A 42,341-nucleotide genomic window follows, 5' to 3' on the forward strand; every position below is an offset into this window, starting at 1 on the left:
CGTGTGAAAGTAGGTCATCGCCAGGCTCTTATTCCCAAAACCCCTCGACAGCGTGTGCTGCGAGGGGTTTTGTCTTTGGTGGTCCGGAAAACGTTCTGGCAACTTTCGACAAAATGTGCGCTGGCTACCCGGCGAGAGAGCCGCCCTTGATCGGGCTTCCGATCATCGGGGCTGGGCGGCACTGCTGGCAGCAGCGGAAAATGCTGCATGATGGCTAGGAATCGTCTTAATTTGCTGTGGCTTGGATAAACGTTGCAATCTTTGACACGTGTAACGTCCGTTTTGCGGATAACATCGCCTGCGCTCCGCAGATGGTGCTTCGCGCGTAACACGGGTGCCATGCGGTAATCCTCTCTCAGGAGGCCGCTCGCATGGGTATCCGCGACAATCTGCCTTTTCCCGCCCGCACCGTCACGGTCTCCGGCCCCGCCTTGCCGGAAATTCTCGGGCAATCCCCCTTCACCTTCGTACGCCTGGAGGGCAAGGAAGGCGTCTGCGGCCTGTTCGAATACGACATCGAACTGAAAACGCCAGACAAGGCCTACAACTTCCACGGCCCGGAAGGCAACTTCGACTTGCGCGAGATGAACGGGCGCGAGCTGACCGTGCATATCGAACTCGACGGCATGGGTACGGGGTTGGCGGGACACATTGGCGCAGGCACGCGCGAGATCAGCGGCATTGTCGATCGTGCCCGCTACCTGCGCGCCGAAGGGCGGCACTTCGTCTACGGACTGACGCTGCGTCCCTGGCTCTGGATCGCCTCCCAGAACAGGAACAGCCGCGTCTTCGAGAACCGCACCGATATCGAGATCATCGAAGAGGTCCTGTCTGCGTACTCCTTTCCGGTTGAGCGCAGGCTCGACGTGGCGAAATACCCCAGACGGGTCTACCGCACCCAGTGCGACGAGAGCGACTACACCTTCATCGCCCGCCTCATGCAGCACTGGGGAATATCGTGGTTCTTCGAACATTCTGACGGCAAGCACCGCCTGGTTCTGGTCGATCACGTCGGTGGTTATTTCAGCATGCAGAGCGAGGCGTATCAGGTGCTGGAAATCCTTCCGCCTGGCGTCAGGGTCGATCAGGAACACCTCGATGCTTTTTCGGTCGTCGATGCCGTGGTCGCAGGCAAGTACACGACCAATGCCTACAGCTTCACCCAGCCGCGCGGCAACCTGACCGCCTGCAGTTCGGACCCGCGAGACACGGGCCTGAACACTGGCGCGCTGCACCAGGAAGTGTACGACTTCCCTAGCGAGCATGCCCAGCCGGCCACGGACAACCGCCCGTGGGACGAAGGCGACATGATCGCGCGCATCCGCATGGAGGAGATCCGTTCGCGCGGCCTGCGCTGCTTTGGCACCGGCAACCTGCGCGCGGTGGTGCCCGGCTGCACCATGCACGTGAAGGGACACCCCCAGCAGGCGGCCAACCGCGAGTACGTGGTGCTTGGCGCCAACCTCAGGCTGGAAGACGTGGCCGAAGCCTCGGGTGAAGGCCAGCGGTGGCAATGCCGCGTCGAATTCGAGTGTCACCCCACCCATGAGGTCTTCCGCCCGGCACTGAGCATCCCGTGGCCAGTGGTCACTGGCCCGCAAAGCGCGACGGTAGTTGGCCCCGAAGGCCATACCGTATGGCCCGACCGCTTCGGGCGCGTGCGCGTGCAGTTTCCGTGGGACCGCTTCAACAAGATGTCCTGCTGGGTGCGCGTGGCGACGCCATGGGCGGGTTCGCAGTACGGCCAGGTCAGCATCCCGCGCATCGGCAGCGAAGTGCTGGTGATGTTCCTGGACGGCGGTGATCCGGACAAGCCCATCGTGACGGGCGCGGTGCCGAACAGCCTCAACATGCCGCCGTGGCAGCTACCGCATCAGCATGCGCTGACCGGCATCCGCAGCCGCGAGCATGACGGCTCCAGCAGCGGTCATCTGGTGTTCGACGATACCAAGGGGCAAATCCAGTCCCAGCTGTCTTCGGACTACCAGCGCTCGCAACTGAGCCTGGGCTACCTGAGCCGCATCGAGGACCACCGGGGTCGCCAGGATCATCGGGGCAACGGCTTCGAACTGCGCACCGATGGGCACGGTGCCGTGCGCGGCGGCGATGGCCTGCTGATCAGCACCGAGGCCCGGCCCGATGCCAGGGCGCACCACAAGGACATGGGCGAGACGGTTGACCGGCTGCAGCAGGCCCAGCATGCCCACGACATCATGGGCCAGCTCGCGCAGCACCATCACGCGCAGGATGAGGAACAGCAGGACGTCGCCAAGGCGCTCAAGGCCCAGGATGAAGAAATCCGCGGTTCGGGCGAGGTCAATGGCGAGTTGACCGCGCCTCATCTCGTCCTTGCGTCGGCAGCAGGATTGGCCGCGACGACCGCCAAATCCACCCAATTGCACAGCGGCGAGCATCTGGCTGTCACGACTGGCAAGCACGCATCCATCGTCAGCAGCGGCGGCATCTTTGCCAGCGCGGCGCGACGGATTGCGCTGTTCGCGCACAGCCTCGGCATACGGCTGGTGGCCGCCACGGACCACATTGCGCTCGAAGCGCAGGATGGCGACATCAAGGGCACCGCCAAACGCAACATTCATTTCCGCGCGCTTGGCGACATCGTTCTCGAGGCCGACCAGGGCATTCTGTTGAAGGTCGGACAGACCTATATGCGCGTGACTCCCTCGCAGATCGTCGAGGGCATGAGCGGGGTAAGGCAGATTCACGCGACCGATTTCAGTGTCGATGGCCCGGATGGCATGAACCCCAGCGCCCTGGCGCTACCGCAGAGCGATTTCGATCAGGAGGTGTACTTGCATCTGCCCGACGGCTCGCCCGCCAGGAACCGGAAATTCCGCCTGACGCAATCCGACGGCAGCGTGATCGAGGGCGTCACCGGCCCCGATGGGCTGACCAAGCTCCAGCAAAGCCAAGGCGCCGAAAACATCATGATTCAGATTCTGGAGTCCGCAAGTGGCCGCTGATCGCATCCATCTGAAAACCGGCGAAGAAATTGGCGGGCACGCCGGAGCCGTCGTTGCACTCACACCTTCGACCGACACGCGCCGCGTCAGTCTGCCGGTGCCGCCTGACAAGGTGATTCCGGTCATCTTCCTGCCGGGCATCATGGGGAGCCACCTTCGCATGAGCCGGAAGCGGCAGAAGGATCTTGAGCGCGATGACAACATTGCCTGGCGGCCGGATGACACTGGGGACACGCTTGCCCGCCGCAACGACTCTCCGGGCCGGCGGCAAATGAACTTCGATCCCGACGAAACCGAAGTGGACCGTTACGAGATCACCGAGGACGCCGGAAGGTTCGACATGACCGGCAAAGAGACGGTCAATTCCGACAAGCGGCACGGCAACGTCCCCGATGGGCTGCCCGATATCGGCTTGCTGATGAGCGCGCCACTGCCGCCTGCCGCCGAGCAGTGGAAGGCCAGGCGCGGCAAGCACGAGGCCACCGCCGCGCAGAAGGCGCGCTGGCGCGGCTGGAGCGAAGTCATGTTCGAGACCTACGGTGAGGTGATCAAGCTCATGGAGGCTCACCTGAACGACATGCTGGTGGCCGGGGAACTCTCGCCGACCTGGAAGGAGGGCAAGAAGGTGGAAGTGCTGGGCGTCACCCCCGCCTATTGGGGCGGCGCCGGCGATGCGCTGACCGAGGCCGATGTCCTGCGCGTGGCGAACTGCTGGTATCCGGTCTACGCGATGGGCTACAACTGGCTGGAAAGCAATGGCACGTCCGCAAAGAAGCTGGCCAGGCGCATCGACGAAATCATCGGGATGTACACGGCCAACGGGCGGCAGTGCGAAAAGGTGATCGTGGTCACGCACTCGATGGGTGGCCTGGTGGCCCGGGCACTGCTGCATCCGGACTACGGCAACGCGCAGGACAGGATTCTCGGCGTCTACCATAGCGTCCAGCCTGCGCTCGGGGCCGGGGCCGCCTACAAGCGCGTGCGTACAGGGTCCGACGTGCAGGACAATCTGGTTGGGGATATTGCCCGCAATGTCATGGGCAGAACGGGCAAGGAAGTGACGGCGGTCTTTGCCAATGCCTCGGGGCCACTGGAGCTGCTGCCGACCGCCTCCTATCCGCGAGGATGGTTGCGTCTGCAGACCGGCGACTACCGGCAGGCCATGGCGCTGCCGATTACCTCGGATGCACCCTTGAAGGCGTATCTGAGCGATCTGGACTTGCATCAGAAGCTGGGCGTGGACAAGCCTGCGCCGCCGATGGCGGTGGGCGACCCGGTCTACGACATCTACACGCGCAATCCTCAGGCTTGGTGGCGGCTGCTGAATCCGGATTGGATCAATCCGGCGGGCAAGAAATATGAGCGTGCAGATCCATATGCGCTCGCGAAGAAACGGATTGCCGCCGCGCAGCTTTTCCACAAGAACATCAAGAACCTGTACCACCCCACGACCTATGCCAGCTACGGCGAAGACAGTTCGCAGAAGTCCTACGGCAGCGTGACCTGGCGGGCGGAGACGGCCGATCTGGCGCCACATGGCGACCCACTCACGTGGACCATCGAGAGCGAGGATGCCGAGGGCCGCATCGTGGTGCGCACCAAGAGCAGACAGCCGCTGACACTGCGCCTGGAGCCACCGATTGACGCAGGTGACCAGACGGTGCCCGCCAAGGCGTCCGCCGAAGCCGTGCGCGGGACGCTATTCCGGCAAACCGGCTACGAGCATCAGGGCAGCTATCAGAATGACCAGGTGCTGGCGAGCGCGCTGTATTCGATCATCAAGATTGCCAACACCGCGACATGGTGGGACCGATGACCCGCCGTGGCTTTGCAATCATTCTGGCCAGCCTGCTGCTCGCGGGCTGCCAATCGTTTGCGTATCCGGAGAACAAGATGTCGGAACCCGTTGCGCTGTCGCCGCGCTTGCAGCCTCTCTTCGCCAAGACCAAGCAGGTGTGCTTTGGCCGCTATGTGATGGAGGTTCCGGCGGAAGCCGAGTTGCGGTGGGGCTTCCGGGAGTTTCCCGGCAAGATTATTACGCACATCGGACAAGCGGAACGCTTGAAAGAGCGAGCGGAGTCATTTCGTCGCGAGATTCTTAGTAAGGATCGAACTGCCAAGATTAGCTATTTTGGTCAGGCGGCAACCTCGCGAAGCTGGGAAATTCGATATTTTGAAGACCAACTCTCAATCGACTACGGGGTGGAAATGGCGCATACCTTCGTGGCATCTGGTTCGAATCTGTTCGAGTGGTTCTATGGTGGCGAGGAACTTGCCCCCCTGGTGCGTGGCATCCGAGCACGCGACAACGCAGACATTCCCACTGCCCCCGGCGTCTGCATCGACCACGGCTTCGTCGCGGACGCGTCCGGCAGCTATCAGGAGATCTTTGGCGCGGGCATTCGGCTGCCCAGCCTGCCCGATGTCAGCTTTTCGGTGGACTCCAACAAGCTGGCCAGCGTGGACGGCGAACCTGGTCTGCTGACTTCGATTGCCGAGCAAAGGAAGTACCTGGGTAGCCGCTACCCGAAATTGACGACCCTGCGCGAGGGCAAGCGCACGGTCGGCGTCTGGCAAGGGGAAGAATCGCTGGTCCGCCGTGCGGATGGCACGCATGACTTCGAGTGGGAAGCTGTTGGCAGGGAGCGAACGACGCTGCATCCGGCAGTGATCGGCGCCAAGATGTACACCAAGGTGGCGGCCAATCGCATCGGCGCTGCGGATCAGGCCTCGCTGACGGACGAAGAAGCTGTAGCCCTCTGGGACAGGCTGCTGGATGGTGTGCGTTTCCGCGTGAACGCACCGCCGACGCAGACCGGCGATCCGGTCACGGTGCGCTCAGGCGAAACCACACCTCTGTCCGGCATCTGGCGCGCCTCGCTTCCGACCGGACACCCTCAGGCGGATTGGGTGGCCAGCAAGTCCGGCATCCTGCGGCAAAAAGGGATGCCGATGATCCGCTTCGGGCTTTCGCCATCAGATGAAGCGCTGGTTGTCTGGACGTGGATGGGCGAGGCCAGCACATGAGCCGACGCATCATCGCGGTTGACGATATGACCGACCATGGCGTGGTGGGCACGGGTTTTTCCAAATACCAGCTCCAGGGGCGCGCCGTGGCGCGGCCGCATGACGAGGTGGATTGCCCCAGAATACGCCCACGCCACAAGTAGCCCGCACCCAATTCTGGGTGCCCGCAACTGCATACCGTAAAGATAGCCGCGATGACCAGGATCGTTTGACTTTTTAAGACGACTGGTCATATTATTTAGCCATGGCACGCACCGCAGACAAGACCGACATCCCTGACCGCCTGACGAAGGCAGGGCGCGAACTGTTTTCGCGCCACGGCTACAACGCCACCGGCATCCAGCAGATCACCGACCACGCCGGCGTGCCCAAAGGCTCGTTCTACAACCATTTCGAAAGCAAGGAAACGTTTGCCGCGGTCATCGTCGCGCAGTACGCGGACTACCTGCAGCGGTCGTGGGAAGCCATGATGGAGGCCGCGCCGCCAGAGCCGATGGCGGCAATCCGCTACGTCTTCACCCAGATGATTGCCTACCACCTGTCCAGGACGGTGCAGGCAGGGTGCCTGATCGGCAACTTTGCGGCGGAGATTGCCTTGTCGAGCGACACCTGCCGGACCGCCCTGCAGGCAGCCCAGATGGCCTGGCGCGAACGCCTGGCCGGCATGATCAGCCAGGCCCAGGCGCACGGCTCAATCCGTACGGACATTGCGCCTGCCGACCTCTCCGGGCTGGTCTGGGATGCCTGGGAGGGCGCCTTGCTGCGCATGAAGCTCGAACGCTCGGTCGAGCCGCTGCGCCGCAGCGTCGACCTGATGTTCGACCACCTGTTCCAGCCGGCCGCTACCAACGTTGTGGCCGCTGCAAGCCATAGACCAACCACGGAGTAAGCCATTCATGGGCGCACAGAAAGAAGCCTTTCTCGCGGATGCTTTGTTCCAGCCGATCAGGCTGGGCAAGCTCGAACTTGCCAACCGCATGGCCATGGCGCCGCTCACGCGCAGCCGCGCCGACGACAACCTGGTGCCGACCGACATGGTGGTCGAGTACTACAGCCAGCGCGCCAGCGTCGGCCTGATCATCGCTGAAGCCACGCAGGTCTCGACCACAGCCCAGGGCTACACCAATACGCCGGGCATCTATACCCCCGAGCAGATCGCCGCCTGGACGAAGGTGACCGACGCGGTCCACGCGCAGGGCGGCAGGATCTTCCTGCAGATCTGGCACACCGGCCGCATGTCCCACACGCACTTCCAGCCGGACAACCAGGCCCCGGTCGCACCGTCGGCCATCGCTGCCAATGCCAAGACCTATATCAACGGCAAAGGCTACGTCGAATGCTCGGTCCCGCGCGCGCTCGAGACGGCCGAGATCGCTGGTATTGTCGATGACTTCCGCACCGCTGCAGCCAATGCCATCCAGGCCGGCTTCGACGGGGTCGAAGTCCATGGCGCGCACGGCTACCTGCTTGACGCCTTCCTGCGCGATGGCACGAACAATCGCACCGACGCGTATGGCGGCAGCATCGAAAACCGCGCGCGCTTCCTGCTCGAAGTCATGGCTGCCGTGGTCAATGAGATCGGTGCCGACCGGGTCGGCATTCGCTTGGCACCGGTTTCGCCCGTCAACGACGCGCTGGAGAGCAACCCACAGCCACTGTTCGAACATGTCGTGCGTGAACTGGAGAAGCTGCATCCGGTGTATATCCACGTCGTAGAAGGCCACACCGGCGGCCCGCGCGACAACGCGCCTTTCGATTATGAAGCGCTGCACCGCCTGTACACCGGCGTATGGATGGTCAACAACGGCTACTCCAGGGAGATGGCCGAAGAGGCGATTCGCAGCGGCAGTGCCGACATGGTCTCGTTCGGCCGCAAGATGATCACCAACCCCGACCTGCCGCGCCGCTTCCGCGAAAACAAGCCGCTGAACCGCCCCTTTGAGGACGCTTCACTGTACGGCGGCAATGGTGCGCACGGTTACGTCGACTACCCGGCGCTGGGCTGACGCGGGCTCCGGCCCGGACGCCGGCGGCGCGCCGCACTGCCGGCGTCGTGCCAGCAAAAAAGCGCCCTTTGGAGCCGGGAGAAATACGTTCCAAAGGGCGCACAAGCGCGTTTGACGATGGCTGCCTGCCTGGGGCAGGCTCACTGAGCGTGGGCTATGCCAGGGCGCCGTCGGTATAGACGTCGAACTTGCGCGCGGGATCGGCTGAAGGACCGCTGCGGTCCATGCCGGCCAGGGCGCCGTCAGTGTAGATGTCGAATTTGCGGGCAGGATCGGCCGACACGCCACTACGGTCCAGGCCAGAAACCGAGTGCTCCTTGACGGGTGAAGCCTCGACGCGGGTGCCGTCGATGAAGACGTCGAAGCGGCCGGCCCGCGCACTGTTGCTATAGACGTCGCGCATGTCGACGCGGAAGGTGCAGCCGGACTTGTCGCCGGCAGCAGCGCTGTCGCGGGCGGCGGCATGGGCAATGCCGGCAGTGCAGGCGACTGCAATCGCGGCGGTGGCGAAGATCGTGTTGGCGAGCTGGCGGATCATGGCGGTACTCCGATTTGCGGTAAGAAGGGCAGAACGCGGCGGCGTCCTCTCGCTTATACGCAGAAGCTGTGCCACCGGATGCGGACCGACAAAAATGGAGCGGCAGCCCCGTCATCAGCGAATTCCGCCCGATTGGCGGAGCAAATGTTGGGCAGAAACAAACTTGCGGCGTATCAGCCGCCCACCCAAACCAACAGCTTCAGCCGTCAGCCACTTCCCGCGCCGGCATTCCCGTCTCCGACTACCCCCGACAGCGTCAAGCTGGCCATGCCCATACGGGCATGGCCCGCGCTGATGGATGGCGCCAACGCCATGCTCCCCCTGTAGAATCGGCTTCCACGCAACCCTGGAACGTCCCGCATGGACTCTCACGCCCCGGATCGCGGCGCGCTGGTGCCGCCGGCCTATCACGCAACGGTGGTCGACTACCTGCGTCGCCATGAGCCCGAGGTCTGGCGCTGGGCCGGCGCCCGTGCAACCGGCGCCGATCACCGCGAGGCACTGCGCTCGATGCTGCTGCGCGACACCTACCGCATCGAGGCGGACGCGCACGCCGACGTGCACGCGGCGCTGGCCGAGGCGATGGCGCGGCTCGGCATCGACGCGCCCGCCACGCTCTACCAGTCCCCGGGCCTGGACATGAACGCCTCGCTGGTCTACGTGCCCGCGGAGGTCCACATCGTCCTGCAGGGGCCGCTGCTGGAACGGCTGTCGCCGCCGGAGCTGCTGGCGGTGTTCGGCCATGAACTGGCCCACTACCTGCTGTGGTCGCGCGACGACGGCCAGTTCCTGCTGGCCGACCGCATCCTGAACGATGCGCTGGCCGCGCCCGGCGCCAGCGCCAGCCATCGCGAGACCTGGCGCCGATACGCGCTGCACACCGAGCTGTTCGCCGACCGCGGCGGCGCCGTGGCCGCCCGTGCGGTGGCGCCGGCCGTATCGACGCTGGTCAAGGTGCAGACCGGCATAGGCAGCGTGGACGCGGCCGCCTACCTGCGCCAGGCGGCCGAGATCGAAGCCCACGAAGCGGGCGCGAGCGCCGCCCACAGCCATCCCGAGACCTTTATCCGGGCGCGCGCGCTGGCGCTGTGGTGGGAGGGCGCGGCCGGTTTCGATCCGTGGATCGAAACCCGCCTGCACGGCCCGCTGGCGCTGGAGAAGCTGGACCTGCCGGGACAGATCCGGCTGCAGGCGCTGACGCGCGGCTTCCTCGCCCACTTCCTCGCCGGCACGCCGCTGGCGAGCGAGGCAGTGCTCGCGCAGGTGCGCATGATGTTCCCCGACTGGCGCGACGACGAACCAGCGATCGGCCCCGAGGGGTTGGGGCCGGACGTGGCCGACGACAGCGTGCGCGGCTACCTCAACGCGCTGATGATGGATCTGGCGCTCGCCGACCCCGACCAGCAGGACGCGGCGCTGCTGCGCGCCGGCCAGGTGGCGCAGGCGCTCGGCAGCCTGGAAGCGCTGCAAGGCAACCTGCGCCGCGACGCCGGCTTCGGCAAGCGCGAACTGGACCGCTACCAGCGCCAACTCCACCGCGAACTGGCCAGGGAGGGCCGGGCATGACTGACAGCACGACCCACGGCACCAACACCATTCCGGATATGGCCGGCAGCAGCGAGCCGCGCACGCTGCGCGCCCTGGTCGACGCGCAGGCTGGCGCGGCGCTGCCCACCGACGACGTCCTGGTGCTGGTGCTGCCCCTGTTCGCGCAGGTTGCCGCGCTGCACGCGCAGGGCAGGGTGGCCGCGCTCGATCCCGACAGCATCCTGGTGGACGAGGAAGGCGCGCTGCGCCTGCGCCGGCCCGATGGTGAAGCACCGGTCATGGACATCGGCGCGGTGCATCGCGTGCAGCCGCATCCGGCCTCGGGCCTGAACATCGTCGGCGCGCTGCAGCTCGGCCACGCCGACGACGGGCAGCGCGACCAGACCGACCTGGTGCTGCAGCTTGACGCTACGGCGCCGGTCGAACGTCCGGTCTATCTACGCGGCCCGGCCAGCTGGGAACGCCTGCTTGGCCACCACGACGAGATCGGCGACGTCTTCCTGCTCGGCATGGTGCTCGCCAGCCTGGCCTGCGGCCTGGACTTCGCCGACGAGGACGACCTGCGCAGTTTCGTGGCGCATCGCCGCAACCTGTTCCTGCTGCACGAGCGCTTGCATCCGATCGTCGCCGCGGTGATCGTCGAGATGACCGAGATCAACCGCCACGACCGCGCCACCGATGTCGCCGCGCTGGCGACCCGGCTGCGTACGTGGCGCGAGCAGCCGCTGGGACTGGACGTCGAACGCGCGCTGGCCGGCACGAACGGTGCCACGCCGCGCCGCGCCGCCGTGCTCACGCACCTGCGCGACCGCCTGTTCGATCTGTCGCGGCGCAACCGCCTGCTGCACTTCCGTCCGACCGCGGCCACCGTCAACGTGACCGTGGCCAGCGTGCCGCTGATGCTGCAGATCGAAAGCGTGCGGCCCGAGCATATCTGCACCTGGGGCGGACCGTTCGCCGCCGACCTGGTAGCGGGCAAGCCGGTGTCGCTGCAGCGCTGGCTGCGCTTCGACGACCAGCCATACCTGCCGGCGTCGCTGGACCGCCTGATCGCCGAGACCCGCCGCGACCGCGCCGAGTACGGCTTCAGCAACCTGCGCCTGGTGGTGGCGTTCCTGCGCTGGCACAACCTGAAGGAGGCGCCGGACGAGCGCATCGTGACGCCGCTGCTGTGGCTGCCGGTGGAGCTGGTCAAACGCAAGGGCGTGCGCGACCAGTATGTGATCCAGTGCGCGGGCGGCGAGGCCGAGTTCAACCCGGTGCTGCGCCACTACCTGAGCCAGCTGTACGACATCCGGCTGGGTGAGACGGTGGATCTCGGCAAGACCTCGCTCGAGGAGATCCATGCCGGCATCCTTGCGCAGATTCGCCGCTCGGAGCCCTCGGTGGAGCTGCGCCTGGTCGACAAGGCCGCGGTGCGGCTGGTGCGGCAGAAGGCGCTGCAGCGGATGCAGCAGTTCCAGCGCCGCAAGCCGGGCCCGGCCGCCGCGCGCACCGGCGGGTGGCGGCCGCCGTACAGCTATGCGCAGGACGACTACCGGCCGCTGGGGCGCGCTCTGTTCGAGCATTGGGTGCGGCCGAGTGAGCTGCCACAGCGCTTCGAGGCGGGCGCCACACCGGGAGCCGGTCCGCGCCAGCCGCACATGAGCGGCCCCGCCGCCGCTGAAAGCGACGAGCGCCAGGGCTACGTGCTCGAGGAGTCCGAAGGCCACCGTTATGCCTGGGACCTGGATCTGACGCAGGTGACGCTCGCCAACTTCAACTACCGCAAGATGTCGCTGGTGCGCGACTACACGCAGTTGCTGGACGAGCCCGGCGCCAATCCGGCGTTCGACCGCGTGTTCTCGATCGATCCGCGCGACGTGGAGACGCAAGCGCCCGCGCCGCTCGCACCGGCCGAGCAGTGGAACGTGGTGGCGGCCGATGCGACGCAGAACGCCGCCGTCGGCCTCGCGCGCAGCCAGCGCAGCTTCATCATCCAGGGCCCGCCGGGAACGGGCAAGTCGCAGACCATCACCAACCTGATCGCCGACTACGCCGGACGCGGCAAGCGCGTGCTGTTCGTCTGCGAGAAGCGCGCCGCGCTCGACGTGGTGTTCCACCGGCTCAAGCAAAGCGGACTGGATTCGCTGTGCTGCCTGATCCACGACTCGCAGACCGACAAGAAGGCCTTCATTGCCGACCTGCGTGCCTGCTACGAGCAGTGGATCGCGCAGCCGCACGATGGCGACACGCTGGCGGCCCGCCGCACGCAGGTCGCCGAGGCGCTGGACGCATTCCAGCAGCGCATCGACGCATTCGAGTCGGCGATGGCCAGCGCGCCCGAGGCACTCGGCGACAGCGTGCGTGCGCTGCTGCGCCGCGTGGCCGCGTTGCCCGCTGTGCCCGAGGCAGGGCCTGCGCTGCGCGAACGCCTGCCGGCGCTGGCCGCCTGGGACCGCCAGCGCGATCTCGCGCACCGCGTGCACCGCGCGATGCGCGAGCGCTTCGGTGTCGACAGCCTGGCCGCGCATCCGTTCGCGCGCCTGTCGCCGCAACTGCTGGCCGACGAGCGCGCCTATGGCCGCGCCGAGCAGCTGTGCCATGACGCCGAGGCGCTGTTCGATGCGCTCGACCCGCTGCTCGACAGTACCGCCAGCCTGACCGGCCAGGACACCGCGCTGGAACAGGCACGCGCAATTGCCGCCGACAGCCAGTGGCTGCTCGACACGGGCCTGGCCGCGCATCTGGACCTGCTCGATCCGGCTTCGCCGGCGCAAGGCGCGCTGCGCGAGATCCGGGCGGACCTGGAGCGGCGCGCGCAGGCACTCGCCGACGCGCAAGCCGCAACGTCGAACTGGCAGGACAAGCTGAGCCCCGGCGATACCGAATCGGCGCTGGCGCTCGCGCGGCGGCTGGAGCCGTCGTTCGCGCGCTGGCTGCAGCCCACATGGTGGCGGCTGCGCGGCGAACTGAAGCGCCGCTATGACTTCGGCAAGCACGCCGTCCATCCGGGCTACGGCAAGGTGCTGGAAGCGCTGGCCGCCGAGCATGCCGCGAGCGCCGCGCTGGCCGCGGCCGATGCCGACAGCCGCCGGCGCTACGGCGTCAGCGAGATGCAGGCCTTCCTGCGCGCGCTCGGCGAACTCGAGCAGCGCCTGCAGTCAGGCGCAGGCCCGCGCGAACTGGTCGCGCACCTGCGCCAGGCCGTCGACCCGGTCGCAGCGGCGCGCGCCGAGGCCGGTGCGCGCGAGGCGCTGGAGAAGCTCGCGCAGCGCGTGCGCGACGGGCTGGTGCTGGCCGACGACGCGCGCCTCGGCGACATCGCCGAACTGCTGCGCGACCTGCGCGAGGCGCTCGACGACCTGCCCGACCTGTTGCCGCTCTTGCGCGCGGTGCATGCGGGCGACCCCGCCTGCGCCGCCACGCTGCAGTGGCTCGATCACGCACCGGTGCAGCTCGAGGCGCTGGTCGCCGACGAGGCACTGCGCCGTCTCGCGCGCGAGAACCCGGTGCTGGCGCGCTTTGGCGGCGCGGCGCTGGCGCAGGCTGCGCGCGCCGTGGCGCAGAGTCAGCGCGAGCTGCTCGCGCTGAACGCCCAGGTGGTGCGCGCCACGCGCCACAAGCAGTTCGCCGAGCATGTGCGCGTGTCCTCGCTGTCGGCCACGATGCTGGACGCCGACGGCAAGGCGTTCAAGAAACGATACGCCACGGGTCGCCGCGAACTGGAGCACGAGTTCGGCAAGAGCATGCGCCACCGCTCCATCCGCGATCTCTCCGACGACGAGACCGGCATCGTCATCAACGACCTGAAGCCGATCTGGCTGATGAGCCCGCTGTCGGTGTCCGATACACTGCCGTTGTCGCCGGACCTGTTCGACGTGGTGATCTTCGACGAGGCCAGCCAGATTCCGACCGAGGAGGCGGTGCCCGCGCTGAGCCGCGCAAGCCAGGTGGTGGTGGTCGGCGACGAGATGCAGCTGCCGCCGACGAGCTTCTTCACGGCCGGCGGCGCCGAGGGCGACGACGAGATCGTCGTGGAAGAGGAGGGCGAACGCATCGCCATCAACCTCGATTCGGACAGCCTGCTGAACCAGGCCGCGCGCAACCTGCCTGCCACGCTGCTGGCGTGGCACTACCGCAGCCGTCACGAATCGCTGATCAGCTTTTCCAACGCGGCGTTCTACGACGGGCGCCTCGTCACCATCCCCGACCGTTTGCTGGAGCAGGCCGAGGACGAGGCGCCTGCGCTGCGCTCGGACCAGGAGGATGCCGGCATCGCGGGCGCCGACGCGCTGCTGGCGCGGCCGGTCAGCTTCCACCGGCTGGCCGACGGCGTCTACGCCGACCGCCGCAATGCGCCCGAGGCGGGCTACATCGCCCGGACCGTGCGCGAGCTGTTGCGCCGCGAGACCGGGCTGAGCCTGGGCATCGTGGCGTTTTCCGAGGCGCAGCAGGGCGCCATCGAGTCCGCGCTCGAGGCGCTGGCAGCCGAGGACGCGGACTTCGCGATGCGCCTCGAGCGCGAGTACGTGCGCGAGGATGACGACCAGTTCAACGGACTGTTCGTCAAGAACCTGGAGAACGTGCAAGGCGACGAGCGCGACGTGATCATCCTGAGCATCTGCTACGCGCCTGGGCCGGACGGCAAGATGCTGATGAACTTCGGCCCGATCAACCAGCGCGGCGGCGAGAAGCGCCTGAACGTGATCTTCAGCCGCGCGCGCCATCGGATGGCGGTGGTGTCGACGATCCAGGCCGAGGCCATCACCAACGTGCACAACGATGGCGCTGCCGCGCTGCGTGCGTTCCTGCAGTTCGCGCAGGCCAGCGCGCGCGGACAGTTCGAACGCGCCCAGTCGGTGCTCGGCGCGCTGAACCCCGGCGCGCGCGACGCCTTTACGCGCGAGCCCACGCCAGACAGCGTCCGCGACGCACTGGCCGAGGCGCTGCGTGCGCGCGGCCACCAGGTGCACGCCAACGTCGGCCGCTCGCAGTTCCGCTGCGACCTGGCCATCGCCGCTGCGTCGGGACAAGGCTACGCGCTGGCGATCCTGCTCGATGCGCCGTCGGAGGCGGTAACGGACACCGCCGAGCGCTATGTGTTCCGCCCCGGCATCCTGCGCAGCTTCGGCTGGCGCGTGCTGGACATCCCCGGCAAGGACTGGCTCGACGATCGGGACGCGGTGCTGGCCCGCATCGAGGCCATGCTGGCCGATGGCGAGGATCGCGCGCTGGACGTGGAGGTCGAGATCCCGGTGCCGTTGGCGAAGCCGGCCGCGGTGCAGGATGCGGCGTCAACGGGCGAGGCCCGGACGGACGCGGCGATGGCATCGGCTGCGCAAGCGGAACTGGTGCGGACGCTTCGCTTCGAGCAGGGCACTTCGCGCAAGTTCTGGCGCGCCAGCGTACGCGGGGCGGAGCTCTCCGTCACCTATGGCCGCATCGGCAGCACAGGGCAGACCAGCGTGAAGACGTTCGACAGCGCCGAGCGGGCACGGCGCGAGGCGGACAAGCTGGTGGCGGAGAAGCTGCGCAAGGGCTACATGGAGGCGTAGCGCCTGGACAGGGCACAGGAGGCGGCACTACTAGCCGCCTTCGTCCCTGGGCCAGAAGGTAATGAGGATATTGGAGGGCGCAACGCCGTTCTCGTCGCGCGGCAGCGGGTCGGAGCGCTGCACCGCGCGCAGCACGGCGTTGTCCCAGGCCGCATTGCCGCTTGACTTGGCGAGCCGCGCCGACAGCACCGAGCCATCCGGCGCCATGCCCACGGCCACCACCGCCGCCGGGTTGCCGCTGACGTCTTCATTGAAGATGATGTTCGGCTTGACCCGCTGCCGGACCCGCTCGGCATAACCGGACGAAGGCTTGGTGCCGGAGCCGGAGCCGACCCGTGTTCCCGAATTGCCCGCCTGCGACCGCAAGCGCGCCAGTTCGCCCTGGCGCTGGGCATTGTCGGCCTGGCGCTGCGCTTCCGTCGCCTTGCGTTGCGCCTCCTTGCGGGCCGCTTCGGCACGGGCCTGGTTCTCGCGCTGCCGTGCTTGTGCCTGGTCGCGCGCGGCTTGCTCGGCCTTGCGCTGCTTTTCCTGCAGCGAGATGTCGGCGTCTTCCTCATCGACCGGCTTCGGGCTTGGCACCGGCGTGATTGCAGGCGCTGGCGTTGCGGCTTCCGGGATCGCCTCCCACAGTTCGGCCGCGACACCTTCAGGCGCCGCGCTGCGCCAGCGCACGCCGTAGTAGAGCAGGGCACCCAGCAGCAGGTGCATGAACAAGGCCAGCAGGAAGCACCTCAGGGTGCCCCGTTCAGGCACTGGCTGATAGGGATAGGCGACGGCCTGCATGGATCGCGCGCCTTGCCGCTGCTCGTTTTGCGCTTGCTCTCCTATGTACCGCCAGTGCCGCCGGCGGACGCATCCACGTGCCGCTCCAGTTTCAGGTACGAGTCAGCCGCGACCAGGCCGAACACGATGTGGGCAATGGCGGTCACCCAGCCTCGCGCTTCGGCAAACCATGGGAAGACGGCAGTCATGCCGTGAAAATTGACGAGGTACAGGACCAGGCCGAACAGCGCTCCCACCACCGAGGCCATGCCGACGCTCGAATCGAAACGGAACGGCGCCATGATCGCTGCCAGGATCACCGCGAACACGACAGAGAGCACGAAGTGGACCACCACGGCCGCTACCAGCACGCTCATCTGGAAGGTGGCGGCTTGCGCCAGCACATCAGGGCCCAGCATGATGGCCGCGATCATGGTCAGCGGCTTCCACACGCCGGCCCCCATCAGCATGGCCGCCAGCAAGTCGAGCACCAGGAATACCACCCCGGCGACGAGGCCCGCCAGCGCCGCCGCACGCCAGTCCGGCCACCGGTGCGCGTAGCGATGCGATTGCATATGAAGTTCCATGACATCCTCCTTTGATGCGGCAGAAACCAGAGCCGCTTTCCAAGGCGCAACTTCATTCTATGGGGTGCAACCGCATCAACCAAGCGCAGTCAACGCTGCAAAGCATCGAGCTGGCGTGGCAGGGCGCCAGTGTCTCGTCAAAGGCTCATGGCAGGACACTAGCCCATCGTAAAGATCTCCAGAAAGTGCTTGCTCGGATCCTCGAAGTAGATCCGGCGGCCGCCATCGTCGGTGTTGACCTCGCCCGGGCGGCGGCGGTACGGGTCCGCCCAGTAGGTCAGGTTGCGCGCGCGGACGCGGGCAAAGCCCTGATCGAATTCGGCGTCGCTGACCAGGAAGGCATAGTGCTGCAGAGCAACATCGCCCTCCGCGTCCATGAAGTCCAGGGTCACGTCATTGTCCAGCCGTACGCCGAGAAACGGCCCGAACGGCTCGGCCGGGGGACGTCCGAGGATCTCGCAGAGGAAGTCGGCGGAGACCTTCTTGTCGTGAGAAAAGACGATGGTGTGGTTGAGCTGGATGGCCATGCCGCAATCTCCGGGAAGGATATGTGCAAGGAACGGCGAGCAAGCCGGCCGGGGACGGCCAGCCGGCCGTCACGCAGAAGCTGGCGTGCGCCACGCTTGCAGCGTAGCCAGCGCGGGCAATGACGGCAACCTTGCCTTGCAGGCCAGGCTTGGCTGGCGCCTCCGTTCAGCCGTGGCGTTAGCGCCTGAAAGTCCGGCCGGGTCAGATGCATCCTGCATGGCTTCACTTCCCACCCATCCGCCCCGTAGCCACCATTCGGCCATCACCAAACGCGATGGCACGCTCGCCATTTATTGCTTTACGACACCCTTCACCTCTTTCATCCTCATCGAATCACGGCTTGCTGCTTATGCTTCACAAGTGGCGGCATGCCGCTTCAAAGGAGACATGAATTGAAAGGTATCAAAGGGAAGGCATTGCGTCTTCTCCGTACTGGAGGCTGGGTTCCCGCGCTACTGATAAGCGGCTCAGGCTGGGCGACTGGGTATCCGGTGAAGCCGGTGACACTGATCGTTCCACAAGCGCCTGGTGGTGCCAACGATGCCGTGGCGAGAATCGTGGCGCAAAGACTCGGTGCGGTGCTGGGCCAGCCAATTGTCGTCGACAACCGGCCCGGCGCCGGTGGGAATATCGGCATCCAGGTCGCTGCGAAGGCACCGCGCGACGGCTACACGCTACTGCTGACAGTCGGCAGTTCGTTCACCATCAACCCGTCGCTATACCGGAAGATTCCGTTTGATCCGCTCAAGGACTTCGAGCCGATTACGCTGGTGGCGACGGCGCCGTACCTGCTGGTCACGAACCCGGCAATCCAGGCCAGGTCTGTTCAGGATCTGATTGGCCTGGCCAGGTCGAAACCAGGAAAACTGGACTATGCCTCCGCGGGCAATGGCACGCTGAATCATCTGCTCGGGGAAATGCTGAAGGCAAAGGCTGGCATCGATATTACTCACGTTCCGTACAAGAGCGCGGCTGCAGCGGCTACTGACGTGGTTGCCGGCCAGGTTCCCATAACGTTCGGCAGCTTGCCGGGTGTGATGCCGTTCGTGAAAGCAGGGCAACTCCGCGTACTTGGCGTGGCCACAGAGAAGCGGTCAAGACTGATTCCCGAGGTGCCAGCGATAGGGGAGGCCATTCCCGGGTACAGCGCGGTCTCCTGGTATGGGTTGCTTGCGCCAGCCGGTACGCCAAAGGAAATTCTTGCCCAGCTTCATGCGGAGGCCACCAAAGTCCTGAATAGCAAGGACGTGCAGGACAAGCTGGCCGCGCAAGGGGCCGAGGCCGCGTCCAATACGCCAGAGCAGTTCCGCGCTCTGATCAAGGACGATCTGGTGAAATGGGCGAAGGTCGTCAAGAACTCGGGAGCACAGGTCGATTGAGTGACGGGGGGCGAGACAGCCGGCGTGTCCATCGGGCCGGACGGCATGTCGGCCCGCCTTGCTATCCCTGCAGCCGTTTGCTGCGACATTCATTCTGGAGCCGGGCCTGCTTTACCTCCGTGGTCGTCTCCGTTTGCGCCCGTTGATCGGGCGCTTTTTTCCGCCACAGATTGGCGCTATGCAATGCAGGTGTTCCAATGGCGAAACCCTTCAGCGGCTGCCCTATTCAATTTCCACCACATCGACAACCTGGTGCTGATTTTTGTAGCGAACTTCCTGGCGCATGACGAATCGCCGGGCGGGACAATACCAGTCAGTCATGTCGAGCACCGTTGGCTCCAGTTCGATATCGGTATCGACCAGCCGAAAGCGGCCAGGATCCACGAACTTGGTATATCGGATCGGCCAGCAGAGCAGTGTGCCGGTGGCAAGCTTCAGGCGCTGCAGCGGACCCACCGTCCGCTCAGACAAGGTCAGGCGAACATTGGAACCAAGGAAATCAGAGACAGTGGTGCCGGTGCGGCGATCCACAATACGAAAGTCGTAGCGGGACGCGAACGTTTCCGCGGGGAGTACCTGGCCCTCTGTCAGCGCCGGCGGATACAGCAGCAGTCCGTTCGAGTTGGTACTCATTTCCCCGACCAGCTCGGTGTACTGGCCGTGGGCCTGAACGCGTGCATTCAGACTGCGCACGACAGGCTGTCCCGAGCGTTCGTCGATCACGAGCCGGTGACGCTGCACGGTCTCGACGGGCGGCCCCATCAAGCGCCGGAGGGCGGACTTGGAATAGATGTCCAGATCGAACGAACAAAGGTCGCGCTCGAGGTCGTTGACGTTGCGGAAGAAGGCAATGGTTGTCATCGGCGTCAATCCGTCCGCTTCGAAGCGGATCTGTCCGCCGTCATGGACATAGGGCGCATCGCATATCTGTCCGGCGTGCACGCGGTGCGACGCGGTCCCGAGCAGACCGCCTGCGGCGAGCCAGGCCGCGGCAAGCGAACGCCAGACTGGGGCCGCTCGTATCTTCATCACGGTTCGTTTCAACATTCGAGTGGGAGTTCAAGTGTGTAGGCGCGGTGGAGTCATTCCGCGCCGGCAAGGCTCTATCATGCTGGATAATGAGCAAAGCCGTATCCTTCATCCTCATGAAAAGAGGTGTGACAAATGATCCAGATCCTGGGAATTTCCGGCAGCCTGCGGGCACAGTCGTACAACACCGCACTGCTGCGGGCGGCGCAGGCTGAGGCGGGCACGCAGGTCCGGCTTGATATCGCCACCCTCCATGGCATTCCGCTTTACGATGCGGATCTGGAGGCGCGTGAGGGCTTGCCCGCCGCCGTGGTGGCATTGCGCGACCAGGTCATGGCGAGCGATGGCCTGATACTGGCCACGCCTGAATACAACAATGGCATCCCCGGCGTCTTCAAGAACGCTATCGACTGGCTCTCGCGGCCGGCCGGGGATATTCCCGTGGTCTTCGGCAATCGCCCGGTTGCGGTCCTCGGTGCCTCGGCCGGGGGCTTCGGCACGGTGCTGGCACAGAACGACTGGCTGCCGGTGCTCAAGACGCTGGGCACGCGGCACTATACCGGCAACCGGCTGCTGGTTGCGCGCGCCGGCCAGGTATTCGACGCGCAGGGCGAACTCACCGATGCCGGCATGCGTGCGCGGCTCAGGGAGTTCGTTGCCGGCTTCGCCGCGTTCGTGGAGGGCCCGCGCGCGGGCTGAGCACAATCGGGCCGGCGCATCCTTGCCGCGCGCCATGATTCGCGCTTCGCGCGCGGCCCCAAACTCAAAGTGGCGCCAGCACCCGCAGGACGATCTTGCTCCCTTCCGGGCGATTTCTTGCACCCCATTCCTTGTATGCGTTCAGCAAGACCTGCCAGCCATCCCCTTGCACCAGCAGTCCGGGCCCCGCGCCGAAGACGCGCTCGCGCGAATTTGCCTGACGGATGCCGTCGATGCGGTCCTCGCCGAGCTGCGTCAGCATGTAGCTCGCCACACCTACCCGCAACTGCTTGGTGATCGCATAGGAAGCGGAGAGGTTCAGCGACAACGCGTCGCCTGGCTGGACCGAGCCGGCGTTCAGTGAGGCCGGCGGCTGCGTGTTCTTGCCGCTCCACTGGTAGTTGAGCCTGCCGCTCACCTCCAGCTTGCCGGTCGGCATGAGGGTGAAGGCATAGTGGGGCGTCACCGTCCAGACGTTGCTGCCAGCATTGGCGAGGCGGTTGTGGTCATACTGCCCGGTCGGGGCCGAAAAGAGCAGATCGATGCGCTGGAAGAACGGCATGCCGAACAGCGCCTGGCCGGACCACTGGACAATGAACGGGCTGAACTGGATATCGCCGGCAGCGAAGTTGTGATCGCCTGTACCGGGGGCCGGGCGGATATTTGCGTACACCAACGGCAGCAGCACCTCGGCGCCGACGTTGCCGCCGAGCAGCGTGACATCGGGCGATATATAGGCGATATGCGGCACGATGGCTGCTGTCTCGATGCGTGGATTGCCGGGGACGGCATTGCCGGCGTCGTCGCGGATGCGCGTGGCACGGTAGTAGCTGGTGGCCAGCTCTAACAGGAAGCCCGGTCCGGCGACGCCATCCAGGAAACTGGTATTGCCGAGGTTCATCGGCGGGAGCCCGACCACGTCCGCATGCGCGACGGATACCATCAGTGCGCTGCAGGCCGCGGCCAGGGTGGGTAATGCAGATTTCATGGGGTGAGCTTGGTCGGGTCCCGCTGCGCAGCGGCTTCGGAACACGGCGGTGGGACCGTCGCGAACGGTCAACGCAAGGGCAGTACGAGGTTTCCGGGCCCCGCCGCCATCAGGATGACAAAGCCCCCGATGATGCTGATGTGCTCAAGAAATCCCGTGAACAGCAGCGTGCGCTGTGCGCCTTTCTGGTTCCAGAAGTCATAGAAGACCACTGCAGTCGCCAGCGTGAAGGCCGCCAGCAGGAGGGCGGCAATCCCGGTCTGGTAGCCGGCCACGATGGCCAGGCCACATGTCAGCTGCACGAGGATGGTCAGCGACAGCACCAGGCGCGGGAACGGCAAGTTGCGCGAGCGCACTTCGTCCAGGCCGTGGCTGAAGAAGATCAGCTTGTTTGCGCCGCTCAGCACGAACATGAAGGCAATGAACAAGCGGCCCGAAAGGAGATAGTAGTCGGCCATGCCGGCTCCCGTCTGAACGGTGTTGGGTGAGAAGGAAGAGGGATGGCGCCCCGCGCAGCGCGAGGCGCATGATGGAACGGGCCGGCATGCCGGCCCGCCTGCACGTCAGGTGCGATCGTAGGAGAACTGGATGCCCGCGGTGCCGCCGGTCTGGATAAAGAGATCCATGAACGCCGGGACGGTCTCGCTGCGCGACCAGTCGCGCTGCAGTTCGCAGAACAGCTGCGGCACGCTGATCATCTTGCCGCCGGCCTGTTCGATGCGGCGCAGCGCAGCCTCGTGCGCGGCCACGGAAGTGCCGCCCACTGCATCGGCCACGACATAGACTTCATAGCCTTCCTTGAGCGCGTCCAGCGCCGGGAAGGTAAGGCAGGCTTCCGTCCACAGCGCGGTCATGATCAGCTTCTTGCGGCCTGTTGCCTTCACTGCCTCGCGGAACTCGACGTCTTCCCAGGAGTTGATGGTGGTGCGGTCGTAGGTGGGGAAATCGCCCAGCACCTTCTGCAACTGCGGGATCGGCGGCTTGTTCAGGCCGGTCTTCACATTGACGGTGGAGTGCACGATCGGCAGCTTGTACGCCACGGCGGCACGCGAGGCGCCAACGATGTTATTGACCAGCAGCTGCCGATCCATCGAGGCGATCGAGTTCACCTGGACCGGTTGGTAATCGATGATCACGAAGGCAGCGTTCTGCGGAGTCAGCAGGTGGTCTTTTGCGGGATCGCGAATGGGTTCGCTGGCCATGGTTATCTCCAGATCAAAGGGATGGGATTTCTGCTACTCGGCGCTTCAGGGCAGGCGTTGCATGTACCGTGCGCGACGTGTGCCCCGCTCTTTGGCAACGGGCGCTGACATCGCGGACCCTGCAAGGGGGATATGCCTGCAAGTGCGCTGCAATCGATCGTCGCGTGGAGCCCTTGCAGCATAAGTCATGCATCGGAACAAGCGTGATAGCCGTATGCCAAACATGCTGTTCTCGTTGGCAGAACAATGCATAGGACATCCCGATTCTGCTGCCCGCACTCCGGCATTTGACTAGGCTGTGCTGACACGACATGCGCGGATGGACACGAACGATGAGCGATTTCTATGTGTTGGTGGTCCTGTATGCCAAGCCGGGGTGCGCGACAGAACTGCGGGAAAAGCTACGCGCCGTGGTGGAGCCTTCCCGCCGCGATGCAGGCAACCTGCGCTATGAGATGTTCGAGCATCAGGATGATCCGCGCCGGTTCATCTTTGTCGAGCATTGGGAGAGCCCTGCCGCGCAGGAGGCGCACCATACGCAGACCGACCACATCCGCCGCTTCCAGGAGGAGGGCAGCGATGCGGTGGAAAGCATGGAGCTGTTCTACCGGATGAAGCTTGTGGCGTGAATGGCGACAGCCGGAAGCTGCGCTATTTCTGCTCCGGCAGGATGGTGATGGTGCACGTGGTGCCCATGGCCAGCAGCAGGCCGTCGGGCAGCGCGTCCAGCCGGATGCGCACGGGAATGCGTTGCGCCAGCCGAATCCAGGTGAAGACCGGGTTCACGTCCGCCAGCAGGTTGGCGCTGGTCGGATTGTCGCGATCGGCGATGCCGCGCGCGATGCTTTCCACGCGTCCTCGCAGTGGCTTGCCGCCCGAAAGTAGCCTGACCTCCGCCCTGGCGCCGACGTGCACGTTTGGCAGCTTGGTTTCCTCGAAGTATCCGTAAATCCAATAGGAGTGCTTGTCGATCATTGCCATGCGCGCGGCGCCTGCACTCACGAAGTCGCCGGCGTGCAGGTTGAGGTTGGTGACGTAGCCGTCCACCGGCGCGCGCACTTCGCTGCGGCTCAGGTTCAGCCGCGCCGTGTCCAGCGCGGCCAGGCTGGCTTCGTAGTTGGCCCTCGCCTGCTTCTCCTGCGCGCCGATGTCTTCGCGGCTTTCGACCGAGACCACGGTGCTGTCCAGGCCCTTGCGCCGCGACGCCTGCTGGTGGCGCAAGTCCAGCTCGGCCTTGCGCGCGCGCGCCTGCGCCTCGGCCTGTGCCACCGCCTGCCGGAATCGCTCCGGGTCGATCGTGAACAGCAACTCGCCCTTGCGGACTTCCTGGTTGTCCCGCACCAGCATTCGGGACACCGGACCGGAGACATCGGCGGCGATGTTGATCACGTCCGCCCGCACGCGGCCGTCCCGGGTCCAGGGTGAATACATGTAGTGCTGCCAGAGGCTGTAGCCCAGCGCGATCGCGGCAGTGAGCAGCAGGCCCGTGGCCAGCACACGCGTCACGGCAGGTCCGTTCAGTTTCATGTTTCAGGTCCGTTTTTCTTGCGCGGCACTCAGCGCCACAGCGCCAGCCCGATGCCACTGAAGATCGATATGAACAGCGACACCCGGAACAGCGGCGGATGCCACACCCGCCGGTAGACGCCCAGGCGCACAAGCAGGCGGTCCACCAGCAGGTACAGCAGCAGGCAGCCGACAAATATCGGCAGCAGCGACGGCATCAGGATGGAAGCCAGTGCGATCTCACGTGGCATGGTGGGCGTCTGCGTGCATCATGTCGGCTCGCTGGCGACCGCGGCAGCGTCGAAGCCGCCGCCCAGCGCCTGCATCAGGCTCGCCCATGCGTCCAGGCGGGCCGCGCGCACCAGCGCCAGGCCCTGTTCCTGGCGCCGCAACTCGGTCTCGGCGGCGAGGACGTTGAGGTAGTCGGTAAAGCCGCTGCGGTAGCCGCGCTCGGCCAGTGCATAGGTTTGCCGGGCCGCGCGCAGCGCCTGTTCGATGCCAGCCTGCTGGCGTGTCAGCGATTGCAGCGAGATTACCGCGTCGGCCACGCCCCGGAAGGCTGCCAGCACGGCCTTGTTGTAGCTCTCGACTGCGATGTCGTAACTGCGCGTGGCCACACCGTGGTTGCCCTGCCTGCGGCCGCCGTCGAAGATTGGCAGCGAGATTGCCGCGCCCACGTTGTGCCCGATCGCATCGCGGTCGACAAAGGTGAAGAAGTTGCCGAAGGCTGCCGATGCCAGGCCAATGCTCGCCACCAGGTTGATATTCGGGTAGAAATCCGCCCTGGTGACCTTGATGCCCTGCGCGGCTGACTCGACGCGCCAGCGTTGCGCCACCACGTCCGGGCGGTGCCCGACCAGTTCCGCCGGCAGCGACGCAGGCACCGCGATCGGCGCCGTCAGGACCAGGGCGGGGCGCGCCAGCTTGTCGCCCGCGCCGGGGCCGTCGCCACTGAGCACCGCGAGCTGGTTCTTCACCAGCGCGATGGCGCGGTCTGCCTGCTGTACCTGCGCCTGCAGTGCCGGGATCGGTGTGCCCGCCTCGCTCAACTCCAGTTCACTGGCCAGGCCGCGGCTGTTGCGCTTGCGAATGATCTCGTGGATGCGGGTCTGGCGCGCAAGGTTGGCCTGGCTGACGTCGCGCAGCGCGTACTGCAGTGCCAGGTCGATATAGGCGCGCACTACGGTTGTCTCCAGGCTCAGCTGCGCCATGCGCGCATCGGCCGCCGCTGCTTGCACGTTGTCCAACGCGCCTTGCAGGGCTGCGCGGTTGCGTCCCCAAAGGTCCAGGTCGTAGGAGAGATCGGCGGCGAGATGGTTGTTCCAGGTGGTATGCCCGCCGATGGGCTGTGGCGAAGACAGCCGCGGAAAGCGCGTACGACCGAAGGCACCTCCCGCAAGCACGTTGGGCTCGATGGCAGCGCCGGCGATCCTTGCCTGCGCCAACGCCAGTTCGCTGCGCGCCTGCGCGATGCGCATGTCGGGCGAGCCGGCGACCGCGTGCGCCACCAGAGCATCCAGGTTTGGGTCGCCGAGTTGCGACCACCATGCCCGCTGGGGCCAGCCGGCATCTTGCTGCGTGGCGCGTAGCGCAGCGCCGGGGTCGACCGCGGCAGCGTCCAGCGGCGTGGCCGCGGGTTCGATTCCGCCGGTGTTGGCACAGGCTGCAAGCATGGCGATGCAGGCGCCGGCGAGCGCGAGCATCCGTAGTGCCGCCTTTGCCGGCGTTGCCTCAGCGCGCATCTGGTCCCTGGGCAACGCCGACCAGCGGCAAGGCATCGTCAAGCAGCGACAGTCGCATCGCATGCAGGGTGGCGCGCGCCTCGCCGGCGGCCGGCGACGCGTTGCGGCCGGTCCACGCGATGGTTTGCTCCAGGACCAGGACGGCCGCCCCGAAAGTGGCCGGCAACGGTGCGCGGAACAGCGCGGAAAGGGCCGCCAGCAGGTCCGCCTGGCGGCGCTCCCAGGTCACGGGCAGCACGCCGCGGGCCGTGATCTCGCGCAGGGCGATCGTGCCCAACCCGATCTCGAGCGCGGCAAAGGCCCAGCCCAGCAACTCGGCCTGGCCGGCTCGCCCGGCTGGCGGGCGCGAGCCGGCAAACTGGATGAAGTCGCGGATATGGGTTTCGAAGTGAAGGCGCAGTCCTGCGAGCGGGGAGCGGCAGATGTCGGCCGCGACCAGCTGGCGCAGCTGCTTCAGGTACTGCTCGGCCAGCCAGTGGCCGCCCTGCGGCACGATGGTGGCGAACGCCAGCGAGGCGATGGCGATACCCATCAGTGTGGCGATGCCTGCGTCGAGGTAGCCGGCCGGGTTGAAAACCATCGGATTGCCGAGGTTGCCGAGAAAGCAGAAATAGATGCCGAAGCCCAGTCCGATCGCCGCAGTCGGCGGGAAGGTCCCGACGTAGCTGCCGATCGCAATGAACGGCGCCAGCGCCACGGCCAGCAGCAGGAAGCCGTCGAGATGCGGCAGCAGGAAAAAATTGAAAAAGAGGCCCGCCACCCACGCCAGGGCGCACCCGATCAGCATCTGGCGGGCAATGGCGATGGGCTGGGGCATGATCGAGTACAGCGAGATGGCGATGGTTGCCGCGATCACGCCGGAGTTACCGCCGGCCCACCCCGAGACGATCCACAGCCACGCGCTGACCAGTACCGCCACCGTGGCGCGCATGCCCGAGGCGAGGGCGAAGGCCCGGTTGGCCGGGTTGGCACGCCCGCGCGGCCGCTCGCGTGGCGCCGGCGACGCAGCGATGCCAGGGGCCCGCAGCGCCAGGAAATTGTCGGTATATGACAGCAAGTCGGACACGGCTTCGCGCAGCGCCGTGGCGCCGGCGGCAAAGCGGTCGGCTGCCAGCAGCGGCGCATCGGCCAGGGTTGCCCTTGCCGCAGCGATGTAAGCGGGCAGTGCCGCATCGAGGCTGAGAAGGCCCCGGTGCAGTGTGGCGATTTCCTCCAGTTCCAGTCGCGTACGCCCCGCTGTGGCGGGCAGCACCGCGGCAAGGCGCCCGAACAGGGCGTCCAGTGCATCGCCCGCACGGTGGTCGGCAGCCTTGGCCAGGCGGGCCCTGAGCTGGTGGATGGTATGGAAGCGTGCCAGTGCCTCGAGGAAATCGTGGTTCAGGCGCAGCATCAGCGCGTTGTTCGCGCGCATTTCCGGATCCTCGAACACCGCTGCGCTGCGCAGGCTTTCCAGCTGTGCGCGCTCGCCGGCCAGGCGCAGGTGCAGCGTGCCAAGTCGCGCGGTGGTCTCACTGCCCTGCAGCGCGCTGCGGATGAAGCCGGCGAAGGTGGCGATATGCTGTTGCCCGGCGGCCAGCAGCATCGATGCCACGCGCTGCGGAAACAGCAGGCCGCTCACCATGCCGGCGCAGGCAATGCCGACCGAGACCTCGCTCATGCTGATCACGACGTTGTCGAAGATGGCGTAAGGGTTGGAGATCGACGGCACTGCGGCAATGCAGGTGGCATAGCCCGACAGCACGAACCCGTACGACTGGTAGTTGCGGAAATATGCCGCGCCGCCCATGCACAGGCCGATCCACACGGCCAGGGCCAGCCCAGCAGGAACAGCATGCGCTCCTGCGGGAACGCAAAGATCAACAGCAGCGCGGCCACGCTGCCTACCATCATGCCGACGGCGCGGTAGAAGCCCCTCGCCAGCACCATGCCGCTGTGCTGGTGCATCATCAGGATGACCACCGACACCATTGCCGTGCGCGGCGAGGCCAGTTCCAGCCGCATCGACAGCCACGTTGCCATCAGCACGGCAATGACGGTCTTTGTCGCATGGAGCAGGCGGCCGCGGTCGGCTTGCCACCAGGCCCGGGCCGTGCCGGCCAGCCCTGCGCTGGCATAGGCTGCGGCGCTCACGCGTGCAAGCGCGGGGCGCGCCAGGGGGCGGTGCGCAACAGGTGCGCGGTGGAATGGCGCCGCATGGTCTCGGTCATGGAAGTGTGGACTTCTGTGGCTTCTGTCACGGCGTGATCATAGTTCAAGAAGGCGCTTGGGAGCGTTCGCTCAGTGCGAACATGGTGTTCGATCTTGTACGCCTACCGGCTGCGCCGGGCCGCCTGTAGGCTGGTCAGCCTGGCAATCACCGCGCCGCGTCGGCGGCAAGGAGTCCACCATGAGCAACACCACGGCACAATCCACGGCTTCGCTGTCGCGCGACTGCGCGCCGTGCCCCGGCCAGCCGGTCCTGGAGCGTATCCAGACGCGGCCGGCGGAGGTCGGAGAAGGCCTGGTCATCCACCGCGCCTTGCCCAACCGGCAGCGGCGCATGGTCGGCGCCTGGTGCTTTCTCGACCATGCGGGTCCGATCGACTTTCCCGACGGCCACGGGCTGAACGTCGGGCCGCATCCACATATCGGTCTGCAAACCTTTACCTGGATGATCGAGGGTGAGGTGCTGCACCGCGACAGCCTCGGTTACGAGCAACTGGTCAGGCCGGGGCAGGTCAACCTGATGACGGCGGGCAACGGCATTGCCCACGCAGAGCATTCGGTAGCCACCGGCGGCCGCTTGCACGCCGCCCAGCTCTGGATTGCACTTCCCGAAGACAGGCGGTACATGGCGCCGGCATTCCAGAACTATCCGGACCTGCCGCGCGTGGTGTCGGGCGGGTTTGACATCACGGTGCTGGCAGGAACAGCGTTCGGCCGGACCTCTCCGGTGGCGGTGCACTCACCGCTGGTCGGTATGGACCTCGCGACCAGGCAGGCCGCCAGCACGGATGTTCCGGCCGATCCTGCCTTCGAATACGCGGCGCTCACGTTGAGCGGCGAAGCGGTCGTGGAGGGCGAGGTGCTGGGCCCTGACACGCTGCTCTACCTCGGCACCGGACGACAGCAGATCGCCGTGCGCAGCGACGGGCCGGCCGAGTTGCTGCTGATCGGCGGGGCCCCGTTTGAAGAGGGGATCGTGTTGTGGTGGAACTTCGTTGCGCGCAACGCGGCCGAGATCGAGGCCGCCACGAATGACTGGAACAGCGGCGCCAGCCGCTTTGGCGAAGTTGCCGGGGATGTCGGTGCACGCCTGGTTGCGCCTGACGTGACCGGCATGCACCTCAAACCGCAGCGACGCTGAAGCCAGGTCGCCGCGTACCGGCGCCGCCTGCCAGTGTCGGGCCGGTGATCTTCAGGTTGCATCAACCTCTCTAGCCATCAGGGCCGGATGTCCCGTTGCCATGCCTTACGGATTCGGATGCCGGTCCGTGCGCATTGTTCAATAGATATGCAAAACTTGTTTTTATATATTTTATTGAATAGTATAGCCACCAGGCCGAAGCCAGACGTGAGTGCAGGGAAGAGCAGGCACGGCGCGGCAAGTCATAAGAACGACAGGAGACAAGGATGAATACGAACGGAGCACAGCCAGCCGCTGCTGCAGCCGGTCCGAAGTACGCGGTCCATTCAATCGACCACTATGCACTCGAAGTGCCGGACCTGTCCGTGGCAGAGCACTTCCTCGATGCCTTCGGGCTGACGCTGCGCCACAACACGGGCTGGCTCGAAGCCTATGCCGCGGACGGGCATTGCTGGGCGCGCTTCCGTGAAGGCGAGCACAAGCGCCTGGCCTACCTGAGCTTCAATTGCTATGCCGAAGACCTGGCCGGCATCCGCCAGCAGCTGGCCGATGCCGGCGCGGCATTCGTCAATGACGCACTGCATGGACAGGCCGGAGGCATCTGGTTCTTCGATCACGACGGGAATCTCGTGCAGGTCAAGGCCGGCCCGAAGACATCGCCCGATGCCAAGCTCAAGGCCGGGCTGGAAAGCGTGCCGGCCGGCCAGCGCGGGGCCGTGGTACGCAGCCAGGTGCAGAAAGTGCGTCCGCGCCGGCTCTCGCATGTGCTGCTGTTCTCGCCCAACGTGCCGAACCTGGTTGGGTTCTATCGCGACGCGCTGGGGCTGCGCCTGTCTGACAGTTCGGCCGATATCATCGCCTTCACCCACGCCCCGCACGGCAGCGATCATCACCTGCTGGCATTGGTGAAGAGTTCCGCCAAGGGCTGGCACCATGCCGCCTGGGACGTGGCCAGCGTCAACGAGGTGGGGCAGGGCGCGGCCCAGATGGCCAATGCCGGCTACTCCCGTGGCTGGGGCACCGGGCGCCACGTACTGGGTTCGAACTACTTTTTCTATGTGCTGGATCCCTGGGGCTCGTTCTGCGAGTTCTCGGCGGATATCGACTACATCCCCGCCGGCTGCGAATGGCCCACCGGCGACTTTGCGCCGGAAGACTCCCTGTACCAGTGGGGGCCCGACATGCCCGACTACTTCATCCGCAATACGGAAGCCTGAACGCCGGCTGCGCAGTGGCGCTTTGCGTCTTTTTCTGAAAATATATTTTCAGTTGATATTTATATCGCAGGCCGATGGGCCGCGATCATTCCCCGGAGCTTGAAGCATGAAACTTGCAACCTTTTTGCTGGATGGGCGCGCGCGCGTTGGCGTAGTGTCCGCCGATGGTGTACTGGCCCTGCCCGAGGCGGCGGGCAACGATGTCGGCGCGCTGGTGGCCGTTGGCACGGACAGCGAGCGTTGGCGCGCCCTGTACGCACAGGCCACGCCGGTGGCCGATGCTGACAGCCTGACCTGGCTGCCACCCGTGGGCCGTCCGCCCAAGATTCTGTGCGTCGGGCTGAACTATGCCGACCACACCAAGGAATCGCCCTACGATCAACCGGACTATCCGACCCTGTTCCTGCGCGTGGCGACCAGCTTGGTGGGCCACAACGGCGCGATCGTGCGGCCGCTGGTTAGCGATTCTCTCGACTACGAAGGCGAGCTGGCCGTGATCATCGGCAAGGGCGGCCGGCATATCGCCAGGGATGAGGCGCTGGGCCACGTGTTCGGCTACTCGATCTTCAACGACGGTTCGGTGCGCGAATACCAGTTCAAGTCGCCGCAATGGACCGTGGGCAAGAACTTCGATGCCACCGGCGGCTTCGGCCCGGTGGTGGTCACCGCCGACGAGCTGCCGCCGGGCGCGGCGGGCCTGCAGCTGGAAACGCGCCTCAACGGGCAGGTGGTGCAGTCGGCCAGCACCTCGGACATGCTGTACGACGTGGCCTCACTCATCTCGATCATCAGCGAGGCAATCACGCTCGAGCCGGGCGACGTCATCGTGGCCGGCACGCCGTCCGGCATTGGCTGGGCACGCAAGCCGCAGCTGCTGATGCGCCACGGCGACGTGTGCGAGGTATCGATCGAGGGCATCGGCACGCTGTCGAACCCGATCGTGGATGAGCCGGGGCGGGCGGCGCGATAAGCCCGACACCTGAGATCCGAGGAGACAACCCATGAAGACCATTGAAGTACCTGTGCTGGTGGTGGGCGCCGGGCCGGCCGGCCTGGCCACGACCGCGCTGCTGGCAACTTACGGCGTACCAGCGCTGACGATCACCAAGTACGCGGGCACGGCCAACTCGCCGCGGGCTCACATCACCAACCAGCGCACCATGGAGGTGTTCCGCGATCTCGCCATCGAGGATCGCGTGCTGGCGCTGGCCACGCCCAACGCGTTGATGAGCAACAACGTGTGGGCCACCAGCTTCGCCGGCACCGAGATCGCGCGGCTGCAGACCTGGGGCAGTTCCGAGCAGCGCAAGGCCGACTATGCGATGGCCAGCCCCTCGCCGATGTGCAACGCGCCGCAGCACCTGCTTGAGCCCGTGCTGCTGGATTGCGCGCGCGAGCGCGGCGCGCAGTTCCTTTTCAATACCGAGCTGACGGAGATCTCGCAGACGGCGGATGCGGTCACCGCCGTGCTGAGGGACCGCATCACCAGTGAAATCACGCAGGTGAAGGCGCGCTATGTGGTGGGCGCGGACGGTGGCGCCAGCACGGTGGTGCCGCAGTGCGGCTTCGAGATGGAAGGCCAGATGGGGCTCGGGGCCGCGGTCAACTGCTGGCTGGAGGTGGACCTCGCCAAATACTGCGAGCATCGTCCCGGCGTACTGTACTGGATGACCCAGCCGGGCAACGACTACTGGGTGGGTAGCGGTACGTACATCTGCGTGCGGCCGTGGAACGAATGGGTGCTGCTCTTCATGTACGACCCGGCGCAGGGCGAGCCCGATCTCAGCGAAGAGGCTGTGATCCGCCGCGCGCGGGCAACCATTGGCGACGACTCGCTGCCCATCCGCGTAAAGGCGGTCAGCAAATGGCAGATCAATCATGTTGCGGCGAAGGACATGCGCAAGGGCCGGGTATTCATCGCCGGCGACGCGGCTCACAGGCATCCGCCCGCCAACGGGCTCGGTACCAATACGTCAATTCAGGACGCGTTCAACCTGGCCTGGAAGCTTGCCCACGTGATCCGCGGCAACGCCGACGACAGCCTGCTTGACACCTACTCCGCCGAGCGGCAGCCGGTGGCCCGGCGCGTGGTTGACCGGGCGATGCAGTCGGTCCGCAATATGCTGCCGATTGCCAAGGCGCTGGGGTTCGAGCCCGGCCAGAGTGAAGCGCAGGGCTGGCAGAACGTTGACGAACTCTTCGGCGATACGGAGCGGGGCCGCGAGCGGCGCCACGCCTTGCAGGAGGCCGTCAGGCTGCAGAATTACCAGTTCAACTGCCACGGCGTGGAAATGGGGCAGGTCTATGCTTCGGATGCGGTGGTGTCCGATGGCCGGAGCCGGGCCCCCTGCACGCGGGATCCGGATCTCTACTATCACCCGGACACTGCGCCGGGCGGTGTTGTGCCTCACGCATGGCTGGAGCGTAGCAAGGAGCGGGTCTCCACCCTGGACCTGGTGGGGCACGGCCGCTTTACGCTGCTTACCGGTATCGGTGGCGATGACTGGCGCCGCATTGCCGCAGACGTGTCAGCCGCGCTAGAGATTGAGCTCGAAGTCGTCAGCATCGGCGGGCCGAACTGCGATGCCCACGACGTCTATGGCACCTGGAGCGAACTGCGCAGCATCTCGGATTCCGGGGCCGTCCTGGTGCGGCCGGACCGGATCGTCGGCTGGCGGCATGCGCAGCTCGATGCGTGCGCAGCGCAGGGCCTGGAACACGCGATGCGCAGCATGCTTGGCCGGGCGGCGCTGGCGGGCGGGCGGCGCCAGGCGGCGTAGCGAAAAGCACAAGGTGCCCGCCCATGCGTCTCGCAAAATATATAATGTTTGACACTATCTATCATCTGCGAGACCAAGCCGTGGCGAGAACAAAGTCAGCGAAGGCTGTTTCCGACGAGGCCGCAACGGCTTTGCCGGAAGCCCCGGACCTGGGCGGGCGCACCTGGGCTTCCGTGCTGGAGCAATCCGTGCGCGAGGACATCATCAACGGCAAACTGCCCGCCGGCAGCAAGCTGCGCCTGAAGGATCTGGCCGAGCGCTACCAGGCCGGCGTGATTCCGCTGCGCGAAGCCCTGTCGCGGCTGTGTACCACGGGCTTCGTGCTGGCCATCGACCAGAAGGGATTCCGGGTGGCGCCGCTGTCGGCGGAAGAACTGCTGGACATCACCCGCGTGCGCCAGCAGATCGATACCAGCGCGCTGCGCGACGCGATCGAGGCCGGCGATATCGCATGGGAAGCGCAAGTGGTCGCGATGCATCACCGGCTGACGCGGATCCCGATGGTGCTGCGCGGCAAGGACGGGGCGCTCAATCCTGAATGGGAAGAGGCGCACGCCGCCTTCCACGAAGTGCTGGTGGCCGGCTGCCGCTCGGCATGGCTGCGGCGCTTCTCAGTGGTGCTGCGCGACCAGACCGCCCGCTATCGCTTCTTGTCCCTCGCCGTGCCCAAGGCTGCGCGGGCGCGCGACGTCGCGGCCGAGCATGAAGCCATCGTCAACGCCATCGTCGCGCGCAATGCGCGTGAAGCGTGCCGGTTGCTGTCAGAGCATTTCCAGGCGACCACAGACCTGGTGTTGAAGTACCTGGAGCAGCAGAAGGTGAAGGCAAGGCCATCGCGCAGGGCGGCAGTGCCCACTGAGCTGGCTACCTGAGGTAGGCAGGCGGCTGCCCCGACAGCAGTTACCAAGCGCGCGCTGCGGGGTATGCGGTGTTTCTCCTGCGGAAACACCGTGTTCGCCATTCCTTGCCTTACGGTGATGCGTGGCGAATGCTAGCCTTGAGTCCCTTTCCCGCGGTACCGCGAGACGGACTGCGGGGCATTCTGCCGATACCCAGGAGTTCCCCCATGGCGCAAGCTCTCCCAGCCAGTTCCCGCAACGATGACCCCGACGCCCAGGAAACCGCCGAATGGCTGGATGCGCTTGAGGCGGTGATCGAGCAAGAGGGGCCGGAGCGCGCACATTACCTGATCGAGCGGCTGATCGAGCGCGCCCATGGCGCCGGCATCTACCTGCCGTTCAGCGCCAACACCGCCTACCTCAACACCCTCCCGCTCGATGCGCAGGCGCGCAGCCCGGGCGACCATGAGCTCGAGCACCGCATCCGCTCCTATGTCCGCTGGAATGCGATCGCGCTGGTATTGCGCGCGGCGCGCGACACCAATGTCGGCGGCCATATTGCCAGCTTTGCCTCGGCGGCGACGCTGTATGAGATCGGCTTCAACCACTTCTGGCACGCGCCCTCGCCGCAGCATGGCGGCGACCTGGTCTTCTTCCAGGGACACTCGGCGCCAGGCTTCTATGCGCGCGCGTTCCTGGAGGGCCGGCTGACGGCCGAACAGATGGACAACTTCCGCCAGGAGGTGGACGGCAAGGGCATCTCGTCCTACCCGCACCCATGGCTGATGCCGGACTTCTGGCAGTTCCCCACGGTGTCGATGGGGCTGGCGCCGATCATGGGCATCTATCAGGCCCGCTTCATGAAGTACCTGCAGGACCGCGGCTTTGGCCAGCATGAGGGCCGCAAGGTGTGGGTCTTCTGCGGCGACGGCGAGATGGACGAGCCCGAATCGCGCGGCGCGCTGGGCATGGCCGGGCGCGAGCAGCTGGACAACCTGGTCTTCGTCATCAACTGCAACCTGCAGCGGCTGGACGGGCCGGTGCGCGGCAACGGCAAGATCATCCAGGAGCTGGAATCGGAGTTCCGCGGCGCGGGCTGGAACGTGGTCAAGGTGGTCTGGGGCAGCAAATGGGATGCGCTGCTGGCGCGCGACAAGGCCGGCATCCTGGCGCAGCGGATGATGGAATGCGTCGACGGCGACTACCAGACCTTCAAGTCGAAGGACGGCGCCTACGTGCGCGAGCACTTCTTCAACACTCCCGAGCTGAAGGCCCTGGTCGCGGACTGGTCCGACGACGACATCTGGGCGCTGAACCGCGGCGGGCACGATCCGCACAAGGTCTACGCCGCCTACCAGGCCGCCAGCCAGCACCGCGGCCAGCCGACCGTGATCCTGGCCAAAACCATCAAGGGCTACGGCATGGGCGAGGCCGGCGAGGCGCAGAACATCACGCACCAGCAGAAGAGCATGCGGGTGGAAGCGCTGATGCAGTTCCGCGACCGCTTCCGGCTGCCGCTGTCCGACCAGCAGCTGGACGAGCTGCCCTACCTCAGCTTCGAGGAAGGCTCGCGCGAACACAGCTACCTGCATGAACGGCGCCGGGCGCTGGGCGGCTACCTGCCGGCGCGGCGCCGGCGCGGGCCGTCGCTGCCGGTGCCGGCGCTGTCGGCGTTCGAGGCGCAGCTCAAGGCCAGTGGCGAGGGGCGCGAGTTCTCCACCGCGATGAGCTTCGTGCGCATCCTCAACACGCTGCTGCGCGACCAGGCGCTGGGCCGGCGCATCGTGCCCATCGTCTCGGACGAGTCGCGCACCTTCGGCATGGAAGGGCTGTTCCGGCAGATCGGCATCTGGTCGCAACAGGGGCAGACCTATACGCCGCAAGACGCTACGCAGCTGAGCTTCTACAAGGAATCCAAGGACGGGCAGATCCTGCAGGAAGGGATCAACGAGGCCGGCGCCATGGCTGACTGGATTGCCGCCGCCACCTCATACTCGACGCACGGCGAGCCAATGATCCCGTTCTTTATCTTCTATTCGATCTTCGGCTTCCAGCGCTTCGGCGACCTGGCCTGGGCCGCCGGCGATCAGCGTGCGCGCGGCTTCCTGCTGGGCGGCACCGCCGGGCGCACCACCCTGAATGGCGAAGGGCTGCAGCACGAGGACGGACACAGCCTGGTGTGGGGCGGCACCATCCCCAACTGCATCAGCTACGACCCTACCTTTGCCTATGAACTGGCGGTGATCATCCAGGACGGCCTGCGCCGCATGGTGCAGGAGCAGGAGGATGTTTACTACTACATCACCGTGATGAACGAGAACTACGAGCACCCGGCCATGCCCGAAGGCGCCGAGGGCGACATCCTGAAAGGGATGTACCTGTTCCGCCGCGGCAAGGAGGGCGGTGACGGGCAGCCCCGCGTGCAGCTGCTCGGCGCCGGCACCATCTTCCGCGAAGTGATCGCCGCGGCGGCATTGCTGGAGCAGGACTGGGGCGTGCAGGCCGACCTGTGGGGCTGCCCCAGCTTCACCGAACTGGCGCGCGAGGGCAATGCCGCGGCGCGCTGGAACCTGCTGCATCCGGGCGAGACGCCTCTCCTTTCCCACGTGGAGCAATGCCTGGCGCCGACGCAAGGACCCGTGATTGCGGCTACCGACTACGTGCGCGCGCTGGCCGACCAGATCCGTACCTTCGTGCCGCGCCGGTATGCGGTGCTGGGCACCGACGGCTATGGCCGTTCCGATACGCGTGAGCAGCTGCGGCATTTCTTTGAGGTCGACCGCTACTGGATTACGGTCACAGCGCTGAAAGCGCTGGCGGACGAGGGTGCGATCGGCGCGGCGGTGGTGCAGCAGGCGCTGCGGAAATACAGCCTCGATGCCGACAAGCCATATCCGCTGCGCGCCTGAGCGGGCGGATCAGCCCGGGAGGACGCGGGTGACCGCAGGCACCCTGGCGAAGCGCGCGGCCAGCGCCTCCCACGGCGGTGGCGACAGAGACTGCTGCAGGAACTGGATCAGGGTGCGCAGCTTCTGCGAGGGAAACTCGGAGCGCGGATAGACCGCGAACACCCCGTCGTCGAGCGGGGCCTCGTCCGGCAGCACCTGAACCAGGCTGCCCGCCGCCAGCGCTGCCGCGACAATGAACAGCGGCAGCACCGCGATGCCGTGCCCGGCCAGCGCCGCATCGCGCAGGATTTCGCCGTTGTTTGCGGTGAATACGCCGCGCGGCGTGATGATCCTGGGCGCGGCTTGCGGCGTGGTGCCGCGGAACGCCCAGATCTGGCCCGGCGGTGAATTGCTGTATGACAGGCACGCGTGCCGGGCAATGTCGTCAAGGCTCTCCGGCACGCCGGCCCGTTGTGCATAGTCGGGGCTGCAGCATACGATGCGCCGGCTGACCGCCAGCTTGCGCGCGATCAGCGCGCTGTCGGCCAGGCGCGTAATGCGGATCGCCACGTCGTAGCGCTCGTACCCGGTATCGACGAGGCGGTCGTCCAGTTCCATGACGACGTGCAGGCGCGGATGCTGCTTCGCGAACTCCGCGATCAGCGGCGACAGCCACAGTGTGCCGAAGCTCATTGGCGCCAGGATACGTAATTCACCGCACAGGTCGCCTGAGGTTTCCGAAATGCTCTCGGCGGCATGGGTCAGCTGCGCCATCGCGGCGCGGGCCTGCTCGTAGAAGTGGCGGCCGCTTTCCGTCGGCTGCACCCGGCGTGTGGAGCGCTGCAGCAAGGTGACGCTCAGGCTGCGCTCCAGGTCGCTGATGCGCTTGCTGACGACGGATTTCGACAGCCCCATGTGACGCGCTGCGCCGCTGACGCTGCCCATTTCGACGACCAGGAGGTACGCTTCGATGTCCTCGGTCCTGATTTGCATGTTGGCCTTTGCGCTTTGATTTCCTGGTACGACAGGATACTGAACGGTACTGTGTCCCTGCAATGAGGTATTGCACCGTGCAGGAAATCGCGGTGCTGGCCGCGTCGCCCCAGCGGCCCTGACGACTTCGTTCTTCTCGCGGCGCGCCCGCTACGCTTGCTCGATACTGCCCTTTGCACCAAACGCCGGGCTCGGCGAGCCGCCCCAGAGATCGGCTGCGTCCTTGCCGCGCTCCATCATGCGCGCTTCACGCGCGGTGGCTTCCGGGAACTCTTCCATGCCATAGCTGTACTCCGCAGTCAGCCCATCCGGATCGGAGAAGTAGAGAAAGATGCTGCCGGAATTGTAGTGGCGGCCCGGACCAAAGCTGATATCCACGCCGGCATTGCGCAAGCGGTTGACGGCCTTCCCGATATCGTCGATTTCAGAAACCATGAAGTTGACATGATGAAGCTGGTTTTCGCTGGTTTGGCCCACGGCGAAACTATGGTGATAGGGATTCGGAAAGCACCGAAGGAAGGCAAACCTTCCCGGCGTGTAGTCGGATACCTTGAAGCCGAAGTCGTTGAGCAGGGACTGATAGGTGGCGTCGAACGAGCGCGCCCCGATCACGACGTGGCCTAGTCTCGCGATCTTCGTGTGTGGCGAGGAGAACGGCCGGATCATTTGCATCACCTCCGCATAGAACTCGAAGGTAAGGCCACTGGATGGTTCCCGTACGCGGAAGCTGCGGCCTTGCCTGAGCGCTTCGCACTCGGCCGTCGTGAGTTCGACGGGGTGGAGGCCGCGCGCCTCGAAATGCGCGAAGGCATCGTCGAGCTGCCGGGCGTTCTCCAGCTCAAAGCCAACCCGGCAAAGTCCTGGCAGCGGCGACTCGAGCAGCACGAGATTGTGATGGTCCGACGAGCACCTGAGAAACGCTGCTTCGTCCGTGCGTTGCGTCAGCTCCAGTCCGACCAAGTCGCGATAAAACGCTACGGACCGGTCCAGGCTGGTCACGTTGAGCGCGACGTAGCCAAGCCTTCGATAGCGGAATGGTTGATTCACTGTCTTCTCCTTGGATTGCCTGCTTCCCTTAAGTCGCAAGTTCGTATCACCAGACGGATTAAATGACCGCACAGTGATACTGTACATCACTGGCGTTTGCCGATGCAATCGATCGGCAAGGGTCTGGTTGGCACCGGCCTCGGCGTGCCAGGCCCCGTGCCCGCCTGGGTCGTACCCCCATGCCGGCAATGTCTTTTCGCATCTTGACAATGCCCTGAGCGGTGGCTAGAGTTGGCCTAAATGAAACAACGTGTCCGAGGGATGAAACTAAAAACTCAACTGGACGCATGCCAACAAGGAGCAATCGGGTGTCGCAGACAGAGGTGCTGATCGTAGGGGCAGGGCCGGTGGGTTTGACGCTGGCGATCGATCTGGGGCAGCGGGGCGTGCGTTGCACGCTGGTGGAGCGCAACCCGGCGCCCGGGCGCTTGCCGAAGATGGAGCGCTGCAATGCGCGGACGATGGAGATCTACCGGCGCCTGGGGATAGCGGAGCAGATCCGGGACGCTGGATATCCGCGCGATGAGCCGATGGATGTGTTCATCGTGACTTCGCTGGCGGAGCCGCCGCTGTTGCACCGGGCGTATCCGTCGGTGCGTGAACTGCAGGCGCAGGGCAGGCGCCGCAATGACGGTGGCGCGCCGCTGGAGCCGTATCACCTGATCTCGCAATACACGCTGGAGCCGCTGCTGAAGGCGGTGGCAGAGCGCACGCCGAATGTGACGGTGCGCTTTGGCTGCGAGCTGACGGAGTTTGCGCAGGATGAGGACGGGGTAAGTGCGAGCGTTGTCGATAGCGAGGATGGCGCGCAGGAGATCCGCGCACGCTATCTGGTGGGATGCGATGGCGGCTCCAGCACGGTGCGCAAGCAACTGGGGATCCGCTTGAGCGGCGAGGGCAACATCCTGCGGCTGCGGCAAGCGCTGTTCCGGTGCGACGATCTGTATGCGCGCATTCCGATGGGGCGTGGGCGGCATTACCACGTGGTGGACGACCAGGAAACGCAGATCGTGGTGCAGGATGACTGCCGCCACTTCACCATGCACTCGGTGGTTGCCGACGATGCGCAGATGGTCGAGAAGTTCAGGCGCGTGGTCGGCCTGCCGATCGAGTTCGAGACCCTGTACGTGGGGGAGTGGACCCAGCACCTGCTGCTGGCGGACCGCTACGGCGAGGGACGGGTGTTCCTGGCTGGGGATTCGGCGCATCTGGTGATCCCGACGGGCGGCCTGGGGATGAACACCGGCGTTGGCGATGCGATCGACCTGTCGTGGAAGCTTGCGGCGACCCTGGCCGGGTGGGGCGGTCCGAACCTGCTGGGCTCGTACCAGCGCGAGCGCCGGCAGATCGGCGCGCGCAATGTGGCGGCGTCGCGCTATGCGGCCAACGGCAAGCGCACGTGGCGGGCGGCCTACCGGCCCGAAATCGGCGATCAGACGGCCGAGGGCGCCCAGGCACGGGCGAACCTGGTGCGCATCGCGGAAGTGGAGCAGCGCAAGGTCAACGAGCAGACGGGGACGGAACTGGGCTACCGCTATCTCGATTCGCCGCTGGTCTGGCCGGAGCCGGGAGAGAGCCCGGACCCGGACAGCTACAGCTACCGCCCGACCACCTGGCCGGGCGCGCGCCTGCCGCATGTGTGGCTGGATGACGGCAGCGCGCTGCATGACCGGATCGGGCCGGGCTACACGCTGCTGCGGCTCGGTGGCACGCGCACGGACACCTCGGGGCTGGCCGCATGCATGCGCGAGCTGGGCGCCCCGCTTGAGGTGATCGAGATCGGGGACGCGGCGCCGCGCGAGGTGTATGGGTGCGACCTGCTGCTGCTGCGCCCGGACCTGCACGTGGTCTGGCGCGGCAATCATCTGGATGTGGATCCGAAGCGGCTGGCCGCGGTGGCCACGGGGCACCGGCTGGCCCCGGCGGCGCAGGGCTGAACCGTTCCCGACTGACAGGACAGACGACATGACGTTCAAGGTGACCTTACAACCGAGCGGGCACAGCTATACGGTGCCGGCAGGGACGACGGTGCTGACGGCGGGGCTGAACGCCGGCTGGATCATGCCCTACAGCTGCCGTGCCGGTGGCTGCCGCACGTGCCGCGGGCGGATTCTTGAGGGGCAGGTGGACCACGGCCGGGCCCACGCGGCGTACCTGACCGAGGCGCAGCGCGCCGAAGGGCTGGCCTTGCTGTGCCAGGCCAAGCCGCTGAGCGATCTGGTGATCGAGGTGAAGGAGCTGTCGCTCAAGCAGGTGAAGCCGCGCAAGACACCGTGCCGGGTGCGGCAGATCCGGCGTGTGGCGCCGGACGTGGCGGTGCTGGAGCTGCGCCTGCCGATCAACGAGAACCTGCGCTACGCGCCGGGGCAATACCTGGACTTCCTGCTGCCGGGTGGCGAGCGGCGCAGCTATTCGATCGCGACGCCGCCGTCGGCGGCGGGGCAGATCTCGCTGGAGCTGCACATCCGGCATACGCCGGGCGGGGTGTTCACGGACCGGTTGTTCGGCGGGGAGATCGAGCCCGGGCAGATCCTGCAGTTCGAGGCGCCGCTGGGGACCTTCTCCCTGCGCGAGGAGAGCAGCGCGCCGATCGTGTTCGTGGCGAGCGGGACGGGCTTTGCGCCGATCAAGGCCGTCATCGGCTACATGATCGAGCGCAAGCTGGAGCGGCCGATGACGCTGTACTGGGGCGGACGGCGGCGCCAGGACCTGTACCTGGACGAGCTGGTGCGCAGTTGGGAGTCGGCGTGTCCGTGGTTCCGGTATGTGCCGGTGCTGTCGGAGGCGCAGCCGGAGGATGGCTGGTCAGGGCGCACGGGCTATGTGCACCGGGCGGTGATGGAGGATCTGCCGGACCTGTCCGGGCACCAGGTGTATGCGTGCGGGGCGCCGGTGATGGTGGAGGCGGCGCGCGAGGACTTCGTGGCGCGGTGCGGGTTGCGCGAGAGCGAGTTCTTTGCCGACTCGTTCCTGACGCAGGCGGAGCTGGCGGGGTCGGCGGCGTGAGCATCGAATCAATGAACGGAGAAACGAGGAGCAAGACGATGAGGATACCGAATGCGACGGTGCCGACGAAGAATGCGACGGCGATCGTGCGGCCGTCGTTCATGTCGCACGGCACGCTGGAGTCGAGGAACCTGAAGGAGACGCGCAGGTTCTTCGAGGAGGTGCT

The 42,341-nt window shown here is 66.0% G+C and carries 35 protein-coding genes and 1 pseudogene; 21 read left to right on the forward strand and 15 right to left on the reverse strand.

The genetic code is table 11. The features are described from left to right. Nucleotides 1-371 precede the first annotated feature (371 nt). The 6 genes from AC3WON_RS24835 to AC3WON_RS24860 all read left to right on the forward strand — a co-directional run bounded on the left by AC3WON_RS24835 (nt 372) and on the right by AC3WON_RS24860 (nt 8,014). The gene (locus AC3WON_RS24835) at nt 372-2,981 is read left to right on the forward strand and encodes a type VI secretion system Vgr family protein (RefSeq protein WP_492352929.1); all 2,610 of its coding nucleotides are present in this window, start codon (nt 372-374) and stop codon (nt 2,979-2,981) included. Beyond that, a complete protein-coding gene (locus AC3WON_RS24840; protein WP_492352930.1) occupies nt 2,971-4,797 on the forward strand; it encodes a lipase family alpha/beta hydrolase in 1,827 nt (608 codons plus the stop codon). The genes AC3WON_RS24835 and AC3WON_RS24840 overlap by 11 nt, the downstream gene beginning before the upstream one ends. Beyond that, a complete protein-coding gene (locus AC3WON_RS24845) occupies nt 4,794-6,008 on the forward strand; it encodes a T6SS immunity protein Tli4 family protein (RefSeq protein WP_492352931.1) in 1,215 nt (404 codons plus the stop codon). Before AC3WON_RS24840 ends, AC3WON_RS24845 begins: the two co-directional genes overlap by 4 nt. Next, nucleotides 6,005-6,151, forward strand: coding sequence for a hypothetical protein (locus AC3WON_RS24850; protein WP_492317694.1), 147 nt, complete (start codon nt 6,005-6,007; stop codon nt 6,149-6,151). The genes AC3WON_RS24845 and AC3WON_RS24850 overlap by 4 nt, the downstream gene beginning before the upstream one ends. A 101-nt stretch (nt 6,152-6,252) precedes the next feature. Further along, nucleotides 6,253-6,897: a TetR/AcrR family transcriptional regulator gene (locus tag AC3WON_RS24855; protein ID WP_492352932.1), complete on the forward strand. Its 645-nt coding sequence runs from the start codon at nt 6,253-6,255 to the stop codon at nt 6,895-6,897. Nucleotides 6,898-6,904: 7 nt separating this feature from the next. Then, nucleotides 6,905-8,014 carry an alkene reductase gene (locus tag AC3WON_RS24860; protein WP_492317696.1) on the forward strand — a complete coding sequence of 370 codons (1,110 nt, stop codon included), beginning with the start codon at nt 6,905-6,907 and terminating at the stop codon, nt 8,012-8,014. 154 nt (nt 8,015-8,168) lie between these two features. On the opposite strand, the gene AC3WON_RS24865 is transcribed toward AC3WON_RS24860, so the two are convergent. Further along, entirely contained in the window at nt 8,169-8,552 is a 384-nt protein-coding gene (locus AC3WON_RS24865; protein ID WP_492317697.1) for a hypothetical protein, read from the reverse strand. Nucleotides 8,553-8,912: 360 nt separating this feature from the next. Here AC3WON_RS24865 and AC3WON_RS24870 point away from each other — a divergent pair, with 360 nt between their 5' ends. Beyond that, nucleotides 8,913-10,118, forward strand: a complete 1,206-nt coding sequence (locus AC3WON_RS24870; protein ID WP_492352933.1) for a M48 family metalloprotease — start codon at nt 8,913-8,915, stop codon at nt 10,116-10,118. Beyond that, complete coding sequence (locus AC3WON_RS24875; RefSeq protein ID WP_492352934.1) at nt 10,115-15,637, forward strand: AAA domain-containing protein; 5,523 nt, start codon at nt 10,115-10,117, stop codon at nt 15,635-15,637. The genes AC3WON_RS24870 and AC3WON_RS24875 overlap by 4 nt, the downstream gene beginning before the upstream one ends. 30 nt (nt 15,638-15,667) lie before the next feature. Here the strand turns inward: AC3WON_RS24875 and tolA are convergent, their stop codons facing one another. The 3 genes from tolA to AC3WON_RS24890 form a co-directional block, all read right to left on the reverse strand. Continuing rightward, nucleotides 15,668-16,420: a cell envelope integrity protein TolA gene (gene tolA, locus AC3WON_RS24880; RefSeq protein WP_492352935.1), complete on the reverse strand. Its 753-nt coding sequence runs from the start codon at nt 16,418-16,420 to the stop codon at nt 15,668-15,670. A 41-nt stretch (nt 16,421-16,461) separates the two neighbouring features. Further along, nucleotides 16,462-16,986, reverse strand: coding sequence for a hypothetical protein (locus AC3WON_RS24885; protein ID WP_492317701.1), 525 nt, complete (start codon nt 16,984-16,986; stop codon nt 16,462-16,464). Nucleotides 16,987-17,144: 158 nt separating this feature from the next. Beyond that, nucleotides 17,145-17,513, reverse strand: coding sequence for a VOC family protein (locus AC3WON_RS24890; protein ID WP_492317702.1), 369 nt, complete (start codon nt 17,511-17,513; stop codon nt 17,145-17,147). 217 nt (nt 17,514-17,730) lie between these two features. Here AC3WON_RS24890 and AC3WON_RS24895 point away from each other — a divergent pair, with 217 nt between their 5' ends. Continuing rightward, a complete protein-coding gene (locus tag AC3WON_RS24895; RefSeq protein ID WP_492352936.1) occupies nt 17,731-17,910 on the forward strand; it encodes a hypothetical protein in 180 nt (59 codons plus the stop codon). Further along, nucleotides 17,907-18,893, forward strand: a complete 987-nt coding sequence (locus AC3WON_RS24900; protein ID WP_492352937.1) for a tripartite tricarboxylate transporter substrate binding protein — start codon at nt 17,907-17,909, stop codon at nt 18,891-18,893. The genes AC3WON_RS24895 and AC3WON_RS24900 overlap by 4 nt, the downstream gene beginning before the upstream one ends. 222 nt (nt 18,894-19,115) lie before the next feature. Here the strand turns inward: AC3WON_RS24900 and AC3WON_RS24905 are convergent, their stop codons facing one another. Next, nucleotides 19,116-19,940: a hypothetical protein gene (locus AC3WON_RS24905; protein WP_492352938.1), complete on the reverse strand. Its 825-nt coding sequence runs from the start codon at nt 19,938-19,940 to the stop codon at nt 19,116-19,118. A 117-nt stretch (nt 19,941-20,057) separates the two neighbouring features. Between AC3WON_RS24905 and AC3WON_RS24910 the strand changes: the two genes are divergently transcribed. After that, nucleotides 20,058-20,621 (forward strand): NADPH-dependent FMN reductase, encoded by a 564-nt coding sequence (locus AC3WON_RS24910; RefSeq protein WP_492317706.1) that lies wholly within the window; start codon nt 20,058-20,060, stop codon nt 20,619-20,621. Nucleotides 20,622-20,685: 64 nt separating this feature from the next. On the opposite strand, the gene AC3WON_RS24915 is transcribed toward AC3WON_RS24910, so the two are convergent. From AC3WON_RS24915 to AC3WON_RS24925, 3 genes are all read right to left on the reverse strand, one after another. Continuing rightward, nucleotides 20,686-21,564: a SphA family protein gene (locus AC3WON_RS24915; RefSeq protein WP_492352939.1), complete on the reverse strand. Its 879-nt coding sequence runs from the start codon at nt 21,562-21,564 to the stop codon at nt 20,686-20,688. A gap of 113 nt (nt 21,565-21,677) precedes the next feature. Then, nucleotides 21,678-22,067 (reverse strand): DoxX family protein, encoded by a 390-nt coding sequence (locus tag AC3WON_RS24920; protein WP_492317708.1) that lies wholly within the window; start codon nt 22,065-22,067, stop codon nt 21,678-21,680. 105 nt (nt 22,068-22,172) lie between these two features. Further along, on the reverse strand, nt 22,173-22,811 hold the full coding sequence (locus tag AC3WON_RS24925; protein WP_035827404.1) for a hydrolase: 639 nt from the start codon (nt 22,809-22,811) through the stop codon (nt 22,173-22,175). A 332-nt stretch (nt 22,812-23,143) separates the two neighbouring features. Between AC3WON_RS24925 and AC3WON_RS24930 the strand changes: the two genes are divergently transcribed. Next, nucleotides 23,144-23,440 (forward strand): putative quinol monooxygenase, encoded by a 297-nt coding sequence (locus AC3WON_RS24930; protein WP_492352940.1) that lies wholly within the window; start codon nt 23,144-23,146, stop codon nt 23,438-23,440. A 22-nt stretch (nt 23,441-23,462) separates the two neighbouring features. On the opposite strand, the gene AC3WON_RS24935 is transcribed toward AC3WON_RS24930, so the two are convergent. From AC3WON_RS24935 to AC3WON_RS24955, 5 genes and pseudogenes are all read right to left on the reverse strand, one after another. Next, nucleotides 23,463-24,338: an efflux RND transporter periplasmic adaptor subunit gene (locus AC3WON_RS24935; RefSeq protein WP_492317710.1), complete on the reverse strand. Its 876-nt coding sequence runs from the start codon at nt 24,336-24,338 to the stop codon at nt 23,463-23,465. A 29-nt stretch (nt 24,339-24,367) separates the two neighbouring features. Continuing rightward, nucleotides 24,368-24,568, reverse strand: a complete 201-nt coding sequence (locus AC3WON_RS24940) for a DUF1656 domain-containing protein (RefSeq protein WP_492317711.1) — start codon at nt 24,566-24,568, stop codon at nt 24,368-24,370. A gap of 18 nt (nt 24,569-24,586) precedes the next feature. Beyond that, a complete protein-coding gene (locus AC3WON_RS24945) occupies nt 24,587-26,059 on the reverse strand; it encodes an efflux transporter outer membrane subunit (RefSeq protein WP_492352941.1) in 1,473 nt (490 codons plus the stop codon). After that, the gene (locus AC3WON_RS24950; RefSeq protein ID WP_492352942.1) at nt 26,049-27,863 is read right to left on the reverse strand and encodes an FUSC family protein; all 1,815 of its coding nucleotides are present in this window, start codon (nt 27,861-27,863) and stop codon (nt 26,049-26,051) included. The genes AC3WON_RS24945 and AC3WON_RS24950 overlap by 11 nt, the downstream gene beginning before the upstream one ends. Nucleotides 27,864-27,898: 35 nt before the next feature. Then, a pseudogene (locus tag AC3WON_RS24955) lies at nt 27,899-28,078 on the reverse strand (FUSC family protein); the annotation flags it as partial. On the opposite strand from AC3WON_RS24955, the gene AC3WON_RS24960 reads away from it, so the two are divergent. The 7 genes from AC3WON_RS24960 to aceE all read left to right on the forward strand — a co-directional run bounded on the left by AC3WON_RS24960 (nt 28,011) and on the right by aceE (nt 37,150). Then, nucleotides 28,011-28,175 carry a hypothetical protein gene (locus AC3WON_RS24960; protein ID WP_492352951.1) on the forward strand — a complete coding sequence of 55 codons (165 nt, stop codon included), beginning with the start codon at nt 28,011-28,013 and terminating at the stop codon, nt 28,173-28,175. The pseudogene AC3WON_RS24955 and the gene AC3WON_RS24960 sit on opposite strands and share 68 nt — an antisense overlap. A gap of 270 nt (nt 28,176-28,445) precedes the next feature. Continuing rightward, nucleotides 28,446-29,405, forward strand: coding sequence for a pirin family protein (locus AC3WON_RS24965; protein ID WP_492352943.1), 960 nt, complete (start codon nt 28,446-28,448; stop codon nt 29,403-29,405). A gap of 266 nt (nt 29,406-29,671) precedes the next feature. Continuing rightward, on the forward strand, nt 29,672-30,622 hold the full coding sequence (locus tag AC3WON_RS24970; protein ID WP_492352944.1) for a VOC family protein: 951 nt from the start codon (nt 29,672-29,674) through the stop codon (nt 30,620-30,622). 106 nt (nt 30,623-30,728) lie between these two features. Further along, complete coding sequence (locus AC3WON_RS24975; protein ID WP_492317716.1) at nt 30,729-31,592, forward strand: fumarylacetoacetate hydrolase family protein; 864 nt, start codon at nt 30,729-30,731, stop codon at nt 31,590-31,592. Nucleotides 31,593-31,623: 31 nt separating this feature from the next. Next, on the forward strand, nt 31,624-33,402 hold the full coding sequence (locus AC3WON_RS24980) for an FAD-dependent oxidoreductase (RefSeq protein WP_492352945.1): 1,779 nt from the start codon (nt 31,624-31,626) through the stop codon (nt 33,400-33,402). Between the two features lie 80 nt (nt 33,403-33,482). Continuing rightward, nucleotides 33,483-34,274 (forward strand): GntR family transcriptional regulator, encoded by a 792-nt coding sequence (locus AC3WON_RS24985; RefSeq protein WP_235205969.1) that lies wholly within the window; start codon nt 33,483-33,485, stop codon nt 34,272-34,274. 194 nt (nt 34,275-34,468) lie between these two features. Further along, nucleotides 34,469-37,150 carry a pyruvate dehydrogenase (acetyl-transferring), homodimeric type gene (aceE, locus tag AC3WON_RS24990; RefSeq protein ID WP_492352946.1) on the forward strand — a complete coding sequence of 894 codons (2,682 nt, stop codon included), beginning with the start codon at nt 34,469-34,471 and terminating at the stop codon, nt 37,148-37,150. A 9-nt stretch (nt 37,151-37,159) separates the two neighbouring features. On the opposite strand, the gene AC3WON_RS24995 is transcribed toward aceE, so the two are convergent. Then, nucleotides 37,160-38,122, reverse strand: a complete 963-nt coding sequence (locus AC3WON_RS24995) for a LysR family transcriptional regulator (protein WP_492352947.1) — start codon at nt 38,120-38,122, stop codon at nt 37,160-37,162. 150 nt (nt 38,123-38,272) lie between these two features. Then, entirely contained in the window at nt 38,273-39,169 is an 897-nt protein-coding gene (locus AC3WON_RS25000) for a VOC family protein (RefSeq protein ID WP_492352948.1), read from the reverse strand. A gap of 308 nt (nt 39,170-39,477) precedes the next feature. Between AC3WON_RS25000 and AC3WON_RS25005 the strand changes: the two genes are divergently transcribed. Then, the gene (locus tag AC3WON_RS25005; protein ID WP_492352949.1) at nt 39,478-41,106 is read left to right on the forward strand and encodes an FAD-dependent monooxygenase; all 1,629 of its coding nucleotides are present in this window, start codon (nt 39,478-39,480) and stop codon (nt 41,104-41,106) included. Between the two features lie 28 nt (nt 41,107-41,134). Continuing rightward, entirely contained in the window at nt 41,135-42,175 is a 1,041-nt protein-coding gene (locus AC3WON_RS25010; RefSeq protein ID WP_492352950.1) for a CDP-6-deoxy-delta-3,4-glucoseen reductase, read from the forward strand. The last annotated feature ends 166 nt before the right edge of the window (nt 42,176-42,341 follow it).

It is taken from the genome of Cupriavidus sp. FW305-46 (assembly GCF_058787075.1).

Excerpts from the sequence above, each read along its gene's own strand:
- AC3WON_RS24835 (WP_492352929.1), top strand. The coding sequence starts at position 372 with ATGGGTATCCGCGACAATCTGCCTTTTCCCGCCCGCACCGTCACGGTC.
- AC3WON_RS24845 (WP_492352931.1), top strand. The coding sequence starts at position 4,794 with ATGACCCGCCGTGGCTTTGCAATCATTCTGGCCAGCCTGCTGCTCGCG.
- AC3WON_RS24850 (WP_492317694.1), top strand. The coding sequence starts at position 6,005 with ATGAGCCGACGCATCATCGCGGTTGACGATATGACCGACCATGGCGTG.
- AC3WON_RS24855 (WP_492352932.1), top strand. The coding sequence starts at position 6,253 with ATGGCACGCACCGCAGACAAGACCGACATCCCTGACCGCCTGACGAAG.
- AC3WON_RS24860 (WP_492317696.1), top strand. The coding sequence starts at position 6,905 with ATGGGCGCACAGAAAGAAGCCTTTCTCGCGGATGCTTTGTTCCAGCCG.
- AC3WON_RS24865 (WP_492317697.1), bottom strand. The coding sequence starts at position 8,552 with ATGATCCGCCAGCTCGCCAACACGATCTTCGCCACCGCCGCGATTGCA.
- AC3WON_RS24870 (WP_492352933.1), top strand. The coding sequence starts at position 8,913 with ATGGACTCTCACGCCCCGGATCGCGGCGCGCTGGTGCCGCCGGCCTAT.
- AC3WON_RS24875 (WP_492352934.1), top strand. The coding sequence starts at position 10,115 with ATGACTGACAGCACGACCCACGGCACCAACACCATTCCGGATATGGCC.
- tolA (WP_492352935.1), bottom strand. The coding sequence starts at position 16,420 with ATGCAGGCCGTCGCCTATCCCTATCAGCCAGTGCCTGAACGGGGCACC.
- AC3WON_RS24885 (WP_492317701.1), bottom strand. The coding sequence starts at position 16,986 with ATGGAACTTCATATGCAATCGCATCGCTACGCGCACCGGTGGCCGGAC.
- AC3WON_RS24890 (WP_492317702.1), bottom strand. The coding sequence starts at position 17,513 with ATGGCCATCCAGCTCAACCACACCATCGTCTTTTCTCACGACAAGAAG.
- AC3WON_RS24895 (WP_492352936.1), top strand. The coding sequence starts at position 17,731 with ATGGCTTCACTTCCCACCCATCCGCCCCGTAGCCACCATTCGGCCATC.
- AC3WON_RS24905 (WP_492352938.1), bottom strand. The coding sequence starts at position 19,940 with ATGTTGAAACGAACCGTGATGAAGATACGAGCGGCCCCAGTCTGGCGT.
- AC3WON_RS24910 (WP_492317706.1), top strand. The coding sequence starts at position 20,058 with ATGATCCAGATCCTGGGAATTTCCGGCAGCCTGCGGGCACAGTCGTAC.
- AC3WON_RS24915 (WP_492352939.1), bottom strand. The coding sequence starts at position 21,564 with ATGGTATCCGTCGCGCATGCGGACGTGGTCGGGCTCCCGCCGATGAAC.
- AC3WON_RS24920 (WP_492317708.1), bottom strand. The coding sequence starts at position 22,067 with ATGGCCGACTACTATCTCCTTTCGGGCCGCTTGTTCATTGCCTTCATG.
- AC3WON_RS24925 (WP_035827404.1), bottom strand. The coding sequence starts at position 22,811 with ATGGCCAGCGAACCCATTCGCGATCCCGCAAAAGACCACCTGCTGACT.
- AC3WON_RS24930 (WP_492352940.1), top strand. The coding sequence starts at position 23,144 with ATGAGCGATTTCTATGTGTTGGTGGTCCTGTATGCCAAGCCGGGGTGC.
- AC3WON_RS24935 (WP_492317710.1), bottom strand. The coding sequence starts at position 24,338 with ATGAAACTGAACGGACCTGCCGTGACGCGTGTGCTGGCCACGGGCCTG.
- AC3WON_RS24940 (WP_492317711.1), bottom strand. The coding sequence starts at position 24,568 with ATGCCACGTGAGATCGCACTGGCTTCCATCCTGATGCCGTCGCTGCTG.
- AC3WON_RS24945 (WP_492352941.1), bottom strand. The coding sequence starts at position 26,059 with ATGCGCGCTGAGGCAACGCCGGCAAAGGCGGCACTACGGATGCTCGCG.
- AC3WON_RS24960 (WP_492352951.1), top strand. The coding sequence starts at position 28,011 with ATGACCACCGACACCATTGCCGTGCGCGGCGAGGCCAGTTCCAGCCGC.
- AC3WON_RS24965 (WP_492352943.1), top strand. The coding sequence starts at position 28,446 with ATGAGCAACACCACGGCACAATCCACGGCTTCGCTGTCGCGCGACTGC.
- AC3WON_RS24970 (WP_492352944.1), top strand. The coding sequence starts at position 29,672 with ATGAATACGAACGGAGCACAGCCAGCCGCTGCTGCAGCCGGTCCGAAG.
- AC3WON_RS24975 (WP_492317716.1), top strand. The coding sequence starts at position 30,729 with ATGAAACTTGCAACCTTTTTGCTGGATGGGCGCGCGCGCGTTGGCGTA.
- AC3WON_RS24980 (WP_492352945.1), top strand. The coding sequence starts at position 31,624 with ATGAAGACCATTGAAGTACCTGTGCTGGTGGTGGGCGCCGGGCCGGCC.
- aceE (WP_492352946.1), top strand. The coding sequence starts at position 34,469 with ATGGCGCAAGCTCTCCCAGCCAGTTCCCGCAACGATGACCCCGACGCC.
- AC3WON_RS24995 (WP_492352947.1), bottom strand. The coding sequence starts at position 38,122 with ATGCAAATCAGGACCGAGGACATCGAAGCGTACCTCCTGGTCGTCGAA.
- AC3WON_RS25010 (WP_492352950.1), top strand. The coding sequence starts at position 41,135 with ATGACGTTCAAGGTGACCTTACAACCGAGCGGGCACAGCTATACGGTG.